The 56,526-nt window shown below is 75.4% G+C and carries 50 protein-coding genes, 4 pseudogenes and 1 riboswitch (2 of these 55 running past the window's edge); of the genes and pseudogenes, 38 read left to right on the forward strand and 16 right to left on the reverse strand.

All coding sequences use genetic code 11. The annotated features are described in order from the left end of the window. Together GQS52_RS25000 and GQS52_RS25005 are read left to right on the forward strand one after the other, a co-directional pair. A protein-coding gene (locus GQS52_RS25000) for an RNA polymerase sigma factor (RefSeq protein WP_182315737.1) crosses the window boundary here: on the forward strand, positions 1–43 show its end. It extends 584 nt beyond the left edge of the window; 43 of the gene's 627 nt are visible here — the last part of the coding sequence; the start codon falls outside the window, past its left edge; it ends in the stop codon at positions 41–43. After that, positions 40–834 (forward strand): hypothetical protein, encoded by a 795-nt coding sequence (locus GQS52_RS25005; protein ID WP_182315740.1) that lies wholly within the window; start codon positions 40–42, stop codon positions 832–834. Before GQS52_RS25000 ends, GQS52_RS25005 begins: the two co-directional genes overlap by 4 nt. Positions 835–926: 92 nt before the next feature. Here the strand turns inward: GQS52_RS25005 and GQS52_RS25010 are convergent, their stop codons facing one another. After that, complete coding sequence (locus GQS52_RS25010) at positions 927–1,205, reverse strand: hypothetical protein (RefSeq protein ID WP_182315742.1); 279 nt, start codon at positions 1,203–1,205, stop codon at positions 927–929. Further along, a complete protein-coding gene (locus GQS52_RS25015) occupies positions 1,202–2,047 on the reverse strand; it encodes a PspA/IM30 family protein (RefSeq protein ID WP_182315744.1) in 846 nt (281 codons plus the stop codon). Before GQS52_RS25015 ends, GQS52_RS25010 begins: the two co-directional genes overlap by 4 nt. A gap of 340 nt (positions 2,048–2,387) precedes the next feature. Between GQS52_RS25015 and GQS52_RS25020 the strand changes: the two genes are divergently transcribed. Then, positions 2,388–3,191 carry a hypothetical protein gene (locus GQS52_RS25020; protein WP_182315745.1) on the forward strand — a complete coding sequence of 268 codons (804 nt, stop codon included), beginning with the start codon at positions 2,388–2,390 and terminating at the stop codon, positions 3,189–3,191. Between the two features lie 220 nt (positions 3,192–3,411). Continuing rightward, positions 3,412–4,377 carry a class A beta-lactamase gene (gene bla, locus GQS52_RS25025; protein ID WP_182315747.1) on the forward strand — a complete coding sequence of 322 codons (966 nt, stop codon included), beginning with the start codon at positions 3,412–3,414 and terminating at the stop codon, positions 4,375–4,377. Positions 4,378–4,492: 115 nt separating this feature from the next. Here bla and GQS52_RS25030 read toward each other — a convergent pair whose 3' ends face one another. Next, positions 4,493–4,912: a hypothetical protein gene (locus GQS52_RS25030; protein WP_259370964.1), complete on the reverse strand. Its 420-nt coding sequence runs from the start codon at positions 4,910–4,912 to the stop codon at positions 4,493–4,495. 290 nt (positions 4,913–5,202) lie between these two features. On the opposite strand from GQS52_RS25030, the pseudogene GQS52_RS25035 reads away from it, so the two are divergent. The 3 genes and pseudogenes from GQS52_RS25035 to GQS52_RS25045 all read left to right on the forward strand — a co-directional run. After that, positions 5,203–6,033 (forward strand): annotated as a pseudogene (locus GQS52_RS25035) (pentapeptide repeat-containing protein); the annotation flags it as partial. A gap of 426 nt (positions 6,034–6,459) precedes the next feature. Continuing rightward, positions 6,460–7,317, forward strand: coding sequence for a 3-oxoadipate enol-lactonase (pcaD, locus tag GQS52_RS25040; RefSeq protein ID WP_182315751.1), 858 nt, complete (start codon positions 6,460–6,462; stop codon positions 7,315–7,317). Between the two features lie 191 nt (positions 7,318–7,508). Continuing rightward, positions 7,509–8,966: an aldehyde dehydrogenase family protein gene (locus tag GQS52_RS25045; RefSeq protein ID WP_182315753.1), complete on the forward strand. Its 1,458-nt coding sequence runs from the start codon at positions 7,509–7,511 to the stop codon at positions 8,964–8,966. Between the two features lie 100 nt (positions 8,967–9,066). Here the strand turns inward: GQS52_RS25045 and GQS52_RS25050 are convergent, their stop codons facing one another. Together GQS52_RS25050 and GQS52_RS25055 are read right to left on the reverse strand one after the other, a co-directional pair. Continuing rightward, entirely contained in the window at positions 9,067–9,525 is a 459-nt protein-coding gene (locus GQS52_RS25050; protein WP_182315755.1) for a universal stress protein, read from the reverse strand. A 121-nt stretch (positions 9,526–9,646) separates the two neighbouring features. After that, positions 9,647–11,662 carry an FUSC family protein gene (locus tag GQS52_RS25055; protein ID WP_182315757.1) on the reverse strand — a complete coding sequence of 672 codons (2,016 nt, stop codon included), beginning with the start codon at positions 11,660–11,662 and terminating at the stop codon, positions 9,647–9,649. A 323-nt stretch (positions 11,663–11,985) separates the two neighbouring features. Between GQS52_RS25055 and GQS52_RS25060 the strand changes: the two genes are divergently transcribed. Next, complete coding sequence (locus tag GQS52_RS25060) at positions 11,986–12,123, forward strand: hypothetical protein (protein ID WP_182315759.1); 138 nt, start codon at positions 11,986–11,988, stop codon at positions 12,121–12,123. A gap of 103 nt (positions 12,124–12,226) precedes the next feature. Here GQS52_RS25060 and GQS52_RS25065 read toward each other — a convergent pair whose 3' ends face one another. Next, positions 12,227–13,462, reverse strand: a complete 1,236-nt coding sequence (locus GQS52_RS25065; RefSeq protein WP_182315761.1) for a helix-turn-helix domain-containing protein — start codon at positions 13,460–13,462, stop codon at positions 12,227–12,229. 210 nt (positions 13,463–13,672) lie between these two features. On the opposite strand from GQS52_RS25065, the gene GQS52_RS25070 reads away from it, so the two are divergent. From GQS52_RS25070 to GQS52_RS25085, 4 genes are all read left to right on the forward strand, one after another. After that, complete coding sequence (locus tag GQS52_RS25070) at positions 13,673–14,602, forward strand: proline dehydrogenase family protein (RefSeq protein ID WP_182315763.1); 930 nt, start codon at positions 13,673–13,675, stop codon at positions 14,600–14,602. Between the two features lie 32 nt (positions 14,603–14,634). Continuing rightward, positions 14,635–16,263: an L-glutamate gamma-semialdehyde dehydrogenase gene (gene pruA, locus GQS52_RS25075; RefSeq protein ID WP_182315765.1), complete on the forward strand. Its 1,629-nt coding sequence runs from the start codon at positions 14,635–14,637 to the stop codon at positions 16,261–16,263. 168 nt (positions 16,264–16,431) lie between these two features. Continuing rightward, on the forward strand, positions 16,432–17,505 hold the full coding sequence (locus GQS52_RS25080) for a glutamate--cysteine ligase (protein WP_182316719.1): 1,074 nt from the start codon (positions 16,432–16,434) through the stop codon (positions 17,503–17,505). Positions 17,506–17,615: 110 nt separating this feature from the next. Beyond that, complete coding sequence (locus GQS52_RS25085; protein ID WP_182315767.1) at positions 17,616–18,518, forward strand: RNA polymerase sigma factor SigF; 903 nt, start codon at positions 17,616–17,618, stop codon at positions 18,516–18,518. 113 nt (positions 18,519–18,631) lie between these two features. Here GQS52_RS25085 and GQS52_RS25090 read toward each other — a convergent pair whose 3' ends face one another. Next, positions 18,632–18,910, reverse strand: coding sequence for a hypothetical protein (locus GQS52_RS25090; RefSeq protein WP_182315769.1), 279 nt, complete (start codon positions 18,908–18,910; stop codon positions 18,632–18,634). Positions 18,911–19,198: 288 nt separating this feature from the next. Continuing rightward, on the reverse strand, positions 19,199–19,606 hold the full coding sequence (locus tag GQS52_RS25095; protein WP_259371197.1) for an SseB family protein: 408 nt from the start codon (positions 19,604–19,606) through the stop codon (positions 19,199–19,201). Between the two features lie 245 nt (positions 19,607–19,851). Here GQS52_RS25095 and GQS52_RS25100 point away from each other — a divergent pair, with 245 nt between their 5' ends. From GQS52_RS25100 to GQS52_RS25135, 8 genes are all read left to right on the forward strand, one after another. Next, positions 19,852–20,046: a hypothetical protein gene (locus GQS52_RS25100; protein ID WP_182315773.1), complete on the forward strand. Its 195-nt coding sequence runs from the start codon at positions 19,852–19,854 to the stop codon at positions 20,044–20,046. A gap of 209 nt (positions 20,047–20,255) precedes the next feature. Then, on the forward strand, positions 20,256–21,566 hold the full coding sequence (locus GQS52_RS25105) for a lanthionine synthetase LanC family protein (RefSeq protein WP_182315775.1): 1,311 nt from the start codon (positions 20,256–20,258) through the stop codon (positions 21,564–21,566). Between the two features lie 110 nt (positions 21,567–21,676). Beyond that, positions 21,677–22,783, forward strand: coding sequence for a YncE family protein (locus tag GQS52_RS25110; protein ID WP_182315778.1), 1,107 nt, complete (start codon positions 21,677–21,679; stop codon positions 22,781–22,783). A gap of 123 nt (positions 22,784–22,906) precedes the next feature. Beyond that, the gene (locus tag GQS52_RS25115; RefSeq protein WP_182315780.1) at positions 22,907–24,346 is read left to right on the forward strand and encodes an NAD(P)/FAD-dependent oxidoreductase; all 1,440 of its coding nucleotides are present in this window, start codon (positions 22,907–22,909) and stop codon (positions 24,344–24,346) included. A 169-nt stretch (positions 24,347–24,515) separates the two neighbouring features. Then, positions 24,516–25,424, forward strand: coding sequence for a M28 family metallopeptidase (locus GQS52_RS25120; protein ID WP_259371198.1), 909 nt, complete (start codon positions 24,516–24,518; stop codon positions 25,422–25,424). Between the two features lie 148 nt (positions 25,425–25,572). Further along, on the forward strand, positions 25,573–26,472 hold the full coding sequence (locus GQS52_RS25125) for an alpha/beta hydrolase (protein WP_182315782.1): 900 nt from the start codon (positions 25,573–25,575) through the stop codon (positions 26,470–26,472). Positions 26,473–26,584: 112 nt separating this feature from the next. Then, positions 26,585–27,379 (forward strand): TSUP family transporter, encoded by a 795-nt coding sequence (locus GQS52_RS25130; protein ID WP_259370965.1) that lies wholly within the window; start codon positions 26,585–26,587, stop codon positions 27,377–27,379. Between the two features lie 112 nt (positions 27,380–27,491). Then, entirely contained in the window at positions 27,492–29,816 is a 2,325-nt protein-coding gene (locus GQS52_RS25135; protein ID WP_182315784.1) for an FUSC family protein, read from the forward strand. Positions 29,817–29,887: 71 nt separating this feature from the next. Here the strand turns inward: GQS52_RS25135 and GQS52_RS25140 are convergent. Continuing rightward, positions 29,888–30,987, reverse strand: a pseudogene (locus GQS52_RS25140) (cobalt-precorrin-5B (C(1))-methyltransferase). Positions 30,988–31,070: 83 nt separating this feature from the next. On the opposite strand from GQS52_RS25140, the pseudogene GQS52_RS25145 reads away from it, so the two are divergent. Continuing rightward, positions 31,071–31,822: pseudogene (locus tag GQS52_RS25145) on the forward strand (cobalt-precorrin-6A reductase). A 33-nt stretch (positions 31,823–31,855) separates the two neighbouring features. On the opposite strand, the gene GQS52_RS25150 reads toward GQS52_RS25145, so the two are convergent. Both GQS52_RS25150 and GQS52_RS28280 read right to left on the reverse strand, forming a co-directional pair. Beyond that, the gene (locus GQS52_RS25150; RefSeq protein ID WP_259370966.1) at positions 31,856–33,124 is read right to left on the reverse strand and encodes a hypothetical protein; all 1,269 of its coding nucleotides are present in this window, start codon (positions 33,122–33,124) and stop codon (positions 31,856–31,858) included. 181 nt (positions 33,125–33,305) lie between these two features. Continuing rightward, positions 33,306–34,706 (reverse strand): peptidoglycan DD-metalloendopeptidase family protein, encoded by a 1,401-nt coding sequence (locus GQS52_RS28280; protein ID WP_275946488.1) that lies wholly within the window; start codon positions 34,704–34,706, stop codon positions 33,306–33,308. A 324-nt stretch (positions 34,707–35,030) separates the two neighbouring features. Here GQS52_RS28280 and GQS52_RS25160 point away from each other — a divergent pair, with 324 nt between their 5' ends. The 4 genes from GQS52_RS25160 (at position 35,031) to GQS52_RS25175 (ending at position 37,420) form a co-directional block, all read left to right on the forward strand. After that, positions 35,031–35,384 carry a hypothetical protein gene (locus tag GQS52_RS25160; RefSeq protein ID WP_182315790.1) on the forward strand — a complete coding sequence of 118 codons (354 nt, stop codon included), beginning with the start codon at positions 35,031–35,033 and terminating at the stop codon, positions 35,382–35,384. Positions 35,385–35,467: 83 nt separating this feature from the next. After that, positions 35,468–36,124 carry a HemK2/MTQ2 family protein methyltransferase gene (locus GQS52_RS25165; RefSeq protein WP_182315792.1) on the forward strand — a complete coding sequence of 219 codons (657 nt, stop codon included), beginning with the start codon at positions 35,468–35,470 and terminating at the stop codon, positions 36,122–36,124. Beyond that, the gene (locus tag GQS52_RS25170; RefSeq protein ID WP_182315794.1) at positions 36,105–36,350 is read left to right on the forward strand and encodes a CDGSH iron-sulfur domain-containing protein; all 246 of its coding nucleotides are present in this window, start codon (positions 36,105–36,107) and stop codon (positions 36,348–36,350) included. The genes GQS52_RS25165 and GQS52_RS25170 overlap by 20 nt, the downstream gene beginning before the upstream one ends. Then, positions 36,347–37,420 (forward strand): iron-containing redox enzyme family protein, encoded by a 1,074-nt coding sequence (locus GQS52_RS25175; protein ID WP_182315796.1) that lies wholly within the window; start codon positions 36,347–36,349, stop codon positions 37,418–37,420. The genes GQS52_RS25170 and GQS52_RS25175 overlap by 4 nt, the downstream gene beginning before the upstream one ends. A 337-nt stretch (positions 37,421–37,757) precedes the next feature. Here GQS52_RS25175 and GQS52_RS25180 read toward each other — a convergent pair whose 3' ends face one another. Next, a complete protein-coding gene (locus tag GQS52_RS25180; protein ID WP_182315798.1) occupies positions 37,758–38,273 on the reverse strand; it encodes a MarR family transcriptional regulator in 516 nt (171 codons plus the stop codon). A gap of 106 nt (positions 38,274–38,379) precedes the next feature. Here GQS52_RS25180 and GQS52_RS25185 point away from each other — a divergent pair, with 106 nt between their 5' ends. From GQS52_RS25185 to GQS52_RS25195, 3 genes are all read left to right on the forward strand, one after another. After that, positions 38,380–38,793, forward strand: coding sequence for an organic hydroperoxide resistance protein (locus tag GQS52_RS25185; RefSeq protein WP_182315800.1), 414 nt, complete (start codon positions 38,380–38,382; stop codon positions 38,791–38,793). A 160-nt stretch (positions 38,794–38,953) separates the two neighbouring features. Beyond that, positions 38,954–40,507 carry an FAD-dependent oxidoreductase gene (locus GQS52_RS25190; protein WP_182315802.1) on the forward strand — a complete coding sequence of 518 codons (1,554 nt, stop codon included), beginning with the start codon at positions 38,954–38,956 and terminating at the stop codon, positions 40,505–40,507. Positions 40,508–40,794: 287 nt separating this feature from the next. Then, a riboswitch (cyclic di-AMP (ydaO/yuaA leader) is annotated at positions 40,795–41,014 on the forward strand. 5 nt (positions 41,015–41,019) lie between these two features. After that, complete coding sequence (locus GQS52_RS25195; RefSeq protein WP_330166920.1) at positions 41,020–42,213, forward strand: transglycosylase family protein; 1,194 nt, start codon at positions 41,020–41,022, stop codon at positions 42,211–42,213. Between the two features lie 314 nt (positions 42,214–42,527). Here the strand turns inward: GQS52_RS25195 and GQS52_RS25200 are convergent, their stop codons facing one another. Then, positions 42,528–42,833 (reverse strand): DUF6401 family natural product biosynthesis protein, encoded by a 306-nt coding sequence (locus tag GQS52_RS25200; RefSeq protein ID WP_182315804.1) that lies wholly within the window; start codon positions 42,831–42,833, stop codon positions 42,528–42,530. A 175-nt stretch (positions 42,834–43,008) separates the two neighbouring features. Between GQS52_RS25200 and GQS52_RS25205 the strand changes: the two genes are divergently transcribed. From GQS52_RS25205 to GQS52_RS25250, 10 genes and pseudogenes are all read left to right on the forward strand, one after another. Then, positions 43,009–43,830, forward strand: a complete 822-nt coding sequence (locus GQS52_RS25205; protein WP_182315806.1) for a hypothetical protein — start codon at positions 43,009–43,011, stop codon at positions 43,828–43,830. 218 nt (positions 43,831–44,048) lie between these two features. Then, the gene (locus GQS52_RS25210; RefSeq protein ID WP_182315808.1) at positions 44,049–44,294 is read left to right on the forward strand and encodes a DUF6480 family protein; all 246 of its coding nucleotides are present in this window, start codon (positions 44,049–44,051) and stop codon (positions 44,292–44,294) included. 121 nt (positions 44,295–44,415) lie between these two features. After that, entirely contained in the window at positions 44,416–44,883 is a 468-nt protein-coding gene (locus GQS52_RS25215; RefSeq protein WP_220472802.1) for a DUF4442 domain-containing protein, read from the forward strand. 241 nt (positions 44,884–45,124) lie between these two features. Continuing rightward, the gene (locus GQS52_RS25220) at positions 45,125–45,298 is read left to right on the forward strand and encodes a hypothetical protein (RefSeq protein ID WP_182315810.1); all 174 of its coding nucleotides are present in this window, start codon (positions 45,125–45,127) and stop codon (positions 45,296–45,298) included. 408 nt (positions 45,299–45,706) lie between these two features. Then, complete coding sequence (locus tag GQS52_RS25225; protein WP_182315812.1) at positions 45,707–47,365, forward strand: catalase; 1,659 nt, start codon at positions 45,707–45,709, stop codon at positions 47,363–47,365. Positions 47,366–47,450: 85 nt separating this feature from the next. Next, positions 47,451–48,311: an SDR family oxidoreductase gene (locus GQS52_RS25230; protein WP_259370967.1), complete on the forward strand. Its 861-nt coding sequence runs from the start codon at positions 47,451–47,453 to the stop codon at positions 48,309–48,311. A 248-nt stretch (positions 48,312–48,559) separates the two neighbouring features. Continuing rightward, entirely contained in the window at positions 48,560–49,879 is a 1,320-nt protein-coding gene (locus tag GQS52_RS25235; protein WP_182315814.1) for a polyprenyl synthetase family protein, read from the forward strand. Positions 49,880–49,970: 91 nt separating this feature from the next. Next, a complete protein-coding gene (gene crtI / locus GQS52_RS25240; protein ID WP_182315816.1) occupies positions 49,971–51,536 on the forward strand; it encodes a phytoene desaturase family protein in 1,566 nt (521 codons plus the stop codon). After that, complete coding sequence (locus GQS52_RS25245; RefSeq protein WP_182315818.1) at positions 51,533–52,516, forward strand: phytoene/squalene synthase family protein; 984 nt, start codon at positions 51,533–51,535, stop codon at positions 52,514–52,516. The genes crtI and GQS52_RS25245 overlap by 4 nt, the downstream gene beginning before the upstream one ends. A 32-nt stretch (positions 52,517–52,548) precedes the next feature. Continuing rightward, a pseudogene (locus GQS52_RS25250) lies at positions 52,549–53,531 on the forward strand (DUF5914 domain-containing protein). A gap of 76 nt (positions 53,532–53,607) precedes the next feature. On the opposite strand, the gene GQS52_RS25255 reads toward GQS52_RS25250, so the two are convergent. The 3 genes from GQS52_RS25255 to GQS52_RS25265 form a co-directional block, all read right to left on the reverse strand. Further along, complete coding sequence (locus GQS52_RS25255) at positions 53,608–54,156, reverse strand: hypothetical protein (RefSeq protein WP_182315820.1); 549 nt, start codon at positions 54,154–54,156, stop codon at positions 53,608–53,610. A 150-nt stretch (positions 54,157–54,306) separates the two neighbouring features. Beyond that, the gene (locus GQS52_RS25260; protein WP_259371200.1) at positions 54,307–55,863 is read right to left on the reverse strand and encodes an FAD-dependent oxidoreductase; all 1,557 of its coding nucleotides are present in this window, start codon (positions 55,861–55,863) and stop codon (positions 54,307–54,309) included. A gap of 238 nt (positions 55,864–56,101) precedes the next feature. Further along, positions 56,102–56,526 carry the end of a lycopene cyclase family protein gene (locus tag GQS52_RS25265; RefSeq protein ID WP_182315824.1) on the reverse strand. The gene runs 793 nt beyond the window's last position, so the window shows 425 of its 1,218 coding nt (coding positions 794–1,218); its start codon lies off the right edge, out of view — the gene reads right to left on this strand; the stop codon is at positions 56,102–56,104.

Genomic DNA, 56,526 nt, shown 5'->3' on the forward strand with positions numbered 1-56,526 from the left:
AGTGACGAATCCGGCCGCCCGCACGCTGGGAAGTGCGAGATGACCGAAAACCGACCCGTGGATGCCATGAACCCCAGCGCCGAGTCGTACTCGCCCGAGCTCGACGCGCTGCTCGCCGCCGCCGCCCGGCCGGCCCCCGAGGACCCCCGTGCCCGGGAGCGTGCGCTCACCGCGTTCCGGGCGGCCCGGGAAGAAGGAGCGTTCCGCTCACCCGCCCGCCCCGAGGACGACTGGAGACCCGGGGAGAAGCGCGGCAGACGCCCGTTCAAGGTGGTCCTCGGCGCGTTCACCGCGAGCGTGGCGCTGGGCGGTGCGGCCCTCGCGGCGGGCGTGGTCCCGGAGCCGTTCGGGCGGGGGGAGGACCCCGCCCCCGCGGTCGGCAGCGCCGCCGGACTGCCCTCCCCCGGCGCCGGAACCGGCCTGCCCCCGCGGGCCTCCTCCGCCGCCCCCTCCGGCGCGCCGGGGGCGGGGGAGAGCAGCCGCGCCCCGGACGGGCGGCCGCTGCAGGCCGAGGACCAGGAGGCCCGCTGCCGGGCGTACGAGTCGGTCGAGGGGCGGGGCAGGGCACTGGACTCCGCCGCCTGGCAGCAGCTCCAGCAGGCCGCGGGCGGGCCGGACGAGGTGGCCGAGTACTGCGGTGAACTGCTGCACGGGAGCGGGAGCGGAAGGGGGTCGGCGGCCGCGACCGCGGGCCCGGCGGTCCCGGAACCGCAGGAGACCGCGCAGCCCGGAGAACCGGTGCGCGACGACGGCCGGGACGGCGGCGGGGGGACCGGGGACAGTGCCGTGGACGGCGGCGGCCGGGAGTCCGCGGGCAGGAGCGGCGGGAGCTGAGCCCGGCACGGCCCGGCGGCCCGTGCCGGCCGGGCCGCGTGCCGGCCGGCCGCACGTCGGCCGCAATCGGGCCGCGCGCCGGCGGGGGCCTCTCAGTCGGGGACCAGGCCCTCCTCGGAGAGCATCTCCCGGACCTGCCGCAGGCTGGTGTCCTCGTCCGGCAGCACCGCGTCGGACGGGGTGATCGTCTCGTCCGGCAGGGGCCTGCCGAAGCCGCGCACCGCGTCCAGCAGGTCGTGCAGCGCGGCGCTGAACGCGGCTTCGTCGCCGGAGTCGGCCGCCGACTGCAGGACGCCGTCCAGCCGGTTGAGTTCTCCCAGGTGGCCTTCGGCGATCTCGTACTGTCCCTCGCCGAGGATCCGCATGATCACGGTGTCCCTCCCCGTTCCGACCGTTCCGACTTCTCCGACCCCTCCGGCCGGTCCTCCGGGGCCCCGCGGACGCCCCCGGCCTCCCCGAGTTCCCCGGCAGCTCCGGCGGCGGCAGGTCCTCCGGTCGCGGAGGCCGGCAGCCGGGCCCTCAGCCGGGCCAGCTCCGCCTCCACGCCGCCCGACGCGGTAGCGGTCGCGGCCTCGAGCTCCGCCTGGATGTCGTCGCGGCCCGCGGGGAGGGTGGCGTCCTCGAGCACGCCCGAGGCGATCAGTTCGTCCAGGGCGCCCGCGCGGGCCTGCAACTGGTCCGTTCTGTCCTGGGCGCGCTGCACGGCCATGCCGACGTCGCCCATCTCCTCGCCGATGCCGGTGACGGCCTCGGTGATCCGGGTTCGGGCCTCCGCCGCGGTGTAAGTGGCCTTGATGGTCTCCTTCTGGCTGCGGAAGGACTCCACCTTCGCCTGCAGGCGCTGAGCGGCCAGTGAGAGCTTCTCCTCGTCCGCCTGCAACGACGCCTGCCGGACCTGCAGTTCCGCGAGCTGGGAGTTCACCGCGGTGCGCCGGGTCAGCGCCTCGCGGGCCAGGTCCTCGCGCCCGACGGAGAGCGCCTGCTGCGCCTGCCCCTCCAGCTTCTCCGCGGACTGCCGGAGCCGGTGCACCTGCAGGTCGACGCGCTTGCGGCTGGTCGCCACGTCCGCCACCCCGCGCCGTACCTTCTGCAGCAGTTCCTGCTGCTGGACGTAGGAGTGGTCCAGGACGTCCCTCGGGTCCTCGGCCCGGTCCAGGGCCTTGTTCGCCTTGATCCGGAACAGGGTGGCGATGCGGTCGGCGATGCTGCTCACAGCGGCCCGCCTCCTCTCGACCGGTGGGCGGTCAGTGCAGGACGTGCAGGGCACGGCACGTCGGCGCGCCCTTCCAGCCTCCGGCGCCGTGCCCCGGGCCGCAACCCCGGCCCGACGCGTGCCGCAGGGGACGGCCCTGTGTCGCCGGAGCGGTCCCGTGACGCCGTGCCCCGCCCTGCGGCGGTCGTGCGGACATCACGATCATGCATCGTTCAATATTTTCATGATCATCGAACTGGGTGTGTCCCTAGGGTTGACGCAGTCACAACAGTCCGTGACCGCCGGGGTGTTCACCTCTCCCGAGGACGGGCCGTCGGCAGCCGACACAGAGAGATGTGCCATGAGACCCACCGCCGTACGCCGTACCGCCCTCGCCGCCTGCGCGGCCTCCCTGGCCCTGCTGGTCACCGCCTGCGGCGGTTCGGAGCCGGCCGGGGACGACAAGGACGAGGCCGCGCCGGGGAAGAGCGCCGCCGCCGAGCCTGCGGCCGAGGCGCCGACCGCCGCCGAACTGGAGGAACTCGCGCTTGCCGAGGGCGACGTGAAGGACCAGGAGGTCAAGAAGGCCGGGGCCGACGACGCAGTGCCCGCCAAGGTCCTCACCGTCGGGGAGAAGGCATGCGAGCCCGTCGCCCGCGTGCTGTTCAACGCGCCCGTCGGCGATCCCGGGGCGACCGTGCGGCGCGTGGCCACCGGCAAGGCCACGGAGAAGCAGAAGGACGTCTCGATCGAGGACCTCGCCGACATGACGGAGGAGGAGGCCGAAAAGGCGCTCGCCTCCACCATGAGCATCACGAAGACGGTGGTCTCCCTCTCGTCCTACGACGGCAAGGGCGCCGAGGACGCCTTCGACGCCCTGAGCGCCGCCGGCACCGACTGCGCCGACGGCTTCGCCGTGACCGTCGCGGGTGCGAAGCAGAAGGTCACCGGGATCGAGAAGGAAAGCATCACCGGCGGCGAGGAGTCCCTGGCCTGGACGGTGACGGTCGAGCAGGAGGGCGAGACGATGCCGTTCAAGGTCGCAGTCGTCCGCCGGGGGGCCGCCCTCGCCTCCTTCTCCGCCTTCAACCTCACCGCCGCCGGGGGAGAGGACTACGAGCTGCCGCAGACCCTCGTCAAGGCCCAGGTGGGCAAGCTCGGCTGATCCCGCCGGGCCCGCCCCGTCCCCGCGCGCCGCCGGGGACGGCGCGGCCGGATCCGTGGTCGGTTTCGCGCCGTTGACGCCCCGTCCCCCGGCGCGGCGGCGTTTCCGGGGACGGCGCGGCCTCCGGCTGGCTAGCGTGATCACCGACGATCGTGGACGGGGAGCGGAGCCGGCGCCGAGGGAAGCCGGAACGCCACCCCCGGCCTGAGGGGGGAAGACCTTGACCTCACGAGGATCCGCACGGCCGACGCGCCGCACCCTGCTGTCCGCCGGTGCCGCGACGGCACTGACCGGCGCGCTGGTGGCCGCCGGAACGGCCGCAGGAACGCCGTCCCACGCCGTCCCTGCGGGCGGCGGGCCCGGCGAACGCGGCGGGAGCCGCGGACACGACGGCCGGACCGCCGCACAGCTGCGCCGGCTGGAGGCCCGCCACCGGGCCCGCATCGGCGCGTTCGCGCACAACCTCGCCACCGGGGCCACCGTGCTCCACCGGGCGCACGACCGCTTCCCCCTGTGCTCGGTGTTCAAGCCGCTCGCCGCGGCGGCCGTGCTCAGGGACCTCGACCGCGACGGCGAGGTCCTCGCCGAGCGCATCCGGTACACGGAAGCGGACGTGGTGGCGGACTCCCCGGTCACGGGCACGGACGAGCACCTCGCCACCGGCATGACCGTCGGCGAACTGTGCGACGCGGCCGTCCGCCACAGCGACAACACCGCGGGCAACCTCCTGCTCCGCCGGCTCGGCGGCCCGTCCGCGGTCACCCGCTTCTGCCGCTCGACCGGGGACACGGTGACGCGGCTCGACCGGTGGGAGCCCGAACTCAACTCCGCCGAGCCGTGGCGCGTGGAGGACACCACCACCCCGTACGCCATCGCCCGCACCTACGCGCGGCTCGTCGTCGGGGACGTACTGGAGCCGCGCGACCGCGAACGGCTGACCCACTGGCTCCTGACCAACACCACCAACGAGGCGCGGTTCCGCGCCGGGCTGCCCGAGGACTGGTCCGTCGCGGACAAGACCGGCGCGGGCGAGTACGGCACCTGCAACGACGTGGGCGTCGCCCGGACGCCGGAGGGCGTGCCGGTCGTGCTGGCCGTCCTCACCCGCAAGGGGGAAGCCGACGCGAAGCCGGACAACCCCCTGGTCGCGGAGACGGCCGCGCTGCTGGCCGCCGCGGTGGCCTGAGCGGCGGCTGCCCGAACAGCTGCCAGAACGGGGCCCGAGCGGCGGCCCGGGACGGCGGCCCGGGACGGCGGGAGGCCGGGCCGGCCGTGGACGGACACGGCCGGCCCGGCCCGGTTCAGCCCCGGGCCCGGCCCACCACCGCGAGGTGGAACAGGGGCAAGGAGTCCTCGGCCCCGTTCTCGTACCTCCGCAGCGCCCTGCCCAGCGGGTTCCAGACCCTGCCGTCCGCCGCGAGCACCCCGAAGTCCTGCCCGAACAGCTGCCTCTGCGCCTCGTCGAAGTTCACCCACACCGCTCCGGCCTCGCGCACCAGCACCTCACCGAGGTACGCCCCGAAGCCGAGCAGCGTCTCCACGACCGCCTCCGCAGGCGGCGCCTCACGGCGTATCGCCCCGATCAGCCGGTCGGCCACCACGAGGCTCCCCACCGAGTAGTCCAGCCTGACGCGGAAGCCCTCCCGCACCACGGTGACGATGTCGGCGGCGAGCCGCGGCCCGCTCACAGCCCCCGCCCGGCCCTTCAGCACATACGCCACGCCCAACCCCTTTCCTCGCAGGACCGCGTCCTCCTCGACGCCCGGCCCACCTCTCCAAGCGCCGGGAGCAGCGGGAACGTCACAGCCGGTCCGCCGGTCCGCCGGTCCGCCGGTCCGCGGGTTCGCCGAGTCGCCGGTTCGCGGGGCACGCCGGGCACGCCGGGCCCGCGTGCCCGGGCCGGAGTCCCCGTCCCCCGCCCCGCCCGGCGGTGCCCGGCAGGGGAGAATGGGGCCTCGTCCCGGAGCGCTGCGAGAAGCGGTGCCCACCCAGTGGCAGGAGATCACGAACGTTGTCCCGTGAGTCCGAAGTCCCTTCCGCCGCCGCGGACCGCCCCGACCTGCGGGCCGACTGCGCCGACTGCTTCGGGCTGTGCTGCGTGGCACTGCCCTTCGCCGCCTCCGCCGACTTCGCGGTCGGCAAGGCCGCCGGGCAGCCGTGCACCAACCTGCAGGCCGACTTCCGCTGCGGCATCCACGCGGACCTGCGCGAACGGGGCTTCCCCGGCTGCACCGTCTACGACTGCTTCGGCGCGGGGCAGAAGGTCTCCCGAATCACCTTCGGCGGGCGGGACTGGCGGCAGCACCCCGGCACCGCACGGCAGATGTTCGAGGTCTTCCCCGTCGTGCGGCAGCTCCACGAACTGCTGTGGTACCTGGCCGAGGCCCTGGAACTGCCGCCCGCCCGCCCCGTCCACCGTGACCTGCGCCGTGCACTGGACGACGTGGACCGCCTCACCCGCGGCAGCGCGGAGGAGCTCGCCGAGGCCGACGTGGCGGCGGTCCGCGGCCGCGTCGGCGAACTGCTGACGCGGGTCAGCGAACTGGTGCGGGCCGAGGTCCCCGGCCGCAGGAAGAGCCACCGGGGGGCCGATCTCGTCGGAGCCCGGCTCAGGGGGGCCGACCTCCGGGGAGCCAACCTCCGCGGGGCCTACCTCATCGCGGCCGACCTCGGCGGCGCCGACCTGCGGTCGGCCGATCTGCTCGGAGCGGACCTCCGGGACGCAGACCTCGGCGGCGCCGACCTCACCGGATGCATCTTCCTCACCCAGTCCCAGGTCAACGCGGCCAGGGGGGACGCCGCCACCGTGCTGCCCGGCGCGCTGGCCCGCCCCGCGCACTGGGGCCCGGCCGGTCCTGCGGGAGCCGCCGGTCCGGCGGACGGTGCCGGCCCGGCGGCCCGCACGGCCCGCGAAACGCGCCCCGGGCCGCAGGGGCGCCCGGGACGGCAGAAGGGTGAGCGGGCGAAGGGTGAGCGGGCGAAGGGCGAGCGGGTGAAGGAGAACCGGCCGAGGGGCGGCCGGAGGAGAGGGAGCGGTAGGTAGGGGCGGGCCCGTGGGGCGGTAGGGCCGTAGGGGCAGGGCCGGTCCTTGCCGCGCGGAGACGGGGAGGAGGGGAGAACCGCTCCGTACCGGGCACCGGAACAGGAGCCCGCCGTGTCCGTTCCGCCTCCCCGGACCGGGCGCCGGGCTCACCGATCCGGCCCACTGCCCGGGCACGGCGACGGCACCGGAGACCGCCGGCCGCGACCCGCGCGGACAGGAGGAACCATGAGCACTGCTCCCGCCGGGCCGCGGCCCCGCCTGCACCACCGCGCCGACGGCCCCGCCGACGCCCCGCCGCTGCTTCTGGGCCCCGCCCTGGGGACCTCGCTGGCCGTGTGGGACCTCCAGGCCCCCGGCCTGGCCCGGAACCACCGCGTCGTGCGCTGGGACCTCCCCGGGCACGGCGGCTCGCCCGCCGGCCTGCTGCCCGCGGAGGGAGCCGGCGTCGCCGACCTGGCCCGCCTCGTCCTGGAGCTGGCCGACGCCCTGGGCATCGACCGCTTCGCCTGTGCGGGCATCTCCCTGGGCGGCGCGGTGGGCGCCTGGCTGGCCGTCCACCACCCCGAGAGGATCGCCTCGCTGGCCCTGGTGTGCTCCTCCGCCCGCTTCTCCACGCCCGAGGTCTGGCACGAACGCGCCGCACTGGTGCGGGAGGAGGGGACTGCGGTACTGGTCGAGAGCGCGGCGAAGCGCTGGTTCACCCCGGCCCTGGTCGGGAGTCCCCCTGCCGAGGCCCTCCTGCACGACCTGCGTGCCGCCGACCCGGAGTCCTACGCCGCCTGCTGCGACGCACTGGCCGCCTTCGACATCCGCTCGCGGCTGTCGGACATCACCGCACCCACCCTGGTGGTCGCCGGCCGCGACGACCAGGCGGCCCCGCCCGCCGACGCCCGGGACATGGCCTCCCACATCCGCGGCGCCGCCCTGACCGAGATCCCCGGAGCGGCCCACCTGGCCTGCGTGGAGAAGCCGGCCCCCGTCCTGGCGGCCCTGCTCGGGCACCTGGCGGACAGCGTGGACGGCGTGGACGGCGCGGAGCCGGGTGCGGCTGCCGCCGGACCCGGGGAACGGCCGGGCACCTGACCCCTCCGTGCCGGGAGGCCGCCGCCCGGCCGCCGCCCGGGGCCCGGCTGCGGCCCGTCGCCGTCGCCGTTGCCGTCGCCGGTGCGGGCGCGCCGACGCGGCCGGCGCCGCACCATGGAACCGGTGGAACGCGTGGGACCGGTGGAACGGTCGGCAGCGGCGCACGCCCCCGCACGATCCCGAGGAGTGCCATGGCTCTGCTCGATCCCGAGGACTGGAACGGCCGTGCCTGGTTCGGCCGCTGGCTGCGGACGTCCGGCGGCGGGACCGACGTCGTCGAGCCGGCCACCGGCGCCGTTCTCGGACGCGTCGGCCTCGCCGACGCGTCCGACGTCGACCGCGCAGTCCGGGGCGCCGCCGAGGCCCGGCCCGCCTGGGCCGCTGCCCCGTTCACCGAGCGGGCCGCGGTCCTGCGCCGCGCCGGCGACCTCTTCCGCGCCCATGCCGACGAGGTCGGGGACTGGCTGGTCCGGGAGGCCGGCAACATTCCCGGCAAGGCCGACTTCGAGCTCCACGTCGCCGCCCAGGAGGCTTACGAGGCGGCGGCGCTCGCCTCCCGCCCCGTCGGTCAGGTCCTGGCCACCGAGGTTCCGCGCCTGTCCTGCACCCGGCGCGTGCCGGTCGGGGTCGTCGGCGTCATCTCCCCGTTCAACGCCGCGCTGATCCTGGCGATCCGGTCCGTGGCCCCGGCGCTCGCCCTCGGCAACGCGGTCGTTCTCAAGCCCGACCCGCGCACCCCGGTCTGCGGCGGGTTCGCGATCGCCCGCGTCCTGCAGGAGGCGGGACTTCCCGAGGGGCTGCTGCACGTCCTGCCCGGGGCGGCCGGGGCCGGGCAGGCCCTGGTGGCGCACCCGCAGGTGCCGGTCGTCTCCTTCACCGGGTCCACCCGGGCGGGCCGCGCCGTCGGCGAGGCGGCGGGGCGCCACCTCAAACGCGCCCACCTGGAGCTGGGGGGCAACTCGGCGCTGCTGGTCCTGGCCGACGCGGACCTGGACGCGGCCGTCGACGCGGCCGCCTGGGGTTCCTTCTTCCACCAGGGCCAGATCTGCATGACCACCGGGCGCCACCTCGTCCACGAGTCCGTCTACGACGAGTACGTGGAACGGCTGGCCGCCAAGGCCGACTCGCTGGCCGTCGGGGACCCCGCCCGGGAGCGGGTCCACCTCGGCCCGGTCATCGACGAGGGCCAGTGCGACCGGATCCACGGCCTGGTCACCGCCAGCGTCGGGGCGGGCGCCCGGCTCGCGGCGGGCGGCACCCGCCGCGGCCTGTTCTACCGGCCCACCGTCCTGGCCGGGGTGGGCGACGACACGCCCGCCTACGCGCAGGAGGTCTTCGGGCCGGTAGCTCCGGTCCGCTCCTTCTCGACCGAGGACGAGGCCGTCGCCCTGGCCGCGGCCTCGGAGTACGGGCTCTCCCTCGGCGTCGTCACCCGCGACGCCGCCCGGGGCCTGGAACTGGCCGCCCGCATCCCCTCCGGGAGCGTGCACGTCAACGACCAGACGGTCAACGACGAGGCCGTGGCCCCCTTCGGCGGTGTCGCGGCCTCCGGCACCGGCTCCCGCTTCGGCGGCGACGCCAACCTGGAGGCGTTCACCGAGACGCGGTGGACGACGCTGCGCTCCTCCACGGCGTCCTACCCGTTCTGACGCAGCCGCGCCCGCCCCGGGAAGTGACGGCCCGGGGAAGGGACGCACCAGGGACGCGGACGGGCTCCGGGGCGCGGGCGCGCCCCGGAGCCGCGGCCGGTCAGTGCACCGTCACCACCGGGCACGGTGCGTGCCGCACGCACTGGTCGGCGACCGAGCCGAGCAGCAGCCCGGCGAAGCCGCCGTGCCCGCGCCTGCCCACCACCAGCATGTCCGCCGTGGCGCCGGCCTCCACCAGGACGCGCCCGGCGCCGCCGTGCACCGCGTGGATCCCGGCCATGGAGGCCGCCTCGGCACCCATCTCCCGTTCGACGTCCGCGCGCAGTTCGGAGAGCACCTGGGCCTCGAAGTCGTGCAGCGGGGGCACGGTCCCGGCCGGGACGGTGCGGGGGGTCTCCGTGGTGGTCAGCTTCCAGGTGCGCACCACGTGCAGCGGACGCCCCCGCAGCCGGGCCTCCTCGACGGCCCACGCCAGGGCGCGGCGCGACGGTTCGGACCCGTCGAACCCCACCACGACACCTTCCGGCTCGATCCGGCTCACGACCTGCTCGTCCGTCATCCGACTGCCTCGCTTCCACGCGTTGCCGATTCTTTCAGGGATGCTCTCACCCGCGGCCGGGACCCGCCCGCCCGCCCCACCCCGAACGCCCGTCCCGCACGCGGGCGGACGGGTGTGCGCGTCACGCGGCGGCCTCCCCGCGGATGCGCCCCAGCTGCCCGGCCACGTCGGCGAGGGTGTCGCAGCCGGGCGGGACCGCGATGTCGGGGAGCACCGAGACCGGTCCGCGACGGCGGTGCGCGACCTGCTCCGCCACCGCGGCCAGTGCGTCGCCCAGCTCCTGCGCGTACCGGGGGTCCGGGCGCGGGGTGCCGTTCTCCAGCCGCACCGCGCAGGCCGTCACCGCGTCCACGATGCGCTCGGTGGAGGCCACCACGGCCAGCCATCCGCCCGCGCGCGCCCGCGCGGGCGGCAGTTCCGCCGCCGCGAGCTCCGCGGCTGCCCGCGCCTCGCCGAGCGCGCGGTAGGCGGCGCGCCGCAGCGCCCTGCGCTCCCGGTAGCCCGCTCCGGCGGTCCCGGCGGTCCCGGCGGTCCCGGCGGTCCCGGCGGTCCCGGCGGTCCCGGCGGTCCCGGCGGTGCGGTCCTGCGCGGGGGCGTCCAGGACGTTCCGCAGGTAGGCCTCGGTCCTGCGCAGGGCGACGGACAGCCGGGCGCCGACCCGCGCGTCGGTGTCCACCAGTCGCGGGAGGTGCCCCACCAGGAGCACGATCAGGCAGGCCAGCGCGGTGTCCACCAGCCGCAGGCCGGCCACCGCGGTGTCGCCCGCGACGTGGACGAAGGACAGCACGAGCACCGTGACCACGGCCGTCAGCGCCGCGAAGTGGCGGACCGCCACCGGCACCAGCGCACCCGCCGCCACCGCGAGCACCACCGGCCACCACGGGCCGGCCGGCACAGCGATGAGCACGGTGAACGCCAGCACCCCCAGCGCCGTGCCGGCGAAGCGCGTGACCACCCGGGAGAACAGCGGCCCCATGTCCGGCTTGACCAGGAACGCCGCGGTCGCCGGCAGCCAGTACCAGTGGTCGGCCCGCAGCGCCAGTGCCAGTGCCGCGCCGGCCGCGACGCACACGGCCACCCGCAGCCCGTACTCCCGGCCCGCCGGTCCGAGGACCCGGCGCCGGGCGCCGGCCGCCGCGCCCTCCGGAAGCCGGTGCACGTCCTCGCCGGTGCCGTGCGCGCCGGTGTCGTGCGCGTCCGGCCGGCCGAAGACGGTCGCGGCCTCCAGCAGCGCGGTGTCGAAGGCCCGCCGGGCAGGCGTGCCGGGCCGGGGCGCCGGAAGCGCCCCGGCGGGAAGCCCGGTGCGCACCGCGGAGGCCAGCCGCCTGGGCCCCTCGGCCACCCGGGGCGGCAGCGGCTGCGCCTCCCACAGCAGGGCCACGCTCGCCTCGCACAGCGCGGTCGCCGCGGCGAACCGTCCCACCAGTCTGCGCTCGGCCGCGCCCGCCCGGCGCCGGAACACCCCGCGCAGCCGCAGCGCCTCGTCGGCCCGGTCCAGCGCGGTCGTCAACCGCCTCCGCGCGGCCTCGGCCTGCGGCCCGCCCACCGCCTCCAGCGCGTCCGCGAGGGCGTTGAAGACGGCCGCCACCGCCGCCCGCTCCCCGCTGAGCGCGCCCCCTCGCGGCCTCAGCGGCCGCAGGAGGAGCCGCAGTGCCAGCAGCCAGCCGGCGCCGAACAGGAAGAGGACGGCCTTCTGCCACGGTGCGCCCGGCATCGGCATGCCCGCGCCGACCACCGTCGTCACCAGCATCTGCATGCCGGCCGTGGAGGAGACCGGCCCGACGACGCTGACCGCCCCGGAGACGAGGCCCACCACGCACAGCGCGGGCAGCGACCACCAACCGGGAGCAACCACCGCCAGGACCGACCCCGCCAGCATCCCCGCCGCCCCGGCCAGCGCGGGCAGGCCGATGTGGACCACGCCCGACCGGCGGGTGCCCGGACGGTCGTTGACCCCGGCCAGCATCGCCCCCAGCGCCGCCAGCACACCGGCCGCCGGGCGGCCCAGCGCGATCCCCGCGGCCAGCAGGGGCCCGGCACTGAGCGCACCGCGCAGCACGGCGGCCCGGGGCACGGGCTGCCGCTGCCAGCGGAACGGGTGGGAGAGCCAGACCGGTACGGAACGGCGCCGGGTCATGCGGAGCACGAGCCTCCTCGGGAGGGGTGGGGGAGGGGACGGAACGGGCGGGACGGCCCCACGGTAGAAGGCGAAGCCTTCAGGACTGATTCCCCCGTGTTTCCGGAGGATGTCGATGCGGTGGACTGCGCCGTCCGGCCCACCGGGCCTCCCGCACGGGTGACGGCCGCGTGCCGTCGCCGCAAAACCGCGTACGTTAGCACGAACACCGGGTATACGCACTACGTACGGGCGCCGGGACACCGGCGCCCGGCCCGGCCGCGCCCCCGGTCCGGGACCGCAACAGCCCAGGCACCAGCTGTCCCGAGGAGAGGAGCCCCACCATGACAGCCCCGCTCGACGAGAAACAACCGGAACGCGAACCCGCACCCCGCCGTCCCGGCCCGCACGAGCCCGGTCCGGCCGTGCCCGGCCAGCGCGTCGAGGTGCGCCGCCGACTGCTGGCCCTGCGGCGCTGGTGACCCGCCCGGCCCCCGGCCCGGCGGCCGCTCCCCGGCCGGGCGCCGTCGCCCCGCCGTCCGCGCCGCCCCGGGCGGCGGGCCCCGCCTGTGTGCGGGCCGCTGCTCAGGGGCCCTTCCGCAGCCGGACGGCCTTGAGCACCATGTGCAGCAGCAGGCGGTCCTCGCCCCGCGCCAGGTCCAGGCCCGTCAGCTGTTCCACCCGTGACAGCCGGTAGTAGAGGGTCTGGCGGTGGATGCTGAGGGCGGCGGCGGCGTGCTGGGCGTGTCCGGCCAGGTCGAGGTAGACCTCGGCGGTGCGCGCCAGGGCCGCGTGGGCGGGGGCCAGCAGGGGCGCCACCGCGGGGTCGTGCGCGGCGTCCGCGGGGAGGGCCGACAGCAGGCGGAACGGGCCGATGTCCTCCCAGCGGGCCACCGGTCCCAGAGCCGGGTCCGCCGCGCAGGCCCCGGCCGCGGCCCGTGCCTGCCGCAGTGCCTCCCGCGCGGATCCGGGGTCGGTGTGCGCGGCGCTCACCCCGGCCGGGGGGCCCGTCCCGGCGCCGGTGCGCGCGTCGGGCGCCGCCTCCCGGGCGGGCGCTCCGGCCCGCCCCGGGATTCCGGCCGTCCCCCGCGAGCGGTCCCGGAACAGCTCCGCCACCTTCCGGGCGGCCGCCGCGGCGGGGGCGGTGTCCGCCGACCGCAGGGGCACCAGCAGTTCCACCGAGCCCGGTGCCGTGCGCACCGCGACCCGCCCCGGCAGCGACCGCACCCCCACGGGGGCGTTCCCCGCCCCCGTCCCCGCGTCCGGGCCGTCCGTCCGCACCACCGCCACCGCGTAGGGCACGTCGCCGAACACCCCCAGCGCCGCGCCCAGCGCCTCGGCGGCCTCCGCGCGCTCCTGCTCGCCGCCGCAGGTCAACCGCCCCAGCTCACGGCCCAGTTCCGACCCGGCGTGCGCCTCCTCTGCCATCAGCGCCCCGGCGCGCGCGGCGATCTCCATGCCCCGGCGCAGCAGTTCCTCGTCCCACCGGGAGCTCCCCGAGGGCCCCTGGTCCAGCAGCCACAGGTAGCCGTAGGTCACCCCGCCGTGCCGGGCAGGCAGGCACAGCCTGCCCAGGACCCCGGTCCGCGGATCGGGCGGGGTGCGCACCGGGCCGGCGGCCCGCCCGATGCCGAACTGCTCGAACCACGCCCGCACTTCGGCGGTGGAGCGCCGGCTGAGGATCGACCGGGCCCGCACCGGGTCGGGCTCCCCCTCGTGCGCGCCGAAGGCCAGCAGGGTGAAGTCCCTGTCCTCCAGCGTCGCCGGGGCGCCCAGCAGCGCGGCGGCCTCCTCCACGAGGTCCTGGTAGTCGCCGCGCACCCGTGCCCGCTCCGTCCGTCCGTGTTCCGTCCCGCACCGCTGTTCATACAGCTGTACAAGTGTGCCGTGTCCAAGGCGTGACGGCTGTCCATGGTCGCGGCCCCTCCGTCCTCCCTACCGTCTAGCTGTCACCACGACACCTCTCGCAGTACCCCTTCGAACCACTCTCCGGGCCGCCCGCCGGCCCGGACCGCCCTCCGGGAGGACCCGTTGCTCGGCCCCCTGCTGCTCACCGCTTCCCGCAGCGACAGGCTGCGCCGCATCGTCGCGGCCTCCCCCCTCACCCGTTCGACGGTGGACCGGTTCGTGGCGGGTGAGGGACTGGGGGACTGCCTCACCGCGGTCCGCTCCCTCACCGCCGCGGGCCTGGACGTCACCCTGGACCACCTCGGGGAGGACGTCACCGACCGGGCCGCGGCCACCGCCACCCGCGACGCCTACCTGCGCCTGCTGGACGAGCTCGCCCCGCTGGGCCTCGGCGGGCGCGCCGAGGTCTCGGTGAAGCTGTCCGCCTTCGGCCAGGCCCTGGGCGAGGGCGGACACGACATCGCACTGGAAGGCGCCCGCCGGGTCGCCGAGGCCGCCACCGAGATCGGCACCACGGTCAACCTCGACATGGAGGACCACACCACCGTCGACTCGACGCTGGCGATCCTCGACGAGCTGCGCCGCGACCACCCCGGCACCTCCCCGGTCATCCAGTCCTACCTCTTCCGCTCCGAGGACGACTGCCGCCGCCTGGCCGCACCCGGTTCCCGCGTCCGCCTGGTCAAGGGCGCCTACAAGGAGCCGGCCCACGTCGCCTTCCAGGACAAGGCGGAGGTGGACAGGGCATACGTGCGCTGCCTGCGGATCCTCATGGAGGGCGGCGGCCACCCCATGATCGGCAGCCACGACCCGCGCCTGATCGAGATCACCCGGGACCTGGCCCGCCGCACCGGACGCGAGGCCGGCTCCTACGAGTTCCAGATGCTCTACGGGATCCGCACCGCCGAGCAGCACCGCCTGGTCGGCGAGGGCGAGCGCGTGCGCGTCTACGTGCCCTACGGCACCGACTGGTACGGCTACTACATGCGCCGCCTGGCCGAGCGGCCCGCCAACCTCCTGTTCTTCCTGCGCTCGTTCGTTCCCGGCGCCTGAACCCCACCGACCCGCGACACAAGGAGAACCCCATGGATGCTGTGACCCAGGTACCCGTTCCGGTCAACGAGCCGGTGCGCACCTATGCCCCGGGCAGTGCGGAGCGTGCCCGGTTGGAGGCGGCGCTGAAGGAGGTGGCGGGCGGTCCGCGGGAGTTGCCGATGACGATCGGCGGGGTGCGGCGGATGGGCGGCGGTGAGCGGGTGGACGTGGTGCAGCCGCACCGTCACGCGGCGCGGCTGGGCACGTTCGCGGCGGCGACGGTGGGGGATGCGCGGGACGCGGTGGAGGCGGCGCTGGCGGCGGCGCCGGGGTGGCGGGCGTTGTCCTTCGACGACCGGGCGGCGGTGCTGCTGCGGGCGGCGGACCTGCTGGCGGGGCCGTGGCGGGAGCGGATGGCGGCGGCGACGATGCTGGGGCAGTCCAAGACGGTCCAGCAGGCGGAGATCGACACGCCGTGCGAGCTGGTGGACTTCTGGCGGTTCAACGTGCATTTCGCGCGGCAGGTGCTGGCCGAGCAGCCGGTGTCCTCGCCGGGGGTGTGGAACCGCAGTGACCACCGGCCGCTGGAGGGGTTCGTGTATGCGATCACGCCGTTCAACTTCACCGCGATCGCGGGGAACCTGCCGACGGCGCCGGCGTTGATGGGCAACACGGTGGTGTGGAAGCCGTCGCCGACGCAGACGCTGGCGGCGGTGCTGCTGATGGAGCTGCTGGAGGAGGCGGGGCTGCCGCCGGGGGTGATCAATCTGGTCACCGGGGACGGGGTGGCGGTCTCGCAGGTGGCGCTGGCGCATCCGGAGCTGGCGGGGATCCATTTCACCGGGTCCACGGCCACTTTCCAGCACCTGTGGCGCACGGTGGGGGAGAACATCGCGAACTACCGCACGTATCCGCGGCTGGTGGGGGAGACCGGGGGGAAGGACTTCGTGGTCGCGCACCCCTCGGCGGATCCGGCGGTGCTGCGGACGGCGCTGGTGCGCGGGGCGTTCGAGTACCAGGGGCAGAAGTGCTCGGCGGCCTCGCGGGCGTACGTGCCCCGTTCGATCTGGGAGGGCGGGTTCCGCGAGGAGCTGGCCGCCGAGGTCGACGGCCTGTCCATGGGTGACGTGAGCGACCTGTCCAACTTCATGGGCGCGGTCATCGACGCCCGCGCCTTCGCCAAGAACAAGGCCGCCCTCGACCGGGCGGCGAACGACCCGACGGTCGAGGTCGTGGCCGGCGGCACCTGCGACGACTCGGTCGGCTACTTCGTCCGCCCCACCGTCCTGGTCTCCACCGACCCGGACAACGAGATCTTCAAGGACGAGTACTTCGGCCCGATCCTCGGCGTCTTCGTCTACGAGGACGACCAGTGGGAGCAGATGCTCGCCCAGATGGAGTCCGTCTCCCCCTACGCGCTCACCGGCGCGGTGATCGCCCGGGACCGGGCGGCGATCGCGCACGCCGCGGAGGTGCTGCGGTTCGCGGCCGGCAACTTCTACGTCAACGACAAGCCCACCGGCGCCGTCGTCGGCCAGCAGCCCTTCGGCGGCGGCCGCGCCTCCGGCACCAACGACAAGGCCGGCGCCAAGCAGAACCTGATGCGCTGGACCTCCACCCGCTCGGTCAAGGAGACCCTCGTGCCCCCGACCGACTACCGCTACCCGCACATGGGCTGACCGGCACGGTCCGCCTTCCCCCGCGCGCCCCGCACCGGCCCCCCCGGTGCGGGGCGCGTCCCGCGTCCGCGCGCTCCCCCCGTCCGCGGGAAACCCACGATGCGTCACGGGGTTCCTGGGTAGGGGCCCGTCGTGACAGAGACAGAAGAGAAGAACTTCCCGCGCAGCATGGGGGTCGAGGAGGAACTCCTCCTGGTCGACCCCGACACCGGTCTGGCCCGCTCGGTCGCCGAGGCGGTCGTCGGCCCCTCCGGGGGTTCGGGGCCGGAGGAGTTGAGCCAGGAGTTCCAGCGCGAGCAGGTGGAGACGGGCACCCGCCCGTGCGTGCGCGCGGACGACCTGGCCGTGCAGATCCGCAACCGCCGGCAGCGTGCCGCGGACCGGGCCCGGGAGGCCGGGGCGGAGGTGGCCGCGCTGGGCACGTCCCCGCTGGCGGTGGAGCCCTCGCTGACCCCCGAGAGCCGGTACCGCCGGATGGCGGCCGAGTTCGGGCTGACCGCCCAGGAGCAGCTGACCTGCGGATGCCACGTCCACGTGCAGGTCGACTCCGACGAGGAGGGCGCGGCGGTCCTGGACCGCATCCGGCCCTGGCTGCCGGTGCTGACCGCGATGAGCGCCAACTCCCCGTTCTGGCAGGGCAACGACAGCGGCTACCGCAGCTACCGCAGCCTGGTGTGGGGGCGCTGGCCCACCGCCGGCCCCTACGACCCGTTCGGCTCGGCCGACGGCTACCGGCAGACCGTCCACTCCCTGCTGGCCACCGGCACCATCCTCGACGAGGGGATGGTCTACTTCGACGCGAGGCTCTCCCGCCACTGGCCGACGGTGGAGATCCGGGTGGCGGACGTGTGCCTGGACGCCGACGACGCGGTCCTGCTGGCGCTGCTGGTCCGGGGCCTGGTCGAGACGGCGGCGAGGGAGTGGCGCGCCGGGCGGCCCCCGGCCCCCGTCCCCACGTCCCTGCTCCGGCTGGCCGGTTGGCGGGCGGCCCGCTCCGGCCTGGAGGGTCAGCTGCTGGACCCGGGCACCTGCCGGCCGGTCCCCGCCGAGGACGCCGTGCGGACCCTGCTCGGCCATCTGGCCCCGGCGCTGGACGACGCCGGAGACCTGCGGACCGCGACCGATCTGACGGAGCGGCTGCTGGCCCGCGGCAACGGCGCCCGGATCCAGCGATCGGTGGTCGAGGGCGGCGGAGGACTGGCCGACGTGGTCGCCGAAGCCATCAAGCACACATTGGTGTGAATTTCTTTGCATGAAGGTGTGACCGGGGGGTAGGCGCGTCCCCACGACGGTCACACGCAACGCCGAACCGGACGTTCCAGAGGAACGCCGAACCAGGGAGGGGTCACCCGATGGACGTGCTGCTCCAGGCATCCACCAAGAACTCTGCAGCTGCCTGCGACGCAGTTACCGAGGTCGCGCACGACGCAGTCACCGAGGTCGTGCCCGGCCTCGAAGGCCTTCCCGAGATCAAGTCCCCGGAGCTGGTGGGCCCGGAGGACGCGAGGGCCCTGTCCAAGGTCCTCTTCCGGCGCCTCACGGAGCTGGAGGAAGGCACCCACGCCTACGCCTACGTGCGCAACACCCTCATCGAACTGAACCTTGCCCTGGTGAAGTTCGCAGCCTCGCGGTTCCGCAACCGGTCGGAGCCGATGGAGGACATCGTCCAGGTCGGCACCATCGGGCTGATCAAGGCGATCGACCGCTTCGAGCTCACCCGCGGCGTGGAGTTCCCCACGTTCGCGATGCCCACGATCATCGGTGAGATCAAGCGGTTCTTCCGGGACACCAGCTGGTCGGTGCGGGTGCCGCGGCGCCTGCAGGAGCTGCGCCTGGACCTGGCCAAGGTGACCGACGAGCTGTCCCAGAAGCTCGACCGCTCGCCCACCGTCGCCGAACTCGCCGAGCGCCTCCAGCTCAGCGAGGAGGAGATCATCGAGGGCCTGACGGCCAGCAACGCCTACACCGCCAGCTCCCTGGACGCGCAGGCCGGCGACGACGAGGGCGAGAGCGCCCTGGCCGACCGGATCGGCTTCGAGGACCAGCACCTGGAGGGCGTGGAGTACTGGGAGACGCTCAAGCCGATGATCGCCCAGCTGGACGAGCGGGACCGGCGGATCCTGGCCATGCGCTTCGGGGCGGACATGACCCAGGCCCAGATCGGCGAGGAGCTGGGCATCTCCCAGATGCACGTCTCCCGCCTGCTCAACCGCACCCTCAAGCGCCTGAGGGCCGGGGTCTTCGCCGAGGGCTGACCGTGCCGGGGCCGCCCGGCCCCGCCCCGCCCGGCCCCGCGGACAGGAGCACCGCTCCGGCCGCCGTCCACCCCTCCTGCCACGGACGGGGGTGGGCGGCGGCCGGACGTCGTTCACGCGCTGTGCTGGGTGGGCAGCCGGGGGCGTCTGGTCTCGTTCACGTGCCACCAGGCGCTGGCCAGCAGCGCGGTGGCCTGTTCCAGCCGCGACCGCTGGGAGGGGTCCTCGGTCCGCTCGGCGAGTTCGTCGCAGAGCAGGTGCAGCGAGTCCAGCGCCTCGCGCACGGCCTCCCCTATGCCGGCCGGGGGAGTGCCGTCGCGGTCGAGTCCCTGCACCACGGAGCGGGCGCAACGGCTGATGCCGTCTATTTCGTCCTGCAGTGTCACGGTCATGATCCTCCTTCGGGAGCGGACGAGCCGGTATGGACGGGCGGCTCTCCCACCGTCCACAGGAAGCCCCGCACGTCACAGGATTGCCCGGGAAGCCGTTGAACGGAACCGAATCAGCGCACTTGGTTTCCGTTTAACGCATCTTCCGAAACGCATTTCGGACACTCTTCGCGTGTAGATACGGCCGGAGGACGCGACCGGGCCCCGGGAACACGATGTCCCGGGGCCCGGTCGCCTCCTATGCCGGGTCCGCGTCCCCCGCGGCCTTCCCGGCGGGATCCCGACGCGGCGTCAGGCGCCGCCCGCCAGCGCGGGCAGCGCCCTCATGCCCTGCCCGCCGAGCGTCAGCGCCTCGGGCGAGCCGGCGTCGATGGTGAGCGCCAGTTCCTCCGAGGGCCAGTTGTCCCCCAGCAGGGCCAGCGGGACGGCCCGGTAGCGCTCGATCTCCGGCAGCACCCGGACCAGCCGCGCCTCGGAGGTGAACACCGGCACCAGGCGGGTGCCGTCCTGCTGCTCGAACACCGGCAGCTGCACGCTCTGCGGGTCGGCCTCCCGGGGGTCCCCCGGGTCGGGCAGCAGCACCTCGCTGCGGGCCAGTGCGGTCAGCGCGCCCTCGTCGCGCCGGTCGGCCGCCAGGGCGCGCAGGGCCTCCTGCGCCGGCGACGCGCCGTCACGGGGGAGGGGGACGGCGTCGGACACGGTTTCGGGAGTGGGCTCGGACACGGTGGCAGGTCCTCTCTGCGGGTTGCTGCGGCAACCGGCCGGGGGGCCGGTCCGGCTCGGGTACCCGGGACGCCGCAAGGTATGTCCGCCGTCCGCCGCACTTCCGGCCATTCCCCATCCACCCCGCCCAACGGGTGAGTTGGACGGGACCGGAATTGTTACCGGCAGCAGGGGACCGGATACTGAGGGGGAATCGGAACCGCCGAGGAGAAAGTCCCGCAATGACGCTTTCCGTCTCGATCGTCCTGCTGCTGCTCGTGATCGTCGTGGTGCTCGTGCGCAAGGCGGGTCTGAACCTCTGGCACGCACTGGCCTGCATACTCCTGGGCTTCTACCTGGCCGGCTCGTCGGTGGCCCCCGCGATCAGCGAGGTCACCGGGAACATCGCCGCGACGCTCTCGGGCGTGCACCCCTGACCCTCCGGTCCGGCCCCGTGCCCGCGCCCGCGCGCCCGCGCGCCGGTCCCCGTGCCGGCCGTGCGCCGGGCGCGCTCCCGTTCCCCGGCAGGCGGCCTTGTGCGGCGGCCGTATATGACACAGGCTCAGTCGCGACTCCTCGCGCCGGGCCCGTTACGGTGCGCGGTGCGCGTCCGTGCCCGGCAGAACCTGCGTCCGACGGGGAGACGATGGCCTCCACAGCACCCGAGTACTTGGACACCCCGGCACTGCCCCTCGGCGGGCTGGCCGAACACCTCGCCCGGTACGTGGCCGAACGCGCGGACGGCCCGCTTCCCCCCGCCCCCGGCCCGGGCGCCCTGGTGGAGGACCTGTGCGGTGCCGCCGTGCTGCGGGCGCGGCTCGGCGAGCCGGACGCGCTCGACCTCGTCGACCAGGCCGCCGCGCACGCGGCCTCGACCAACGCCGCGGGCGTGTGGTCCGGCCCCGGCCTGGTGATGACCTCGGCCCTGATCGCCGAGTCCGCCCTGGGGCCGGGCAGGACGTCCCTGGCGGACGACGCCGTGGGCTGGCTCGCCGTGCGGGCCCGTTCGCTCTCCCGGCGCCAGACCGTGCGGGCCAGGCCCGGGGCGCCGCTGATGGTCTACGACACCGTCGAGGGGCTGTCCGGGGTGGGCCGGGTCCTGCTGGAGGTGGCCACCGCGGACACCTGGCTGCGCGGTGCTCCTGCCGGCAGGACGGCCCAACGCTCCGCCCGCACCTGCCTGGAGACCCTCACCGCGATCCTCGCCCCGCACGACGGGGACTGGCCCGGCTGGTGGCTGCCCGCCTCCGACCACCCCGACCCCTCCCGCGCGCATCCCACCGGGGCCGCCCTGACCGGAGCCGCCCACGGGGTGGCGGGGCCGCTGTCCCTGCTGGCGGCGGCCGCCCTGCGCGGGGCCGTGGTGGAGGGGCAGCGGGAGGCGATCCGCCACGCCGCCCGCCGGCTGCTGGGATGGGCGGACACCTTACCCGGGGGTGCGCGCGCGTGGCCGGTGGCGGTGACCGGGGCCCAACTGCGCACCGGTGCCCGTCCCGTGCCGGCCCCCTTCCCGGCGGCCGTCACCTGGGCGGAGGGGACGCCGGGCATCGCCCGGGCCCTCCAACTCGCCGCCGCGGCACTGGAGGACGACGCACTGCACGCCGCGGCCGGCGACCTCCTGGGATCCCTGGCCGCCCGCACCGCCGTGCTGCCCGACCGGCGGCCCGACCTGTTCCGGGGGGTCGCCGGCGTCATGCACGCGGCCCTGTCCGCCCGCGCCGACGGCCCCGCCGCCCGGGAGCAGGGGGACCGGGCGGGCGAACTCGCCCACCGGGCGGCCGAGGCGCTGCTGCCGATGTTCCGCCCCCACGCCCCCTACGGGTTCACCGACGCCGCCGGGAACCCCCAGCGGCTGGGGCTCCTGCACGGTGCGGCCGGAGTGGCCTGCTCGCTCGCCGACTACGCGGGGCTGCCCGCCGGGGGCATCGGCTGGGACGTGGCCCTCATGCTGCGCTGACGCCCCGGCGGGCGGGTGCGGGAACCCCGATGATTGCTTAGGTAAGCCTAAGCTAACCTTTGCACGGCGGGGCGACCGCTCCGCCGTTCCCGCCCCCGTGGAGAAGCACCATGACCGCCGGACAGAAGAACACCCCCGTCCGCACCCGACGGACCTGCGCCCTGGCCCTCGCCGCCGCCGTCCTGGCCGGCGCGGCCGCCGTGTCCCCCGCCGCGGCCGCCGACCGGGCCGCCCCGGAGGCCGGCGCCGCGGCGCAGCAGCGGCCCGGTGGGGCCTTCGCGGTCACCTCCGCCGAGGTGACCCATGGCCTGTACCAGTCCGCCTACTCGGCGCGCAACGACGTGCTGTGGGCGACGGCGTCCGTCGGCCGCCCGCCGGTCACCCGGTCGCTGCTGCTCAAGCTCGACCCGGACACCCTCGAGGTCGAGGCGTCCTTCACCCCGCCGGTGCTCGACCCGGCCACCGGGGCCGTCGAGGCGGTCTACGGCGTCGCCGTCGACGACGAGCACGACACCGTGTGGACCACCAACACCCGCAACGACTCGGTGGCCGTCCACAGCCAGCGGACCGGCCGTCACCTGGCCACGCTCGAGGACGTCGCCCACGCCCGCGAGGTCGTCGTCGACGAGAGGCGCGACCTGGCCTGGGCGAGCTCCTACGAGGACGGCTCCGTGGTCGCCTTCGACACCCGCACCCTGGAGGAGGTGGACCGGATCACCCTCGAGGGCTCCGGCCCGATGGGCCTGGACCTCGACGCGCGCACCGGCACCGTCTACGCCGCGGACCTGAAGGGGGACCGGGTCCTCGCCTTCTCCCGGGGCTCGGACGAGGTCCGCACGATCCCGGTCGCCGGCGAGGGCGCCATAGGCATCGACCTGACCCGCAACGGCCGCACCGCCTACGTGGCCGAGCAGACCTCGGGCACCGTCTCCGTGGTCGACCTGCGCACCGGCGGGGTGACCCGCTCGGTGGCCACCGGCGCGGGAGCCCTGTCGGTCTCGGACGACGGGCGCACCGGCCTGCTGTACGTCGCCAACCGCGACTCGGGCACCACCACCGTCGTCGACCCGCGGAAGGGGACGGTCCTGGCCGACCTGGCCACCGGGGCCAGGACCAACCACGTCACCGTCGCCCGCGGTGCCGCGTACGTCCTGGACAAGTCCGCCTCCGGTGCGGACTCGGCGGACTCCGCGCACCGCATCACCGGCCGCCGCTGACCCGGTGACACGCCGCAGTCCCGCGCACATTCCACCGTTCGGCCCTGAGCCCCTGCGCACCCACCGGTCCCGGCATAGCTTGCTCGTGGGACGGACCCCGGGTGCGCAGGAGGAGAGGGCCGCATGACGCAGGCCGACGAAGAGGGTTACGACGTCGTAGTGATCGGCGCCGGTCCCACCGGGGAGAACGTGGCCGCCGGGACCGCCCGCGCGGGCCTGTCCACCGCCCTGGTGGAGTCCGAACTCGTCGGCGGCGAGTGCTCGTACTGGGCGTGCGTCCCCAGCAAGGCGATGCTGCGCCCGGCCGCGGCCCTGGCCGAGGCCCGGGGGGTGCGCGGAGCGCGCCGGGCCGCGGGCGGGGACCTCGACCCCGACGCCGTCCTGGCCCGCCGCGACTCCTTCGTCTCCGGCTGGGACGACCGGGGGCAGGCCGACTGGGTGCGGTCGGCCGGCATCGACCTGGTGCGCGGCCACGGGAGGCTGGCCGGCGAGCGGCGGGTGGAGGTCCTGCGCGGCGGTGACGGACCGCGGACGCTGACCGCCCGTCACGCGGTCGTGCTGTGCACCGGGTCGGCCGCCGCGGTCCCCGACGTCGAGGGGCTGCGCGGCGTCCGCCCGTGGACCGCCCGCGAGGGCACCAGCGCCGGCACGCCGCCGCGCCGGCTGGCCGTCCTGGGCGGGGGGCCGGTGGCCTGCGAGGCGGCGACCGCCTGGAGCTCCCTCGGCTCCGAGGTCACGATGCTGGTGCGCGGCCCCGGACTGCTGTCCGCGATGGAGCCGTTCGCCGGCCGGGCGGTCGGGGAGGCCCTGCGGGCCGAGGGCGTGCGGGTGCGTACCGGGACCGTGGCGCGGCGGGTCGCCCGCGACGCGGCCACCGGGTTCGTCACCGCCGAACTCGACGACGGATCCCGGCTGGAGACGGAGGAGTTCCTGGTGGCCGCCGGCCGCCTGCCGCGCACCGGGGCCCTCGGACTGGACAGCGTCGGCCTGGCCCCCGGCACCTGGCTGGAGGTTGACGACACCTGCCTGGTCACCGGCGTGCCGGGTGGGTGGCTGTACGCGGCCGGCGACCTCAACCACCGGGCCCTGCTGACCCACATGGGCAAGTACCAGGCCAGGGCGTGCGCCGCGGCCGTCGTGCGCCGCGCGGAGGGCAGGGAGGCCGGGCCCGAGCCCTGGACCGGGTGGACGGCCACCGCCGACCGGGCGGCCGTGCCCCAAGTGGTCTTCACACGGCCGGAGGTGGCGAGCGTCGGCCTGACCGAGCGACGGGCCCGGGAGGAGGGCCTGCCGGTGCGCGCGGTCGACTGCGCCGTCGGCGACGTGGCCGGCGCCGCGCTGCGCCGGGACGACTACCGGGGGCGGGCCAGGATGGTCGTGGACACCGAACGCGAGGTGGTCGTCGGCTGCACCCTGGTCGGGCCCGACGTCGGTGAACTCCTGCACGCCGCCACGATCGCCGTCGTCGGCGAGGTGCCGCTGGGCCGGCTGAGGCACGCGGTGCCGGCCTTCCCCACCGTCGGTGAGCTGTGGCTGCGGCTGCTCGAGGAGTACGGAACGTGAGCCGGTGCCCCGCCGGCTCCCGACCGGTGCGCGAACGGGATTCCCCGATGCCCTTACTTGGCATGTACGCGTCCATGTATGGTGCGATCGCCCGTGTCGACCTCATCCCCCACAGAGAGGCGAGACCTTGAAACTGCGCTTTCCCCTCAGCGCCGTGTGCACCCTGGCGGTGACGGCCGCCCTGACCGGCCTGGCGCCCGCCCACGCCGCCGGCCCCACGACCCAGGCCGCCCCCGACATCGCGGTCTCCGCGGTGCAGGCGGACCTGACGCAACTGCAGTCCATCGCCACCGCCAACGGCGGCAACCGCGCCCACGGCCGCCCCGGCTACAAGGCGTCCGTGGACTGGATCAAGTCCAAGCTGGACGCGGCCGGCTACACCACCAGGGTCCAGACGTTCACCAGCAACGGGGCCACCGGCTACAACCTCATCGCCGACTGGCCCGGCGGGGACACCAACAACGTCCTGATGGCCGGCGGCCACCTCGACAGCGTCACCGCCGGCCCCGGCATCAACGACAACGGCAGCGGATCGGCCACCCTCCTCGAGGTCGCCCTCTCCGTCGCCCGCAGCGGCTACCAGCCCACCAAGCACCTGCGGTTCGCATGGTGGGGCGCCGAGGAGCTCGGCCTGGTCGGCTCCACCCGCTACGTCAACAGCCTCACCACGACCGAGCGGGCGAAGATCGACGCCTACCTCAACTTCGACATGACCGGCTCGCCCAATCCCGGCTACTTCGTCTACAGCAGCAGCGGGGAGCCCACCGGGTCGGCGGCGATCGAGGCCACCCTCAACAACTACTACGCGGGCATCGGCATCGACACCGACCCGATCACCGTCGGCGGGCGCAGCGACCACGCCGCCTTCTCCGCCGCGGGCATCCCGACCGGCGGCACGTTCAGCGGCGCCGAGGGCATCAAGACCTCGACGCAGGCGGCCAAGTGGGGCGGCACGGCCGGCCGCGCCTACGACCCCTGCTACCACCGCTCCTGCGACACCACCTCCAACATCAACGCCACCGCGCTGGACCGCAACGCCGACGCGGTCGCCCACGCGGTGTGGACGCTGTCGCAGTAACGGCACCCGGCGGCACTGCTCCACCGGTGGCCCTCCCGGCCACCGGTGGAGCAACGGAACGTGTCCCGGCGCGCACGGACTGGTACAACGGACTCCGACCAGCGCGTGCCCGGTACGCGTCCCCACGGCGACGGGAGCCCGAGTCCCCATGACGGAACGGACGCGGCCGACACCGCCCAGCAGCCCGGAAGTCCGGCCGGTCGCCCTGGACGCCGGGGGAGTGACGCTCTCCGGCCTGGTCGCGGAACCGGCCGCCGGGCCGCCCCGCGCCACCCTGGTCGCCCTGCACGGCGGCGGCATGCGGGCCGACTACTTCGACGGCCGGGCCCACCCCGACCTCTCCCTGCTGACCCTCGCGGCCGGCCTCGGCCACACGGTCCTCGCCCTGGACCGCCCCGGCTACGGACTCTCCGCCCCGGCGCTGCCCCAGGGGCTGCCCCTCGCCGAACAGGCCACCACCGTGCAGGCCGCCCTGAAGACGTTCGCCGCCGGGCGGTCCCTCGGGGCGGGCGTCCTCCTCGTCGGCCACTCCTACGGCGGCAAGCTCGCCCTCACCGCCGCAGCCGCCTGGGAGGACGACGACCTGATCGGCCTCGACGTCTCCGGCTGCGGCCACCGGTACGCCGCCGACCCCGGCACCCCGTCCGGCGACCAAGGCCACGGCAGCCGGAAGCAGAACTGGGGCTCCCTGCGGTTCTACCCCGGGGCGACCTTCCGCCCCGGCGGGTTCGGGACGGGCGACCGGCCCCCCGCCGAGGTCCACGAGGCGCGGCTGTGGCCCGGCATGTTCCCCGCGACCGCCGCCCGCGTCCGCGTGCCGGTCCGGGTGACCTTCGCCGAGGAGGAGCACTGGTGGCGGCACGACGAGGAGTCCGTGGCCTCCCTGGTGGCCGCCTTCACCTCGACCGGGGTCCGGGTCGACCGCCAGCCCGACGCGGGCCACAACATCAGCCTCGGCTGGGCCGCCCGCTCCTACCACCTGCGCGTCCTGGCGTTCGCGGAGGAATGCCTGCTCCGCCGCGGGCACCGGCCGGCCGCGGGGGACTGAGAGACCGGACGACCCGCCTCCGGCACCCCCTCCCGCATGGGGAATCATCGGTGCCCGGCCCCGGACCCGGGGCCGGGCACCGAACCACGCAGGGGGGATCGCCTTGGACGGCATGGACGCCTTGGACGGCATAGGCGGCATGGACGGCATAGGTGTGGCGGGACTGCTGGCGGCCGCGGCGGCCGCGGGGTGGGTGGACGCGGTGGTGGGGGGCGGCGGACTCGTCCTCATCCCGGCGCTGATGATGGCCTTCCCCAACCTGCCGCCCTCCGCGGCCCTGGGCACCAACAAGCTCACCGCAGTCGCCGGCACCACCGTCGCGGCCGTCACCTACGCACGGCACACCCGGCCCGACCGCTCCGTCGCCCTCCCTGCGGCGGGACTGGCCGTCCCGGCCGCCGCCTTCGGGGCCCTGTCCGCGTCGAGCCTCCCGGCCGACTGGTTCAGACCGGTCGTCATGGCCCTGCTCATCGCCGTGGCGGCCTTCGTCGCGGCCCGGCCCGCCTTCGGGACCGACCTGGACCCGGACGCCGTCGGCCGCCGCCGCAAACTGTTCGCCGTGGGCCTCGCCGGATGCGGGATCGGCTTCTACGACGGCATCTTCGGCCCGGGCACCGGGACGTTCCTCATCATGACGTTCACCGGCCTGCTGGCCATGGAGTTCCTCCAGGCCTCGGTGCTGGCGAAGGTGGTCAACGTCGGCACGAACCTGGGGGCGCTCACGGTGTTCGCGACCCAGGGGCGGGTGATCTGGCTCCTCGGGGCCGCCATGGCCGTCTGCAACATCGTGGGAGCCCGGCTCGGGGCCGGGACGGCACTGCGGCGCGGCTCCGGCTTCGTGCGCGTCGTGCTGCTCGTCGTGGTCGCCGCCATGGTCGTCAGGCTGGGCGTCGACCAGTTCGGCTGAGCGCCCGGTGCGCCGGCCGCCGCGCACCGGGCCCGGCCACCCCGTCCCGCACGTGCGATCCTGGTACCGCACGAAAACGGTCACCGGTACGAAATGAGGCACGGTCAGCGGCATGGCAGTGGCATGGCGGACACGATCCGACGTCTGGGACCGTTTCACCGCCTCCGACCCCGGACTGATCCGGCTCGCGGCCGCCGTGCGCACCGTCGCCGCGGTCCTGCTCGCCCTGGCGGTCCTGGCCGCCGCGGGCATCCCCGTGCCCATGCTGGTCACGGGAGGCACGGCCGCCATGGCCTCCACCGCGACCATCAGCGAGGCGCGCCCGAAGGACCAGGCGGTCACCCTCGCCCTCGCCCTGCCCACGGCGCTGGCCGCGGTGGTCCTGGCCGCCTACCTCGGCTCCTGGCCGCTCACGGCCGCCGCGGTCTTCCTCGCACTGATCTTCGCAGCCGTCTACGTCCGCCGGTACGGGGAGCGCGGCAAGGCCCTCGGCATGATCGGCTTCCAGCTGTTCTTCATCACCCTGTTCGTCGGGACGGAGCCGCAGGAACTGCCCGGCACGTGCGCCGTCGTGGCGGCTGCCTTCGCCTGCAGCGCGGTCGCCCGCTTCCTCCTGGTGCGGGCCGAGCCCGAGGCCACCCTGGGACGGCTGCGCGACGCCTTCCGGGCCCGCCTCGCCCAGGTCGTCGCCGCCCAGACGGCCTTGGTCGACAGCGCTGCCGCCTCCTCCTCCGTGGGCCCCGACGCCGACAGGGCGGTCGAGGAGCTGCGCAAGCAGACCGCCCGGCTGCACGAGTGCGCGCTGATGATCCAGACCCGGCTGGAGGACGGCACCCGCGAACCCCGCACCGCCGCCCTGCTGCAGCGCCGCGTGGCCGAGGCCGAGATCGCCGCCGAACGCCTGGGCGTGCTGATCCTGAAGGCCCGCCACCACGAGGGCGTCGACACCCTCACCCTGCACCTGCCCGAGAGCCTGCTGCCCGGCGAACTGCTGCCCACCGGACCGGCCGCCCCCGCCCCGGTGGTGCCCGAGGGCGGCGAGACCGAGGCCCGCCTGCGCAGGGACCTGCGGGCCCTGCACCTGCTGGTCGGCCGCACCGCGGCCCAGGACCGCGGCACCGCCCTGACCCACCTGCGCAACCGCCTGATCGCCTACCGCGACGACGAGAACCTGCCCCCGGCCTCCCCGGCCGTCCAGGACGTCTTCCGCGCCATCGGCGAGCTCACCCGCGCCGTCCTGGGCCTGCGCATGGCCCTGGACGGCCCCCAGGACGAGTCCGACGACACCCTGGAGACCATGCGGTCCCGCGAGGAGCTGGAGGCCGAGGACGCCTCCATCGCCGCCTCGGACGAGGAGACTCCCGAGCCCGAGGGGCTGGAGCGCCCCACCACCCGGCTCGCCTTCCAGGTCACGGTCGGCTCCGCCCTGGCCATCGTCGGCGGCGAGCTGCTGTCCGAGCAGCGCTGGTACTGGGCGGTCCTGACCTGCTGGGTGGTCTTCCTCAACACCACCTCCACCGGGGAGATCCTCGTCAAGGGCTACCGGCGGCTGCTGGGCACGGTCGCCGGGGTGGTCGCCGGGGCCTGGCTCGCCGGAGTCGTCGGCGAACGACCGTGGCTCGCCTTCGCCCTGGTGGTGCTGTGCGTGTTCGGCATGTTCTTCACCGCCCCGCTGTCCTACGCGCTGATGTCCTTCTTCGTCACCGCGATGCTCGGACTGCTCTACACCTTGCTGAACACCTACAGCACCGACGTCCTCGTGCTGCGCATCGAGGAGACCGCGATCGGCGCGGCCTGCGGCCTCGTCGCCGCCCTGTTCGTCCTGCCGGTGCGCACCGCCAGCCACACCGACGAGCAGCTGCGGGAGGTCCTGCAGCGCCTGCGCGAGGTCACCGAGGCGTCCGTCGCCCAGCTGGGCGGGACCCCGGCCCCCGACCTGTTGGACCGCGCCCGCGAGCTGGACACCGCACTGGACGCGCTGCGCCAGTCCGCCGGCCCGCTCACCCACCCCGCCAGCCCGCTGCGCGGCCGGCGGCGCACCGTCCGGTACATCGTGGCGCTGCTGGAGATGTGCGCCTACCACGCCCGCAGCCTGGCGGCCACCGCCGAACTGCTGCCGTACAGCAAGCGCATCGCCGCCGACCCGCGGCTGGTCCAGGCGGGCGAGCGCATCGACCACAACCTCCAGGCCCTCGTCGCCCGCCTCGAACCCGCCCCCGGGGACGGGGCCGGGCGGGGCGGCGCCGTGCACTCCGGCTCCAGCGTCGCCGCGATGCTCGAGACGGCACCCGGCCCCGGCGGCGCGGGCGCCGGGCCGCTGGAGCCGGGCACCGTCGCCTACCGGGTGCTGCGCCACCTGCAGCGCCTGGACGAGGGCGTGGTCGGCCTCGCCCGGCCCCTGGGCGCACCGGTGGACGACGGCCGGGGCACGGTCTGAGCCGGCCACCGGCCCCCGGCCGCCCGGCGCGGGTGCGGGCGTGCGGGGCCGGGCGCGGCACCCGGGGCGGTTCAGCCCCGCCCGGCCGGCCCCACGGGGGCGCAGCGGCCCACGACGGCCCCCGCCCGGTCGATGCACAGCACGTCCACCGCCACCGGGGCCCCGCGCAGCACCCCGAGCGCGGTCTCCCGCGCCGCCCGCGCGACCAGGTCGCCCAGCGGAACGCCGCGCCCGGCGCACAGCTGTACGGTTTCCAGGCCGGTGTTGGCCGCGGCGACCGCGGCGGCCAGCTCCTCTCCGCCCCCGCCGGCGGCGGCGAGCCCGGCCAGGAAGGTCGTGTCCACCCGGGAACGGGAGGAGTGGAGGTCGAGATGGCCCGCGGCGAGCTTGGAGATCTTGGCGAAGCCGCCGACCACCGTCAGCCGGGGGACCGGGTGGCGCCGCAGGTACTTCAGCACCGCGCCGGCGAAGTCGCCCATGTCCAGCAGTGCGTCCTCGGGGAGTCCGTACTCGGCCACGGCCACCTTCTCCGAGGTCGAGCCGGTGCAGCCGGCCACGTGCGTGCGCCCGGCCGCGCGGGCGACGTCCACCCCGCGCCGGATGCTGTCGATCCACGCCGAGCACGAGTACGGCACCACGACCCCGGTGGTGCCCAGCACGGACAGCCCGCCCAGGATGCCCAGGCGCGGGTTCCAGGTGTGCCGGGCGATCTCCTCGCCGTCGTCGATCGAGATCTCCACCTCGACGTCCCCGCAGCCGCCGTGACGGGCCGCCACCTCGGCCACCGCCTCGCGCATCATCCGCCGGGGCACCGGGTTGATCGCCGGTTCGCCGACCTCCAGCGGCAGGCCGGGCCGGGTCACCGTGCCCACCCCGGGACCCGCGCGGAAGACCACCCCGACCCGGCCGGGCCCGGCCGGACCGTGGCGCGCACCAGCGCCCCGTGGGTGACGTCCGGGTCGTCGCCGGCGTCCTTGACCACCCCTGCGGTGGCACTGCCGTCCCCCAGCTCCTCGACCGCCAGGGCGAAGGACGGGCGCTGCCCCTTGGGCAGGGTGATCGTCACCGGGTCGGGGAACCCGCCGGTGAACAGCGCCGTGCAGGCGGCGGTGGTGGCCGCCGTGGCGCAGGCGCCGGTCGTCCAGCCGGGACGCAGGCCGCTGCTGCGCAGCTGGCCGGAGCGCCCGCCGCCGGACCCGCCGTCCGGCCCGCCGGCGGAGGCGGGGGAGGGGTCCTGGGGGGCCGGGGAGGAGGATGTCGGTGACACGGGTCCTGATCCTAGGGGGCACCGCGGAGGCGCGGGCGCTCGCCCGGCTGCTCGCCGAGGAGCCCGGCGTGGAGGCCGTCTCCTCCCTGGCCGGGCGGGTGGCCGATCCGCTGCTGCCGCCGGGCCGTTCGCGCGTCGGCGGCTTCGGCGGCGCCGACGGACTGGCGGCCTGGCTGGAGGAGGAACGGGTGGACGCGGTGGTCGACGCCACCCACCCCTTCGCGGCCCGCATCACCGCCTCGGCGGCCTCCGCATCCGCCCGTGCGGGCGTGCCGCTGCTCGTCGTGCGCCGTCCGGGCTGGGAGCCGGGAGCGGGGGACCGGTGGACCGGGGCCGCCTCCCTGGAGGAGGCGGCCGGCGCGGTGCCGGGGCTGGGGGAGCGGGTGTTCCTGACCACGGGCAGGCAGGGGCTCGCCGCCTTCGCAGGCCTGGACCGCCCGTGGTTCCTGGTGCGCACGGTGGAGCCCCCGGGCCGCCGCTGCCGCCGCGGGTGGTGGTGCTGTGCGAGCGGGGCCCGTTCACCGTGGAGGGGGAGCGGGAGCTGATGCTCCGCCACCGGATCGACCTGCTGGTCACCAAGGACAGCGGCGGTGCGATGACCGCGGCCAAGCTGGTCGCCGCCCGCGCCCTCGGCCTGCCCGTGCTGATGGTGCGGCGCCCGCCGCTGCCGGAGGGGGTGCGCACGGTGCCCGACGCCGCGGCGGCCGCCGGGTGGGTCCTGGAGGCCGCCGCCCGCTGACCACCGCGCGTCCGGAGCCGTCCGCCGCCGGACTCAGTACACGTCCGGATCGGTCGGCGGGGCCACGCTCTGCGGCCCGGGCGCGGCCGGCACCGGGGCCTTCGGGCGTCCGGACCCGCGCGGGCGGGGGGCCAGGAACCTGCGCCAGCCGCCCTCGGGGGACTGCCCGACGTCCAGGGTGCGCAGCCGTGCCAGGACCTGCGGGTCCTGCGCGTCCAGCCAGTCGACCAGCTGCCGGAAGGAGACCAGCCGCACCTGCGGGTGGCCGGCCATCCGCCGCAGGGCCTCCTCGACGGCGTCCATGTAGATCCCGCCGTTCCACTCCTCGAAGTGGTTGCCGATGAACAGCGGGGCCCGGTTGGTGGAGTAGGCCCTGCGGAAGCCGGCCAGGTAGGCCTCGCGGGCCTGGGTGCGCCAGCCGGGGTAGTTGGAGGGGTGGGAGCGGGTGGCGTTGACCGACTGGTTGGCGAGCATGTTGTAGTCCATGGACAGGACCTCGAAGCTCCGCCCCGGGAAGGGGACGCCCTGCAGCGGCAGGTCCCACAGCCCCATCCGCTTCGACGGCCACACCTGCCGCCCGCCCGGGGAGCTGGAGTCGTAGCGCCAGCCGCGCCGGGAGACCGCGAGCAGCAGGTTCTCCTGCCCCAGCAGGCAGGGGGTGCGTCCGCCGACCAGTTCGGCCCGGTAGTCGAACGGCAGGGGGTCGACGTCGGTGAACCCGGTGTGGGTCCGCCACCGGGTCACGAACGACACGGCCTGGTCGATCTCGCTGTGCCAGTCCTCGGGGGTCCAGCCGGCCACGGAGCCGGCGCCTGAGCAGAAGTGGCCGTTGAAGTGGGTGCCGATCTCGTGCCCGTCCAGCCAGGCCCGGCGCAACTGCCGCAGGGTGTCCTTGATGTGGGCGTCGGTCAGGTACCCGATGTCCGAGGCCCCGACCGGGTTGCGCGGGGGCCGGTACAGCTCCCGCCTCGACTCCGGTACCAGGTAGACGCCGGAGAGGAAGAAGGTCATGGCCGCGCCGTGGTCGCGGGCCAGCCGCAGGAAGCGCTCGAACAGCCCGTTGCCGACCTCCCCCGAGCCGTCCCAGGAGAACACCACGAACTGCGGGGGCGCCTGCCCCGGTTCCAGCCGCTCCACCTCCGGCTGGTTCGGCTGGTCCCCGGTCCGGCTCGTGGAGCCGTCGCCGATGAGCTCGACGGCGGGCCCGCGCGGGGCTTCGGGCCGGGGCGCCTTCCCGGTACCGTCCCGGTCCGGTCCGCGCAGGCCGCAACCGCCGGCGGTCAGGGCCGCGCCCGCCGCCATGCCCAGTACGCTGCGACGGCTCGGCGCCCTGCCGACGGCGGCAGGGCGCCCGTGTCCTTCCTCGGGCCGCATGTGACTCCCCTTCGGACGTTGCTGTGATCAACAGCAAAACAGGTCGGGGGAGCAAAGCGGTCAATTGGTTCTTCCGGGTGTGGCGTGCCGGAAGGCGCACCGGCCGGTGTCAGAGGGCGACCCCGTGCTGCCGCAGGTAGGCCCTCGGGTCGATGTCGCTGCCGTAGCCCGGCCCGGTCCGGACCTCGAAGTGCAGGTGGGGGCCGGTGGAGTTGCCCGTCGAGCCGGACCGGCCGATCTGCCGTCCGCCCGTCACCCTCTCGCCGGTGCGCACGGAGATCGAGGACAGGTGGGCGTACTGGGTGTACTTGCCGTCCGCGTGCCGCAGGACCACCTGGTAGCCGTAGGAACCTCCCCAGCCGGCGGCCACGACGGTGCCGTCGGTGACGGCGCGGACCGAGGTGCCGGTGGGCACGGCGAAGTCCTGGCCGGTGTGGTGGCCGCTGGCCCAGTGGGGCCCGGAGACCCCGTAGGCGGTGCCCGACGCGTAGCCGCTGACCGGGGCGGTCCAGCCGGAGGAGGCGGGCGCCTCCTTCGCCGCGGCGGCCTTCTGCTTCTTCTGCTGCTCGGCGGCCCTTTCTCGTTCGGCAGCCTTCTGGCGTTCTGCGGCCTCCTTCTGCTCGGCGGCCTTCTGGCGTTCGGCGGCCTTCTGCCGCTCCGCAGCCCTGTGCTGTTCGGCCGCCCTCTGCCTCTCCCGTTCCTTCCGCTGCCCGTCCTGCCGGCTCCGGGACTGCTCGGCCGGGTCGTCCGCGGCCTCCTGCCCGGCCCCGGGGGCCGCGGGGCGCTCCTGCACCTGCCGACCGGGCAGGTCCAGCCTCTGGCCGGGGACGATCAGATCGGGGTCGCCGCCCACCACGGTGCGGTTCGCCGTGTAGAGGCGCTGCCACCCGCCGCGCACGTCGTGCTCCTCGGCGATCCCCGACAGGGTGTCGCCGGGCACCACCCGGTGGTGGCCGCGTCCGTCGCCCGCCGCGGCCGGCCCGGTGCCGTCCGTCCGTGCGGACGCCTGCCGCGCCGTCCCCGTCCGCGGGGCGGCTTCCCCCGGTTCCGACGCGGTCCTCCGCACGGTACTGCCGTCGGCCGGCCGGGTCCCGGCTCCCTGCGTCCCGGTCTCCTGCTCTCCGGCCGCCCGGTCGCGGGTCAGGCCTGCGCGTACCGAGCACACCGGCCAGGCTCCGGGGCCCTGCGCGTCGAGGACCTTCTCGGCCACGGCCACCTGCTGGGCCCTGGTGGCCAGGTCGGCCCGGGAGGCGTGGACGGTCCCGCCGAAGGCCTTCCAGGTGCTGGGGGTGAACTGCAGCCCGCCGAAGTGGCCGTTGCCGGTGTTGGTACTCCAGTTGCCGCTGCTCTCGCACTGGGCGACCTTGTCCCAGAGGCCCCCGGAGGCGGCGCCCGCCCCGGAGGCGGAGACCAGGGGCAGGGCCAGTCCCGCGCCACCCGCCGTCAGGACGAGCGGTAATCGGGACAGCGGGCGGGGGGTGGGGCGGCGGTGCCGTCCTGCTGGGGCCACGAGGACCATTCCTCTCCGTGGGGTGGAACGCCCGGGGGGTCCCGAGGGCAGGGCAAAAGTACGGGGCGGGCTTTTCCGGCGACAAGGGCGCGGGGAGAACACCCCGCAAGTGCTGTAGGCGTGCGCCGGGGCGGCCGCGTCCGTCAACTCGTGTGCGCAGCACCACGTTTGAATGAGATCATCGGACGGAATTGCTGTTTGATCCGCAGGCGACTGGAGAGAGTGATCATGAGGGTGTTGTGCGTGTCGGGTCCGTTCCCGGGCCGGCCGGCAGGCACGGCCCGCCCCGACCGACCGCCGCGACGGCTGACCCCAAGAGGCACCGTGACCATTCTGTACCCCGACTTCACCGCCCCCTCGCGCACCAGGCGGGACTCCCTCACGCCCGAGGCCCTCGAGGTGCTGCGCGTCATCGCCGATCCGGTCCGGCCGGTCTACCTCACCCTGCCGCACACCCGTCACAACCGGCGGCGCTTCTGCTACTGGCAGCCGTACGACACCGCCACCGGCACCGGCAACCACTACAGCTCGCTGCCCCTCGCGGTGTGCGAGGAGCTCGTCGACCGCGGGCTGGTGGAGCTGGGCCCGGCCGCCAACGACCCGTCCAAGGCGACCCGCTCGGTCTCCCTCACCCCCGCGGGACGGGCCTGTCTGAGCCGGCGGGCCGTCGCCGCGTGAGCCGTACCGGTGCGCTCCGGCGCGCCGGTCATTACCGGGTTTCCCGCAGTTTGTCACCCCGGGGCGGGGGCAGCAGGAGCCACATGTGGCTCCTCAGACCCCCAGGCGTGTACGCACCGCAGAGCGACACCGGGACGCTCATCGACGAGCTCCTGCGCGAGCCGTCCCTGCCGGGCGCGCGGGTCCTCGACGTGGGCACCGGCAGCGGGGCCGTGGCGCTGGCAGCGGCCCGGGCCGGCGCCGCGGACGTGACCGCCGTCGACATATCCTCCAGGGCGGTGCTGGCCGCCCGCCTCAACGCCGTACTGCGCCGGGCCCGCGTCCGGGTGCTCCGCGGCGACCTGGCCCTCCCCGTCGGGCACCGGCGCTTCGAGATCATCGTCTCCAACCCGCCCTACGTCCCCTCCCCCTCCGACCGCCTGCCGCACCGCGGGCCCGCCCGGTCCTGGGCGGCCGGGCGCACCGGGCGCCTCCTGGTGGACCGGCTGTGCGCCGAGGCGCCGCCGCTGCTCGCCCCCGGCGGCGTCCTGCTGATGGTCCACTCGGGTCTGTGCGGCACGGAGAAGACCGTGGCGCAGCTGGAGGAGGCCGGCCTGGAGGCCGAGGTCACGGCCCGCCGCACCGTTCCCTACGGGCCGGTCATGCGCCGCCTCGCCCCCTGGCTGGAGGCCGGCGGACTGGTCGAGCCGGGGCAGGAGCACGAGGAACTGGTGGTGGTCCGTGCCGTCCGCAGCCGGTGACGCCGCGCCGCGTCGCGTGATTGTCGACCCGCAGGGGCCACTGCTCGTCGAGGGACCGGTGGAACTCGTCCTCGAGGACGGTACGACCGCCGCCTCCGACCGCTTCATGGTCGCGGTCTGCACCTGCCGGCGCAGCCGGACCTACCCGTTCTGCGACACCAGCCACCGCCGTCGCCGCCGCCCCGGGCGCGGCCGCGACGGCGCACCGGAGGAGGGGACCCCGTGACCGCACCCGCACCCGCACCCCCGGCCGCGCCCGGGCAGGCCCTCTCCGCCGTACCCGGCCTGCCCGTGCCGCGCGGTCCCCTCTCCGAGCAGCTGGTGACGGCCCTGCGCCGCCCGCCGTCCGAGGCGCCGCCCCTGCCCGGGCGCCTGCCCGCGGGCACCGACCCGCTGGGCGAGGACGCGCAGCTGGCCCTCTACGCCGCCTACGAACTGCACTACCGCTCCTTCGCCGGCGTCGCCGACTCCTGGGAGTGGGACCCCGGGCTGCTGCGGCTGCGGGCCGCCCTCGAGGAGGCATTCGGCCGGGCGCTGCGCGGCGCGGTGCCCGGCGGCGACGACGTCGACGCGGTCCTGGAACCGCTGCTGGAGGAACCCGTCGAACCCTCGGGGACCGCCCACCACCTGCAGAAGGAGGGCACCTGGGGGCAGATGCGCGAATACCTGGCGCACCGGTCCGTCTACCACCTCAAGGAGGCGGACCCGCACGCCTGGGTGATCCCCCGCCTGACCGGCCAGGCGAAGGCGTCGCTGGTGGCGGTGGAGTACGACGAGTTCGGCGGCGGCCGCGGCGATCGGGTCCACGCCCGGCTGTTCGCCGACCTGATGGAGGGGGCCGGGCTGGACCCGGCCTACGGCCGCTACCTCGACCTCGTCCCGGCGGTGATGCTGGCCAACGTCAACCTCATGTCGTGGCTGGGGCTGCACCGCGGGCTGCGCGGGGCCCTGGTGGGGCACTTCACGGCGGTGGAGGTCACCAGCTCCCCCGGCTCCCGCAGGCTCGCCGCGGCCCTGGACCGCCTCGGCGCGCCCCCGCAGTGCGCCCTGTTCTACACCGAGCACGTGGAGGCCGACGCCGTGCACGAGCAGGTGCTGCGCCGGGACGTCCTGGGGGACCTGCTGCGCCGGGAGCCGCAACTGGCGGCGGACGCGGTCTTCGGCGTCCAGGCCTACGGGTACCTCGAGGACCTGCTCGGCGACCACTTGGCGGCCTGCTGGCGGGCCGGCCGGACCTCCCTGCTGGCCCCGCTGCCCGAACCGACCGGCGCCCCCGGCACCCCGGACGCCGGGTAGGGAGGGCCGCCGTGCCCGTGGCGCCCCGCTGCTACCGCATCACCCTCGTCCCGCCGGGGAGTGCGCGCCGCGCCCTGCCCCCGCTGTGCCTGACCGTCGCCGAGACCGGGGAGACGGGGGGCGGGAGTGGCCGCTGTACGAGGGGCGGGGCACGCAGGTGTGGATGGACACCGGCCGCCACCGGGTGGTGCGGGTCCTCGTCGAGGGCGAGACGCCCGCGGGGTACCGCCCCGTCGAGGTGCTGCCCCTGGACGAGATCCCCGGGGAGCCCTGAGCACGGTTCCCGTGCCGCTCCGTGCCCGCCCGGCACGCCCGGCGGGCACGGGCGCGATCCGGCTCAGGGCTTCAGGTCCTGCGCGGCGTCGTCCAGGGCGGCGGTGACCCGGGCCAGGGCGCCGTGCAGTGCCGCCGCTTCCTGCCGTTCCAGCCCCGTCGCGGCCAGGACGCGCCGCGGGATCTCCGCGGCCCGCTCCCGCAGCGCCTCCCCCGACGAGGTGAGGCTCACGACCACCGAGCGCTCGTCGTGCGGGCTGCGCCCGCGCACGACCAGGCCGGCCGTCTCCAGCCGCTTGAGCAGGGGGGAGAGGGTGCCCGAGTCCAGGCGCAGGGCCCGGCCGAGCTCCTTGACCGTGGAGGAGCCGTGCTCCCACAGCACCAGCATGGCCAGGTACTGCGGGTAGGTCAGGCCCAGGTCGCCCAGGAGCCGGCGGTAGAGGGTGTCGAAGGCGCGGGAGGTCGCGTGGAGCGCGAAGCACACCTGGAGGTCCAGGCGCAGCAGGTCGCCGTGGGGGCCGAGGGGTGCCCGGTCCGCCGGTGCGCCGCCGGGCGCCGTGCCGTTCGCCGGTTCCGTCATGCCTTCATGCTATTACTTGGTTGCGCACAATTTAATTGTGCGCAACCATTATACCCGCCCTCCCCGCCGCCCGGCGGGGAGAGGCCGTTCGCCGCAGGAGGCACCCATGGACACGCACTACACCGCCGTCGCCACCGCCAACGGGCGCGAAGGGCGGGCCGTCTCCTCGGACGGCCGCCTCGACCTCCCCCTGGCGCCGCCCCGCGAGCTGGGCGGCTCCGGCGAGGGCACCAACCCCGAGCAGCTGTTCGCGGCCGGCTACGCCGCCTGCTTCGCCAGCGCTCTGGGAGTCGTGGCCCGCGCCGCCCGGCAGGACGTGCGCGACGTGTCGGTGACCGCGGAGGTCGGCATAGGCGGCAACGCCGAGAAGGGCTTCGGCCTGAGCGTCGTGCTGCGCGTCGAACTCCCCGAGGAGCTGCAGGGCGGGACCGGCCGCGAACTCGTCGAGCAGGCCCACCGGGTCTGCCCCTACTCCAACGCCACCCGCGGGAACATCCCGGTGGAACTCGTCGTCGAGTAGTCCCCCGAGCAGTCCCCGCCGCCGCGGAGGAGCGCGGGAGGGGCGGCCCCCGCCCCTGCTCCCCCGCGGCTCCTCCCCGCGGCTTCCCCTCGCCCGGGCACGGGCGGCCGGACACGGGCGGCCGGGCATCATGGCGCGGGTTCGGGGAAGGCGCGCCGCCATGACTGATCCGCCCGACGAAGGCTCGTACTGGACGCGGACGGCCACCGCACCCCGGCGCCCCGCGCTCGCCGAGGACACCTGCGCCGACGTGGTCGTCGTCGGCGGCGGCATCGCGGGCATCTGCACCGCCCGCGAACTGGCCCTCGCCGGACGCGACGTCGTCCTGGTCGAGGCGGCCGGGCTCGCGGGCGGGGTGACCGGGCACACCACGGCCAAGGTCAGCGCCCTGCACACCCTGCTCCACTCGCGGATCGAGAGGACCCGGGGCCCCCGCGCCGCAGGACTGTACGCGCGCTCCCAGCAGGAGGCGGTCGAGCACGTCGCCCGCACGTGCGAGCGGCTGGGCATCGACTGCGACCTGGAGCGCGCCCCCTCCTTCACCTGGGCCGAGTCCGCGCGGACGCTCGGGAAGCTGCGTGCGGAGGCGGAGGCGGCCCGGCGCGCGGGGCTGCCCGCCTCCCTGGTCGACACCACGGGCCTGCCCTTTCCCGTCGCGGGGGCGGTCCGGGTCGAGGACCAGTTGCAGTTCCACCCGCGCAAGTACCTGCTCGCGCTGGCCGACGACCTCGTCGCGCACGGGGGCCGGATCTTCGAGGACACCCGGGTCACCGGCGTGGACGGCGGTTCCCCCTGCCTGGTGCGCACAGGGGACGGCCCCCGGATCACGGCCGGGCACGTGGTCGTGGCCACGCACTACCCCGTGCTCGACCGGGCCCTCCTCTTTCCCCGCCTCGAGCCCCACCGCGAGCTGGTCCTGGCCGCGGAGATCCCGGAGGAGGAGGACCCGAAGGGGATGTACATCACCCCGGAGGGCGGCACCCGGTCGGTGCGCACCGCCCCCCTCCGGGACGGTCGGCGCCTGCTGATCGTCACCGGCGAGGGCTTCCTGCCCGGCGCGGGGGGAGTGGAGGAGCGCCACCGGCGCCTGGCGGCCTGGACGCGGGAGCGCTTCCCCTCCGCGCGGCCCCTGTACCGCTGGGCCGCCCAGGACAACAGCACCACCGACCGGCTGCCGTTCGTCGGGCCCGTGCATCCGGGGGTGCGCAACATCTACGTGGCCACCGGCTTCGGCGGGTGGGGCATGAGCAACGGGGTGATGGCCTCCCGGCTGCTCGCCGAACTGCTGACGGGCGGCTCCGCCCCGTGGGCCGGCCTGTACCACCCGCGCCGGCTCCGCCCGCTGCGCGAGGCCCCGGCCGCGGCGAGGATCCAGGCGACCGTCGCCCGCCACTTCGTCGGGGACCGGCTGGGTGCGGAGTCCGGGCTCCGCGCGGAGGAGCCGGCGCCGGGGGAGGGTGCGGTCGTCCGGCAGGGGGGCCGGCACTGCGCGGTCTACCGGGACGACGACGGCGAGCTGCGCACCGTGGCCGCGCGGTGCACCCACATGGGGTGCCTGGTGCGGTTCAACGATGCCGAGCGCACCTGGGAGTGCCCCTGCCACGGGTCGCGGTTCGGCGTCGACGGGTCCGTGCTCCAGGGCCCGGCCACCCGGCCCCTGGAAAAGTATTCGGTTCCTGAAGCCGGCGAAACGCATAGCGAGAAACGGACATAAAGGCTAATTCGCTATTGTGTGAGCGGCGTCACGGGGGCATTACGCCCCGCCCGCGATCAGCAACGGACTGTCCGCCCAAAACGGTACATGTCACCGATCGGCGGCCGGGTGTCGCGCAGGGTGAACAAATTACGCACGGTTCGGAAACAGTCATTCACCCAGGGTGCCCGGACCAATTGACGAATGTCTCATCCCGTTTTTCCGGGAGATGCGGATCCTTGCCCGGACCCCGGGGCGTCTGTTTAGTTTTTGGAGCCGCACGGGATCCGATGCCCGTGGGTTAACCGCCGGGTGGAACGCCTAATCCTGCCGCTGCCCGGATCGATCCGTCTCGATATGCGTACGGCAGGAGCGGGGGACCCAGGTCAGTCGCCGTGAACACTCCTCGACGAGTGCACGGCTTGGGGTGAAGTCGCAGCTCAGAAGCCATACGTGGCCCTGGCGAGCGACCGGGCATCTCCAGTCCGAACCCGACAGCTCACCTCGCAGGCGTTGGAGAGAGGAATACCCCCGTGTCTGCACACGCAAACCTGCGCCGTGGTATGAACCGCCTCACCCGTCTCGGTGTCCTCGTCGGTACCGGAAGCATCGGTCTGGCCCTCCCTCTGATCGGCGCCGGAAGCGCTCAGGCGGCCTCGGTCTCGACCTGGGACAGGGTGGCGCACTGCGAGTCCACCGGTAACTGGAGCATCAACACCGGAAACGGTTTCTACGGCGGTCTGCAGTTCACCGCCAGCACCTGGAACGAGTTCGGCGGCGGCCAGTACGCCCCGCGTGCGGACATGGCCACCAAGGAGCAGCAGATCGCCGTGGCCGAGAAGGTCCTGGCGGTGCAGGGCCCGGGCGCCTGGCCCGTCTGCGGCCCCAAGGCCGGCCTGAGCAAGTCCTCCGCGGCCCCGGCCTCCGCGGCTGCCGCCGCCGCAGGCAACTCCGCCGCCCCGGCCGCCCCGGCTGCCCCGGCCAAGCCCGCCGCCCCGGCGAAGAAGGCCGAGCAGCCCGCCGCCCCGGTCCAGCAGAAGCAGGCCTCCGGCGGTTACACCGTCGTCTCCGGCGACACCCTGTTCAAGATCGCCGCAGCCCAGCAGGTCTCCGGCGGCTGGGCGAAGCTGTACGAGGACAACAAGCAGGTCATCGGCGGCAACCCCGGCCTGATCTACCCGGGCCAGAAGCTCGCCCTCGACGGCGCCTCCGCCGCCAAGAGCGCCCCGGCCCAGGACACCGGCTCCGCGGCCCCGGCGAAGAGCACCGCCCCGGCGACCCCCGCCCCGGCCAAGCCCGCCGCCGCCAAGACCGTCTCCACCGGCTACGTGGCCCCGGTCGACAACGTCCGCCTGGGCGCCGTGTTCGGCCAGGGCGGTGCCAGCTGGTCCAGCGGCTACCACACCGGCCAGGACTTCTCCGTCTCCACCGGCACCCCGGTCAAGTCGATCGCCCAGGGCACCGTGGTGAAGGCCGGCTGGGGCGGCGCCTACGGCAACGAGGTCGTCGTCAGGCACGCCGACGGCAAGTACAGCCAGTACGCCCACCTGTCCGCCCTGTCGATCGGTGTCGGCCAGTCGGTCGGCGCCGGCCAGCAGATCGGCCTCGCGGGTTCCACCGGCAACTCCACCGGCCCGCACCTGCACTTCGAGGTCCGCACCACCCCCGCCTACGGCTCGGGCATCAACCCGGTGACCTACCTGCGCAGCCACGGCGTGAACATCTGATCCCGAACACCCGCGTGAGCGACGCGGTCTGACGGACAGCGGCCTGCCGGGCCCGTTCCCCGAGAGGGGGCGGGCCCGGCAGGCTTCGCCGTGCAGCCGGTGCGCCTTCCCGATGCGGGGCCGGCCCGCGGGGCGCCGGCCGCCGCACGAGAGGGAGGGGCCCGGTCCGCGCGCACGAGGGGGAGGAGGCGGCCCGCGCACCCCACGTGGGCGAGGGGTCCGACGCGCAGATGCCGGGAGGGGCCCGCGACTTCGGTCGCGGGCCCCTCCCGGCATCTGCGCACTTCCCGCGCGGCGGTCGCGCGGAAGAGGGGTCAGGCGTGGGTGTCGTCGGCGGGCAGGTAGCCGTTCTCCCGGGCGAGCCAGCACACGCTCAGCACCCGCAGGGAGGGGAAGGAGTCGTCGGGGAGGTCGTGGTCCCAGCCCTGGTCGTGCAGTTCGTCGAGGAAACCCAACAGGTAGTCACCCAGGGTCTCCCGGTCCATCTCTATGGAGTCGCGGACGGCGGCGGCGTGCTGGTCGACGGCGGCGACGAGACCGGGCTCGTCGAGGAGCCTCCGGAGTCCGGGGCCGTAAGCGGCCGTCGCCCATGCCAGCGGATCGAGGGAGTAGTGGCTCACCGTTCCACCGTAAGGAGGGGTGCGCGCCACCCAAACGCCGTTCACCGGTGGTTCTGGTCACATTCGGGTCCGTTTCTCCTGGATCTGCGACTCAGGGTGTGGGGCCCGGGGTTCCGGGTAACCGCCGATCATCAGAAAAGGTGCATATCGTCTTCAATCCGCACAAGGAGGAGACATGCAGCAGACCACGACATTCGCAGCGGTGGACATCACCGGCGGACTCCAGGACGCCTGGAGCTCGGTGGCGACCTTCGTGCCCAAGTTCGTGGCGTTCCTGGTGATCATGATCGTCGGCTGGATCGTGGCCAAGATCCTGGCGAAGGCGGTCAACAAGGTCCTCGAACGCGTCGGCTTCGACAGAGCCGTCGAGCGGGGCGGGATCGCCAGGGCGATGGAGAGGTCCAAGTACGACGCCTCCGACATCATCGCCAAGCTCATCTACTACGCGGTCCTGCTGATCACCCTCCAGGTGGCCTTCTCCGTCTTCGGGCCCAACCCGATCAGCACCCTCCTCAGGGGTGTGGTGGCCTGGCTGCCCAGGGCCGCGATCGCCGTCGTCATCGTGGTCGTCGCCGCAGCGATCGCCGCGGGTGTCAAGGACATCGTCAGCGGGGCCCTCGGCGGCCTGTCCTACGGCAGGTTCCTGGCCACCGCCGCGTCGGTGTTCATCATCGGCCTCGGCGTCATCGCCGCGCTCAACCAGGTCGGGATCGCGGTGGCGGTCACCGTCCCCGTCCTGGTGGCCATCCTGGCCACCGTCGGCGGCATCCTGGTCGTCGGGGTCGGCGGCGGCATGGTCAAGCCCATGCAGCAGCGCTGGGAGCGCTGGCTGACCACTGCGGAGAGCGAGGGCCAGTCCGCGCGCACCCAGCTCGAGGCGTACAACCGCGGCCGGCGCGACGCCACCGGCGCCGCCCGCCCCGCGGCCGGGACCACCACCGGCACGGGAACCACCCGGACGCAGGGCGCGGGCCAGCCGCCGCCCGCGGAGCGCTGACCCGCAGCGCCCGGCCGGAGCGGGGAGCGCCCGCGCGCGGGACCTCCGGCGGGTCGGTGCGCCGGCGGCCCCGCCCGCCCCGTCCCGCGGTTCGCGCGATCCCGTCCGCGCGACCGGTTTCCGGGCGGTGTGCGGGGTTAGCCGACGGGAAGAGGAGCGTCCGGCCGTGCGGCGGCCGGAACCGACCCCGCCGCACGGCCGGCAGACCGGAGGAACCCATGACCAGTGACCGCGACCGGCCCACCCCCGGCCCCGACCCCGACCGGACCCCCGGGCCGGGACCGGGGGGCGGAGTGCCGCCGGGCGAGACGCCGCCCGTCGAGGACAGCATCTCCGGTGCGATCCCCCGCGACCGCGTGGAGATCCGCAAGCCCTGGGGCCGCTGGCCCCTCGTGGTGGTCCTGGTGGCCGGGGTCCTCGTCGCCGCACTGCTCCTGGTGCGGGCCTTCGACCTGCTGGTCTGACCGCCCCGGGCCCGCCGTTCCAGGGACGGGCCCGCCGCCCCCAGTCCTGCCGTCCCCGGGGAGCGGTTTCGCCCCCGGGATCCATTACTCATGAGTAACCCCGGGTGGTACCGTCACCGGCATGCCCTCCCGACCGCCCTCCGCGAAGACGCTCCGCCGCGTCATGAACCTGTGGCCGCCCTACCTCTTCGCCGGTATCAAGGTGCTCCACCTCGCCGAGGACTGGAGCAGCGCGCGGGTGCGGCTGCGCATGCGGCGGTCCAACCGCAACTACGTGGGCACGCACTTCGGCGGCTCGCTGTTCGCGATGAGCGACCCGTTCTGGATGCTGCTGGTCATGAACAGGATCGGCCGCGACCACGTGGTCTGGGACAAGGCCGGCGAGATCGACTTCGTCTCGCCCGGCCGGGGCGACGTCTTCGCCGGGTTCACGCTCACCGAGGAGGCCCTGGAGGACATCCGGGAGCGGACCCGGAACGGGGAGAAGGCGCTGGTCTGGTTCGAGAACGAGGTGGTCGCCGCCGACGGCACCCTCGTCGCCAGGGTGCGCAAACAGCTCTACGTGCGCCGCAAGCCCCCGCGGGACTGATCCGCGCCGCCCGGAGCCCCGGCCCCCCGCCCCCGCCGGCCCTCCCGCGACCCCGCGCAGGCCGCCGTGCGCAGCCCCCGGACCCACTCGACCGGCCGGATCCCTCGACGCCGTGCAGGTGCACGTCGTGGTCCGGCCCGCCGGAACGACCCCGTCGTCCGCATGAGTGGTGAACGCCCGGGTAGGGCACCGGTTCCTCCCGTCCGTCCGGCGGGAGAGGCCCGTTGCCGAGGAGGCCGCTGTGACCGTTCCCGACGAGAACGCCCCCAAGACCGGGAAGACCGACCAGGTCCTCCCCGAGCCGGAGGACCGGCGCGAGCGGCCGGGCGGCCGGGAGCGCACCGCGGTGGGCGAGAAGCTGCGGGAGGCGATGGAGCGCTCCGGAGTCGACCGCGAGGACTTCGGCGAGCAGTAGGCACCCGGCCCGCCGCTTCCCCGTCCTGCACCTGGCGGTGGTGCACCTGGGGGCCCCACCCTGCCCGGCGGCGGGGCTTCGCGGACGCCGTCGTGCACTGCGCCCGCGGGCAGCGGGTGACCGTCGCCGCCGACGGCCCGGTCACCACCCCGTCCGGCCCTCCTGAGCCGTCCGGCCCTCCCGAACCGCCCGGCCGCCCGCGCCGGGTGGCGGCCGACGGACCCCGGACGTCTACTGGCACAGGACCCGTGCCACCGGCCGGGAGACCCGAGAGCCCCTCCCCGGCGGCCGGAGGAACCCCGGACCGGTCGTCGCACCCGTGTGAGGAACGCCGAGATCCGGGTAGCCGCACCGCGCACCCGAAAGGCGCCCCCGAGCACCGACCGACATGAATTGGAGCCCCCCGCCATGACGGACGTATCGAGCAAGGGTCCGGCGCCGGACGACGACCGCCCGGTGCTGACCAACCGGCAGGGACACACCGTCCACGACAACCAGAACCAGCGCACCGTGGGAGCCCGAGGCCCGGCGACGCTGGAGAACTACCAGTTCCTGGAGAAGATCTCCCACTTCGACCGGGAGCGGATCCCCGAGCGGGTGGTGCACGCGCGCGGCGTGACCGCGTACGGCCACTTCGAGGCCTACGGCAAGTGGGGCGACGAGCCGATCTCCCGCTACACCCGCGCCAAGCTGTTCCAGGAGGCGGGGAAGCGCACCGACGTCGCGGTGCGGTTCTCCACCGTCATCGGGGGCCGCGACTCCTCGGAGGCGGCGCGCGACCCGCGCGGCTTCGCCGTGAAGTTCTACACCGAGGACGGCAACTGGGACCTGGTCGGCAACAACCTCGCCGTCTTCTTCATCCGCGACGCGATCAAGTTCCCCGACGTGATCCACGCGCTCAAGCCCGACCCGGTCACCTTCGAGCAGAAGCCGGCCCGGATCTTCGACTTCATGTCGCAGACCCCCGAGTCCATGCACATGCTGGTCAACCTGTTCAGCCCGCGCGGCATCCCCTCGGACTACCGCCACATGCAGGGCTTCGGCGTGAACACCTACAAGTGGGTCAACGCCGAGGGCGTGACCAGGCTGGTCAAGTACACCTGGATGCCCAAGCAGGGCGTGCGCTCCATGACCGAGGAGGACGCGGCCAACGTCCAGGCGGACACTCTCGGCCACGCCACCAAGGACCTGTACGAGGCGGTGCGCCGCGGCGACCACCCCGAGTGGGAGCTGCTCGTCCAGATGATGGACGACCACGACCACCCGGAGCTGGACTTCGACCCGCTGGACGACACCAAGACATGGCCCGAGCAGGAGTTCCCGCCCAGGCCGGTCGGCAGGATGGTGCTCGACCGGATGCCGGACGACTACTTCGCCGAGAACGAGCAGATCTCCTTCGGCACCGGCGTGCTCGTCGACGGCCTGGACTTCTCCGACGACAAGATGCTCGTCGGCCGCACCTTCTCCTACAGCGACACCCAGCGCTACCGCGTGGGCCCGAACTACCTGCAGCTGCCGGTCAACCGGGCGAAGAACGCGGAGGTGCGGACCAACCAGAGCGGCGGCCCGATGACCTACGCCCCCGACGCGCGCGGGGAGAACCCGGAGGTCAACTACGAGCCGTCGATCACCGGCGGGCTGCGCGAGGGCCAGTACCCCACCCACGACGAGCAGGGCCCGGAGATCCGGGGCCGGCTCACCCGCAGGCGGATCCCGCGCACCAACGACTACCAGCAGGCCGGCCAGCGCTACCTGCTGATGGAGGACTGGGAGCGCGACGACCTGGTCAAGAACTTCACCGACCAGCTCTCGCAGTGCCCGCGGCCGGTCCAGGAGCGCATGGTGTGGCACTTCCTGCTGGTCGAGAACGACCTCGGCCTGCGGGTCGGCAAGGGCCTGGGCATCTCGCCCGACGACGTCAGGCACCTGGAGCCGCTGGCGAGCCAGGACCTGACCGAGGAGGACCGCAAGCGCCTGGCCTCCCTGGGCGACAACCCGCCGCGGGACGTCACCGGGCTGACCATGACGCACTGCGTCCCCGACGAGCGGCACACCGTCACCCGCTGACGGCACGCGGCGCCGGCCGCCGCCCCGCCGGGCGGCGGCCGGCGCCGCACCCCGTCCGCCCCCTCCCTCCACGGAAGGAACCCACGTGACCGACCAGTACCCCGAGCCGCAGTTCCCCGCGCAGGAGCAGGAGCCCCCCGGCCGCACCGCGGCCATGGAGCCCGAGCCCGACCACGGCGAGGCGACCTACCGGGGCAGCGGGAAGCTGACCGGCCGCAAGGCACTGATCACCGGCGGGGACTCGGGCATCGGGCGGGCGGTGGCCCTGGCCTTCGCCCGCGAGGGCGCGGACGTGGCCTTCACCCACCTGCCGGAGGAGGAGAAGGACGCACGGGAGACCACCCGCCTGGTGGAGGAGGCCGGCCGCACGGCCCTGCCCGTGGAGTGCGACATCCGCGAGGAGGACGCCTGCCTGTCCCTGGTGGAGCGGACGGTGGCCGAGTTCGGCCGGATCGACGTCCTGGTCAACAACGCGGCCTACCAGATGTCCCGGCCCGAGGGGATCGGGGCGATCCCCACCGAGCAGTTCGACCGGGTGATGCGCACCAACCTGTACGGCATGTTCTGGGTGACCAGGGCCGCCCTGCCGCACGTCCCCGACGGCGGCTCGATCGTCAACACCACCTCGGTCCAGGCGTACAAGCCCAGCCCGCACCTGCTGGACTACGCCATGACCAAGAGCGCGATCGTGGCGTTCACCCAGGGCCTGGCCCAGCAGCTGGCCGAGCGGCCGGTCCGGGTGAACGCCGTCGCGCCCGGCCCGGTGTGGACGCCGCTGATCCCGGCGACGATGCCGGACACCACCGAGTTCGGCAAGCAGTCCCCGCTGGGCCGGCCCGCCCAGCCCGCCGAGATGGCCCCGGCCTACGTCTTCCTGGCATCACCGGAGGCGAGCTACATCACGGGCGAGATCGTCAACGCCACGGGCGGCACGCCGCTGCCCTGAGGAGCGTCCGCCGGCCGGGCGTCCGCCGACCGGGCGCCCGCCGACCGGGTGTCCGGTCGGCGGCGGCCCCCCGACCGGCGGATCCGAGAACGTGCACGAACGCCCCGAAGTGCTTCCATGTATCCCATGTATGACGCTTTCCGCCCGACAGGCGGTCACCGTCGGTGACCCGGGCCGGCCGCGGAGCCGGTCCGGGACCGCACGGCGGCCGGCGGGCGTCCGCGGCCCCGGGCCGGGAAGGAGCCGTAATGCGAGGCCAGCCGTCCGAGAGCGCCGTGACGCCCGTCGGCGGCCCCCTCCCGCCCCCCGCCCCCGCCCGCGAGGCCCCGGGGCGGCTCCTCGACTCCCCGGCCTCCCCGGCCTGCCCGCCCGCACCGGCCGACCCCTCCGGGGCACCGGCCCCGCACCCCGCCGCACCCCGCGACACGCGGCCGCCGACGCCGTCCCGGCGGAGCCGGCCACCGGAGGAGCGCAGCAGCATCGGCCCCGACCACGACCTGCCGGCCGCCGTCGAGCGCGTCCTCGCCGAGCACCTGGCGGAGCGCCGGCAGGAGGCGGCCCGCATCAGCGACCGCTTCGCCGCAGACCTCGTCACCCTGCTCGCCGACTTCGTCCTGGGCGGCGGCAAGCGCCTGCGCCCCGCCTTCCTGTGGTGGGCCTGGAGGGCCTGCGGCGGCCCGCCCTCGGGCGACGACGCCGAGGCGGTCCTGCGCGCGGCCGCCGCCCTGGAACTGATCCAGGCCTGCGCCCTGATCCACGACGACCTGATGGACGGCTCCCCCCTGCGCCGCAACGCCCCGGCCGCGCACGTCGTCCTCGCCCGCCGCCACCGCGCCGCGGGGCTGCGGGGGGACCCCGGGACGTTCGGCGCGGGCGCCGCCCTCCTGGCCGGCGACCTCGCCCTGGCCTGGGCCGACGACCTGTGGCACGGCGCCGGGCTCGCCCCCTCCGCGCAGCGGCGGGCGCGCGAGCCCTGGCAGGCCATGCGCACCGAGATGGTCGCCGGGCAGTACCTGGACCTGTACGGCCAGGCCAGGGGCGGCGGGTCGGCTGCGGCCGCCCTCGAGGTGGCGCACCTCAAGAGCGGCCTGTACACCGTCGAACGCCCGCTGCACCTGGGAGCCGTCCTGGCCGGGGCCCCGGACGCCACCGTCGCCGCCCTGCGCCGCGCCGGCCGGGCCGCGGGCCTGGCCTTCCAACTGCGCGACGACCTGCTCGGAGTCTTCGGCTCCCCCGACCGCACCGGGAAACCTGCGGGGGAGGACATCACCGAGGGCAAACCCACCTACCTCATGGCTGTCGCCCTGCGCCGGGCACGGGCCCGGGGCGACGCCGCCGTCGAGCGCGAACTGCTCGCCGCCCCGGGCAGCCCCGGCCTGACCGGCGCCCGGCTGGACCGGGTCCGTTCGCTCGTCACCGCCACCGGCGCGCGCGCCCACGTCGAACGCGTCATGGAGCGCCTGGTCGGCTCGGCCCTGGACACCCTGGACCGCGCCCCGCTGGAACGGACGGCGGTCCGGCACCTGTCCGGCCTGGCCCGCAGCTTCGTCCCCGGCCCGCCGCCGTGAACGGCGCCGCCCCGCACACGGGCCACCGCCCGGAAGCACCGCACCACCGAGCACCGCACCACCGAGCATCGCCGAGGAGAGGACGCCACGGATGAGGGCCCTGCGCGGACCCACCGACCACGTCGTGGTGGTCGGGGCCGGACTGTCCGGCCTGTCGGCCGCCCTGCACCTGCTGGGCGCCGGGCGGCGCGTCACCGTCGTCGAACGCGGCGCCGGGCCGGGCGGCCGCGCCGGGCGGATCGACCTCGACGGCTACCGCATCGACACCGGTCCCACCGTGCTGACCATGCCGGACCTGATCGACGAGGCGCTGTCCGCGGTCGGCGAGAAACTGGCCGACCGCGTCGAACTGGTGGGCCTGCACCCCGCCTACCGGGCCCGGTTCGCCGACGGCACCGGCATCGACGTGCACACCGACCCCGACGCCATGCACGCCGAGGTCCGCCGGTTCGCCGGGGACGCCGAGGCCGCCGGCTACCTGCGCCTGCGCGCCTGGCTGGAGGAGCTCTACCGCGTCCAGATGCGCACCTTCATCGACGCCAACTTCGACTCCCCCCTCGGCCTGCTGGGCCGCGACCTGGCCCGCCTGGCCGCCCTCGGCGGCTTCACCGGCTGGGACGGGCGCATCTCCCGCTTCCTGGCCGACGAGCGCCTGCGCCGCCTGTTCTCCTTCCAGGCCCTGTACGCCGGGGTCCCCCCGCACCGGGCACTGGCCGCCTACGCCGTCATCGCCTACATGGACACCGTCGCCGGCGTGTACTTCCCCCGCGGCGGCATGCACGCCGTGCCGCAGGCGATGGCCGACGCCGCCGCCGCGGCCGGCGCCGAGTTCGCCCACGGCACCGCCGTCGACTCCCTGGAACGCTCGCCGGCCGGCCGGGCCGTCGCGGTCCGCACCCGCGACGGGCGGCGCATCCCCTGCGACGCACTCGTGCTCACCTGCGACCTGCCGGAGGTCCACCGGCTGCTCGGCCGCGCCCCCCGGCGCCCGGTGCCCCTGAGGTACGCGCCCTCGGCCGTGGTGCTGCACGCCGGCACCCGCCGCACTTGGCCGGACCTGGCCCACCACACCCTGTCCTTCGGCGCGGCCTGGCGCGGCACCTTCGACGAACTGACCCGCACCGGGCAGCTGATGAGCGACCCCTCGCTGCTGATCACCACCCCCACCGCCACCGACCCCGCCCTGGCCCCCGACGGCCGCCACCTGCACTACGTCCTCGCCCCCTGCCCCAACCTGCGCACCGGCCCGCACCCGTGGACCGACCTCGCCCCGCGATTCCGCGACGGCCTGGTCGCCGAGCTCGAACGCCGCGGCCTGGACGGGTTCGGCGACGCGGTGGAGACCGAGACGCTGGTCACCCCGGCGGACTGGGCGGCGCAGGGGCACGCGGCGGGCACGCCGTTCTCCGCCGCGCACACCTTCGCCCAGACCGGCCCCTTCCGCCCCCGCAACCTGCCGCGCGGCTGGGAGAACGTGGTGCTGGCCGGCTGCGGCACCACCCCCGGCGTCGGGGTCCCCACGGTCGTGGTCTCCGGAAAGCTCGCCGCGGCCCGCGTCACCGGCGTCCACCGCCGCCCCGCCCCGCGCCCCCCGGCACCCGCCCTGCCTGCCGCGCCCGTCCCACCTGCCCCGCCCGCGGCAGGGAGCAGACCGTGACCGCCCGCGAACTCGACGCCGCCGGCATCCACGACCCGGTCCTGCGCTCGGCCTACCTGCGCTGCCGGGAGCTGAACGCCCGGCACGGCAAGACCTACTTCCTCGCCACCCGCCTGCTCACCCCGGAGCGGCGCCCCGCCGTCCACGCCCTGTACGGCTTCGCCCGGTGGGCCGACGACATCGTCGACGACCTCCCCGGGCAGGCCCCGCCCCGGGAGCGCGCCGCGGCCCTGCGGGACCTGCGGGCGCACCTGCAGGCCGGCCTGCTGCGGCGCCGCAGCGCCCACCCGGTGGTCGCGGCCCTCGCCGACACCGCCGCCCGCTACCGCATCGACCCGGGCCACTTCACCGACTTCATGGACTCCATGAGCATGGACCTCGACGTCACCGACTACCCCACCTACGAGCACCTGGAGACCTACATGCACGGCTCGGCCGCGGTCATCGGACTGCAGGTCCTGCCGGTCCTGGGCACCGTCGCACCCCGCGAGGAGGCCGCCCCGCACGCCGCCTCCCTCGGCGTCGCCTTCCAGCTGACGAACTTCCTGCGCGACGTCGGCGAGGACCTCGACCGCGGCCGCGTCTACCTGCCCCGGGACCGGCTGGCCTCCTTCGGCGTCGACCGCGAGCTGCTGCAGTGGTGCCGCAGCACCGGCCGCACCGACCGCCGGGTACGGGACGCGGTGAAGGACATGTGCGCCCTCAACCGGGAGGTCTACCGGCACGCCGAGGCCGGGATCCCCATGCTCGACCCGGTCTCCCGGCCGTGCGTGCGCACCGCGTTCGTCCTCTACCGCGGCATCCTCGACGAGATCGAGGCCCGCGACTGCCGGATCATGCACCGGCGGGCCGTGGTGCCGCGCCGCCGCAGGGCCGCGGTCGCGCTGCGCGGGCTCGTCCGCGTCGCCGCGGCCCGCGGCCGCCACGCCGCCGGGCGGGGCCGGGCGCGCACCGCCTCCCGGGGGAGGGCGCTGTCGTGAGGAGGAGCAGCAGGGAATCCTGGCGCAGCCCGCTGAAGTTCCTGCCGCCCGTGCGGTGGGACCAGCAGGAACCCACCTGGCGGGCAGCCCGCCCGGCCGTGATCGCCGCGGCCCTGAAGAGGGCCTCGGCCCGGCCCTCCGGCAACTGGTACGTCCTCGCGGCCGGCCGCGAGGTGCGCCCGGGCCGGCCCCTCGGGCGCACGGTGGCCGGCCGGGAGGTGGTGGCCTGGCGGGACGCCTCGGGGCGGCTGCTGGCAGGGCCCGGCTCCTGCCCCCACCTGGGCGCGCCGCTGTGCGACAGCCCGGTCGTCGGCGGCCGGATCGTCTGCCACTGGCACGGCCTGGCCCTGGGGGAGGAGGGCTTCCCCGGCTGGTCCCCGTTCCCCGCCCACGACGACGGCGTGCTCGCCTGGATCCGCCTCGACGCGGCAGGAGGGGAGGAGCCGCTGCCCGCACCCCCACTGCCCCCGCGCCCGGCCGCAGCCGTGGACGCCGTCACCACCGCGGTGGGCACCTGCGAGCCGGAGGACGTCGTCGCCAACCGGCTCGACCCCTGGCACGGCGCCTGGTTCCACCCCTACTCCTTCACCCGGCTCACGGTCCTGGAGGAGCCGAGCACGGCCGAGGAGGCCCCGGACGGCGACGCCGGCCACGACCACTTCCTGGTCGACGTCGCCTACCGGGTCGGCCGCCGCGCCGCCGTGCCGGTGCGCGCCTGCTTCACCGCGCCCGGACCGCGCACCGTCGTCATGCGGATCACCGACGGCGAGGGCGCCTCCTCGGTCGTGGAGACCCACGCCACCCCCTGGGCACCGACCGGCACGGCAGGCCCCGCACCGCCGTGATCGAGGCGGTGCTCGCCGCCTCCGAACGCCCCGGCTTCGCCCTCGCCCACCGGGCGGCGCCCCTGCTGCGGCCGCTGATGCGCACCGCCGCGGCCCGCCTGTGGCGGGACGACATGGCCTACGCCGAACGCCGCTGGCTCCTCCGCAGCACCGGCCGCTTCCCCGGCTGACCGCCGCCCGGCAGGCTCACCTGCCGGAGAACCGCTCCGCACGGCCGGCATGCCCCGCCGGCCGTGCGGAGCGGCCTCATCCGGACGCCGCGAGGACCACCGAGGCCCCCACGAGGACCACCGCCGACGCGACCGCTCCGTACCCGAGGAACCATCCGGTGGAACGTACCGGGCGTCCGGCGTCCGCGCGCAGGACCGTCGTGTGTGCGGCCAGCGCGGCCGGCAGGGACAGGGCGTACAGGACGGTCGCGAACAGGAGCAGGCCGGGAAGGCCGCCCCGTCCGTACACTGCGGCGGCCGCCCACGGCAGGCCCGCAGCCGGCAGCAGGACCGCCGCGGTCGCCACCGCCACCCACCACCACCGCCTTCCGCTCCCCCGACGCAGCCCGAGCCAGTGGCCCAGGGCGACGGACGGGAGGACGAGCGCGACGGTCACCACCGCACTGGCGAGGACGAGGGCAGGCAGGACGAGAGGCAGCAGGAAGACCGCCCGGGCGTCCGGGACGATGCCGAGGAGAGGCGCCGCCGGCAGCAGCGCCGGACTCTCCGCACACAGCACCGTCATGGACACCGACGACGGCGCCGCCCCGCGTCCCTCCCGCTTCTCCTCGCCTGCCGGTCGCACCGCACTGCCCCCTCGCTCGGACTGCCCGGCCCCCATCATGGTGGAAAGGACGAGGCCGCTTCCCCGGGCAGCACGGCACGGCGGCGCTCCGTCCGGGCCCCTTCCCGGCGGGCCCGGACGGTCCGCGCGGGGCTCACCGCCGCGCGGGGCTCACCGCCGGGCGAGGCGGGCGGCGGTGCGCAGGGCTGCCGAGCGGCCTCCCTGCGGGACGGTGCGCACCGCCTGCCCGGCCACCCCCCACTGCTCCAGCAGCGCGTTGGCGGCCAGGAAGCCCGTGGTCGCCGCCCGTTCCATCAGCGCCACCGGCAGGTCCACCCGCACCAGGTCCCCGGCCAGGACCAGCCGGGGGCGTGGGGTGCGGATGCCGGGGCGGGAGGCGAAGCCCCTCACGGGGAACAGCGGGCAGTCCGCCCGCCACTCGTGGCGGGCGTCCACCACACGGGCCTGCCGGGTCTCGGGGTAGATCCGGTGCAACTGCTCCAGGGCCTCCCGCTGCACGGCGGCCCGGTCGGCCCCGGGCGCCACGGCGTAGGCGTGCAGTTCGACCACCGAGCCGCCGGTGCGGGACGCCCACCGGGCGGCCTCGCCCTCCCACCGCTCCAGCACGCTCACGTTGTCCAGCGGCCCGTAGCCGCTCGTGCCCAGGAAACCGGCCCGCCGCCGGTCCACCGGGCGGTCCAGCCACAGCCGCGACACCAGGAAGGGCGGGGCGGTGCGCAGGGCGGCGATCCGCTCGTGCCAGGGCTCGTCGCCCAGGCCCGGGGAGCGTGCGGCCAGGGAGCGCAGGCCGTCGGTGTCCAGGGCGAGGACCACCGCGTCGCAGGCGTCCGAGCTCCCTGCGCACTCCACGGTGAACCCGCCGTCGCCCCGGGGGACGACGCGGTCCACGGCGGCCCCGGTGCGCACCTCGGCGCCGGCCTTGCGCAGGTGGAGCTCCAGCGGGTCCCACAGGGCGGCCGGGAACGGCTCGTCCGGCACGTCGAACAGCAGGCCCTCGGAGGAGCCCAGGAAGTAGATGTGGAACATCAGCGCCAGCTCGGCCGCGGACAGCTCCCGCGGGTCGGCGAAGAAACTGCGGGAGAAGACCCCGAAGGCCAGGTGGCGTGCGGCTTCGGGGAAGCGGACCGCGGCCAGGTAGTCCTCGGCGCTGGTGCCGTCCAGCCGCTCGTAGACCTGCGGAACCCGCACGTCCATCAGGTGCAGCGCGGGGCGCGGGTTCATCCGGGCCAGGCCGGACCAGGTGAAGGTGGGGCTGAGGGCGACGAACCCCAGGGCGCTCCACGGCGGGGTGCGCGGGACCTTCGCGAAGCTGTCCCGGTCGCCCCGGGAGTGCCGCAGCGGATAGTCCGGCAGGCCCTTGAGCATGCCCAGGGCGGGGTCGATCCGGCCCAGCAGTGCGCGCAGGTTGTAGTACTGCCGGAAAAAGGCGTGGAAGCCTCGGCTCATGGTCACCCGGGAGCCGTCGGCCAGCCGGGTGGGCCAGCCCGCCAGCCGGCCGCCCAGTTGCTCCTGCCGCTCGTACACGGTCACCCGCACCCCCCGCTCGGCGAGGACCGCCGCCGCCGCGAGCCCGGCGATCCCGCCGCCCACCACGGCCGTGTGCGGGGCCGGCCCGGTCACGCGCGCGGCGCCCCCGGCGGGCGCCAGCACCCTGGACCGCCGGTCCCGCCCGCCCGGCGGTACCCCGGGCGGCACTCCCGGCGGCACGCCCTGCCCCGGCCGCCCGAACCCCTCCGGTGCGCCGCTCACCGCTCTTCCCCGCCCGTGGCGCGGGCCGCGAGCGCGCGTCCGGCGCCGGGCAGGGCCGGGCGCCGCGCCGCCTGCCGCAGGCGCCGACGGTGGCCGGGGCCGGGGCCGGTTCCCGGCGTTCGGTGGCGGCCGGGGGCGGTCCGGCCGGGGGCGGCTCTGTCGGGCGCGGCGGCCGGGGGGCCGTCGTACAGCGGTGTCATCGTGGGGGGACTCCTGCCCGTCCGGTGGTCGGTCCCGCGGGGGTGCGCCGCAGCAGCGGCAGCTCCGCGAGGGTGTGCAGCATCGGTGCCACCGGCGTGCTGAAGCCGATGGCGGCCTCCTCCCGCGGACCGGACGCCCCGTCGAGGAAGCGCAGCAGCCGGGGGAGCGGATTGTTGCGGAAGAGCCGTTCGAAGTAGGCCGCGCCCTCCACCCGGCCGGTGTCCAGGGCGCGCAGCAGCACCGCGTCCATCACCCGGTGCCGCAGGCGGTGCGGTCGCGGCGGGACGGGGACGCGGCCCGCGAGGCAGGCGGCCTCGATCGCGGCGGCCTGCCGCTGGACGGCGGAGAAGGTGTAGCCGGTGGACGGGCGCGTCGCCCCGCCGGCCGAGCCGATGCGGAAGACGTGCCGTCCGGCCCGGC

The sequence above is a fragment of the Streptomyces sp. SCUT-3 genome (assembly GCF_014083985.1).
GTDB lineage: Bacteria > Actinomycetota > Actinomycetes > Streptomycetales > Streptomycetaceae > Streptomyces_H > Streptomyces_H thermolineatus.

What these genes read in the sequence shown, in the direction of transcription:
- GQS52_RS25005 (WP_182315740.1), top strand. Translation starts at nt 40, where the DNA reads ATGACCGAAAACCGACCCGTGGATGCCATGAACCCCAGCGCCGAGTCG.
- GQS52_RS25020 (WP_182315745.1), top strand. Translation starts at nt 2,388, where the DNA reads ATGAGACCCACCGCCGTACGCCGTACCGCCCTCGCCGCCTGCGCGGCC.
- pcaD (WP_182315751.1), top strand. Translation starts at nt 6,460, where the DNA reads ATGAGCACTGCTCCCGCCGGGCCGCGGCCCCGCCTGCACCACCGCGCC.
- GQS52_RS25045 (WP_182315753.1), top strand. Translation starts at nt 7,509, where the DNA reads ATGGCTCTGCTCGATCCCGAGGACTGGAACGGCCGTGCCTGGTTCGGC.
- GQS52_RS25050 (WP_182315755.1), bottom strand. Translation starts at nt 9,525, where the DNA reads ATGACGGACGAGCAGGTCGTGAGCCGGATCGAGCCGGAAGGTGTCGTG.
- GQS52_RS25055 (WP_182315757.1), bottom strand. Translation starts at nt 11,662, where the DNA reads ATGACCCGGCGCCGTTCCGTACCGGTCTGGCTCTCCCACCCGTTCCGC.
- GQS52_RS25060 (WP_182315759.1), top strand. Translation starts at nt 11,986, where the DNA reads ATGACAGCCCCGCTCGACGAGAAACAACCGGAACGCGAACCCGCACCC.
- pruA (WP_182315765.1), top strand. Translation starts at nt 14,635, where the DNA reads ATGGATGCTGTGACCCAGGTACCCGTTCCGGTCAACGAGCCGGTGCGC.
- GQS52_RS25080 (WP_182316719.1), top strand. Translation starts at nt 16,432, where the DNA reads ATGGGGGTCGAGGAGGAACTCCTCCTGGTCGACCCCGACACCGGTCTG.
- GQS52_RS25085 (WP_182315767.1), top strand. Translation starts at nt 17,616, where the DNA reads ATGGACGTGCTGCTCCAGGCATCCACCAAGAACTCTGCAGCTGCCTGC.
- GQS52_RS25090 (WP_182315769.1), bottom strand. Translation starts at nt 18,910, where the DNA reads ATGACCGTGACACTGCAGGACGAAATAGACGGCATCAGCCGTTGCGCC.
- GQS52_RS25100 (WP_182315773.1), top strand. Translation starts at nt 19,852, where the DNA reads ATGACGCTTTCCGTCTCGATCGTCCTGCTGCTGCTCGTGATCGTCGTG.
- GQS52_RS25105 (WP_182315775.1), top strand. Translation starts at nt 20,256, where the DNA reads ATGGCCTCCACAGCACCCGAGTACTTGGACACCCCGGCACTGCCCCTC.
- GQS52_RS25110 (WP_182315778.1), top strand. Translation starts at nt 21,677, where the DNA reads ATGACCGCCGGACAGAAGAACACCCCCGTCCGCACCCGACGGACCTGC.
- GQS52_RS25115 (WP_182315780.1), top strand. Translation starts at nt 22,907, where the DNA reads ATGACGCAGGCCGACGAAGAGGGTTACGACGTCGTAGTGATCGGCGCC.
- GQS52_RS25125 (WP_182315782.1), top strand. Translation starts at nt 25,573, where the DNA reads ATGACGGAACGGACGCGGCCGACACCGCCCAGCAGCCCGGAAGTCCGG.
- GQS52_RS25130 (WP_259370965.1), top strand. Translation starts at nt 26,585, where the DNA reads ATGGACGCCTTGGACGGCATAGGCGGCATGGACGGCATAGGTGTGGCG.
- GQS52_RS25135 (WP_182315784.1), top strand. Translation starts at nt 27,492, where the DNA reads ATGGCAGTGGCATGGCGGACACGATCCGACGTCTGGGACCGTTTCACC.
- GQS52_RS25150 (WP_259370966.1), bottom strand. Translation starts at nt 33,124, where the DNA reads ATGGCGGCGGGCGCGGCCCTGACCGCCGGCGGTTGCGGCCTGCGCGGA.
- GQS52_RS25165 (WP_182315792.1), top strand. Translation starts at nt 35,468, where the DNA reads ATGTGGCTCCTCAGACCCCCAGGCGTGTACGCACCGCAGAGCGACACC.
- GQS52_RS25180 (WP_182315798.1), bottom strand. Translation starts at nt 38,273, where the DNA reads ATGACGGAACCGGCGAACGGCACGGCGCCCGGCGGCGCACCGGCGGAC.
- GQS52_RS25185 (WP_182315800.1), top strand. Translation starts at nt 38,380, where the DNA reads ATGGACACGCACTACACCGCCGTCGCCACCGCCAACGGGCGCGAAGGG.
- GQS52_RS25190 (WP_182315802.1), top strand. Translation starts at nt 38,954, where the DNA reads ATGACTGATCCGCCCGACGAAGGCTCGTACTGGACGCGGACGGCCACC.
- GQS52_RS25205 (WP_182315806.1), top strand. Translation starts at nt 43,009, where the DNA reads ATGCAGCAGACCACGACATTCGCAGCGGTGGACATCACCGGCGGACTC.
- GQS52_RS25210 (WP_182315808.1), top strand. Translation starts at nt 44,049, where the DNA reads ATGACCAGTGACCGCGACCGGCCCACCCCCGGCCCCGACCCCGACCGG.
- GQS52_RS25215 (WP_220472802.1), top strand. Translation starts at nt 44,416, where the DNA reads ATGCCCTCCCGACCGCCCTCCGCGAAGACGCTCCGCCGCGTCATGAAC.
- GQS52_RS25225 (WP_182315812.1), top strand. Translation starts at nt 45,707, where the DNA reads ATGACGGACGTATCGAGCAAGGGTCCGGCGCCGGACGACGACCGCCCG.
- GQS52_RS25235 (WP_182315814.1), top strand. Translation starts at nt 48,560, where the DNA reads ATGCGAGGCCAGCCGTCCGAGAGCGCCGTGACGCCCGTCGGCGGCCCC.
- crtI (WP_182315816.1), top strand. Translation starts at nt 49,971, where the DNA reads ATGAGGGCCCTGCGCGGACCCACCGACCACGTCGTGGTGGTCGGGGCC.